This window comes from Arthrobacter sp. NPDC093139, assembly GCF_044754165.1.
Taxonomy (GTDB): domain Bacteria; phylum Actinomycetota; class Actinomycetes; order Actinomycetales; family Micrococcaceae; genus Arthrobacter.
Genome location: NZ_JBIVOO010000003.1, coordinates 1 through 56,734 on the forward strand (window position 1 = coordinate 1; position 56,734 = coordinate 56,734).

Consider the following 56,734-nt stretch of genomic DNA (forward strand, 5'->3'; position numbering starts at 1 on the left):
CCACAGGGGCGGACAGGCCCGGCAAATCAACCAATTCATAAAAAATCGGTATCAACAAACTTGGCACACTATTGAGTTCTCAAACAACAGACACATTCGAATACTTCTCGAAACAATTACAATTGAATTTGCAATTTACTTTGTTTCGCATTTCTTCGCTGCGATGTTTATAGCTTATTTCATTCATATTCACTTTGCAAATCCGGGTTGTTTCCCAGAAATTCACTTCGTAAACCGAATCCGCCCAGCACTATTGGAAGCTCTTCTTCATTTTGTGCTTGGCACATGAGGAATTGCTTCTCAGTGAAGGGGGTTTGTCACCACTCAGCGGCGGCGACTCAGAAGACATTACACGCTCCCCCGCGGCCGTGCAAATCGGCCTCGGAGGAGCGTGCAATGAATGCTTGCTGGTGCTAGATGCCCGATACCTGCACGGTGGCCAGGTGCTTTTTGCCCCTGCGCAACAGCAGGTATTTTCCGTGCAGCAGTTCGGACGCAGGAATGACAGCGTCCGGATCCGACACCTTGGCGTTGTTCACGTAGGCACCGCCCTCGCCGACAACCCTCCGTGCAGCGGACTTGCTCTCGGACAGTCCGGAGGCGACGAACAGGTCAATGATGCCAAGGCCTGCTTCGTCCACTGAGGCGGACGGCAGCTCGGCCGTTGCGGCGGCGAGGGTCTGCTCGTCCAGCAAGGAGAGATCACCGTTGCCGAACACCGCAGCCGATGCTGCAATCACCTTCTCGGTGGCCTCGACCCCATGGACCAGGGACGTGACTTCGTAGGCAAGCTTCCGCTGGCCTTCACGTGCGAATGGACGCTCGGCTATGGACACGGCCAGAGCCTCGATCTCTGCCCGGGTCAGGAAAGTGAACACCTTCAGCCGGTTGACAACATCGGCGTCGGCGGTGTTCAGCCAGAACTGGTAGAAGGTGTACGGGCTTACCATGGCAGCGTCCAGCCAGATGGCGTTGCCTTCGCTCTTGCCGAACTTTGTGCCATCGGCGTTGGTGATGAGCGGGGTGCCGAGTGCGTGTACGGTTTTTCCCTCCACCTTGCGGATGAGCTCCGTGCCGCTGGTGAGGTTGCCCCACTGGTCCGACCCGCCAGTCTGCAGCACGCAGCCGTAGTCGCGGTACAGGTGGAGGTAGTCCATGCCCTGCAGGATCTGGTAGCTGAACTCTGTGTAGCTGATGCCCTCCTCGGAATTCAGGCGTGAGGCAACAGCGTCCTTGCGCAGCATGGTGCCCACCCGGTAGTGCTTCCCGATCTCGCGCAGGAAGTCGATGGCGCTCAGGGGCGCCGTCCAGTCCAGGTTGTTGACCATGTGCGCGGCATTGGGGCCTTCAAAGCTGAGGAACCTGCGGACCTGAGCCTGCAGGTAGCCCACCCACTCGGAAACTGTGTCCTTCGTGTTCAGGGTGCGTTCCGCCGTCGGACGCGGATCACCGATGAGACCGGTGGAGCCGCCCACGAGGCCCAGTGGTTTGTGGCCGGCCAGCTGCAGGCGCCTCATGAGGAGGAGCTGGACCAGGTTTCCCAGATGCAGGCTGGGGGCCGTGGGGTCGAACCCGCAGTAATACGTGACCGGATCCCCGGCGAGCAGCTTCTCCAGTTCCACCTCATCAGTGGAGACGTGGACGAGGCCGCGCCATTTGAGCTCCTGCCAGATGTTGGCGAAGCTGGGATCGTTCTGCTGGGATTCGAGGTCGTTTAGTTGTGGCACGCCTTCTAAGTTAGCAGGATCAGCGGCCCGGAGCGCTGGTAGCCAGCTGCCCGGGCCGCTCCCTGCGGCCTTAGCGTTCGATGCCGGCGGGAATCCCCGCAGCCGCGATGAGCCGCAACCGCTGGGTGGGCCGCGTCATGGCCACATAGAGGTCCCCGACACGGCCGTGTTCGTGATTCAGCATCATGGACGGTTCAAGGACCACGACGCCGTCGAATTCGAGCCCCTTGGCCTCCCTCGGGCTGATCACCACAACGTCCTGTTCGTAGCTCCCGGCACCTGTGCCGAGGCGGTGGCCGTAAATGGCGCGCAACGCTGAGGTCGCCTCCTGCAGAAGGTCACCGTCGGCAATCACCGCAAGCAGGCCGCCGTCGATCGCGTCCAGTTCCTCAGGCAGCACTTCCACGAGCCGGCTGACCAGGTTGCCCGGCTCCACGCGGTCGATGATGGGTGACCACCGGCCCTCCCGGACCGCCTTCGGTGCGGACACGACGAGCCCGGCGGCGTTGGCCATCCGCGCAGCCGCCTCGGCGATCTGCGACGGCGTCCGGTAGTTCACGGTGAGCTCTTCGAGCTGCCAACGGTCGCCGAACAAGGGTGCCAGGGCACCCTGCCAGGACTTGGCTCCGGCTACGGAGCTGGTCTGGGCGATGTCGCCTACGATCGTGAAGGACTTCAGCGGGCAGCGCCGTACGAGCAGGCGCCACTGCATGGGTGAGAGTTCCTGCGCCTCGTCCACCACGATGTGGCCGAACGCCCAGGTGCGGTCGCTCGTGGCCCGCTCGGCCGCGGTCAGCCGCGCCTCACGCTCCTGGTTTTGTTCCACGAGGTCCTCGGCGGACATCAGGGCGTCGATACCGGCCGTCTCCATGTTGACGAGCGTCTGCCGGGCGTTGGCCAGGTCGCGGGCACGGTCGTGCTCCTGCTGGGCGAGTCCGCGGCCCGCAGCGGGGTCCAGCTCGCCGAGGAGTTCGGCTGCCTCGTCGAGGAGGGGCACGTCTGCCTCGGTCCAGGGGGCATCAGGGGCGCGGAGCAAAAGCTCACGTTCCTGCGGGGTGAGCTTTGGCGTGCACGCTTCCAGCAGCGCGGGCTTGCTCAGCAGTTCACCGACCAGCTTTTCGGGCGTCATCGGCATCCAGCAGAGGTTCAGCGCAATGCGGACATCCCGTGCGGAGCGGACGTCCTCGGCAAGATAGGACCGGTCTGCATTGTTGCCGATGTTGCCCGCTTCCACGAGCTCCGTGATCTGCTCCGTCAGTTCCCGCAGCAGGATCTTGACGAACGTGACGCGTGCTTCGTTGTGGGGCTTGCCGGTGGAGCGTGCCCGCTCGCGTGCACGGCGGACCTGCCGCGGGGTGAGGACCAGCTTTCGTCCGTCCACTTCGAGGATGCGGTTTTCGGCCGGGATGCGCTGCCGGTTGGCCACGGCGTTGGCAATGACGTCCGCCATGTCCAGCCGCCCCTTGATGGCGGCAACATCCGCCTCAGGCTCGGGGACGGCGTTGATGCCCGGCATGAGCCGGCCGACGCTGGCCATAACGACGCCGGTTTCGCCAAGCGACGGCAGCACCCGTTCGATGTACTTCATGAAGGACGACGACGGCCCTACGAGGAGGACGCCGGCTGTCTTGAGCCTGTCCCGGTGCGTGTAGAGCAGGTAGGCGGCGCGGTGCAGCGCCACGGCCGTCTTGCCTGTTCCCGGTCCACCCTGGACCACGAGGGCACCGGAAATGGAGGAGCGGATGATGCGGTCCTGTTCGGACTGGATGGTGCCGACAATGTCCGACATTCGGCCGGTCCGCTTGGAGTTCAGGGCGGCGAGCAGGGCCCCTTCACCCTGCAGTGAGTCATTGTCCGCCAGCATGTCCGCGTCCAGGACGTCGTCTTCGATGGCCTTGACCTCGCGCCCCTGGAGGATCAGGTGCCTGCGCCGGCGCACGCCCTGGCGGTCGAAGGCCGTGGCCTGATAGAAGTGCCCTGCTTCGGGCGCACGCCAGTCCACCATGAGCCGCTGCAGGTCATCGGTGGTCAGGCCAATGCGGCCGATGTACTGCGCCTCTCCGGAGTCGAGGTCCAGCCGGCCAAACACCAAGCGGTCGTCGACGGCATCGAGTTGAGCCAGGCGGTCCTCGTAGAGGGCCGCGAAGGCGTCGCGCTCGGAAACGTTCTGCATGGTGCCCACCGCGCCTGCGCGGCGCACCTGCGCAAGCTGGGCGCGTTTTTCCTCGCGCAATTCATCAAGCCGTGCATATAGACCGGCTACATAGTCCCGTTCGTGGGCCAAATCGGCGTCGAGCATTAACGTTCCCCTATCGCAAAAGACAGACCGTCCATTCTACAACCATTTCCGTATCCGTGGCGGCTGTTGAGCTGCATACAGCAGGTTATCTGACGGGCGCCCCGCAACGGGGTCAGAGACGCAGCAGTGAGCGCACGCGGTGCCCGGCAAGGGCGGCGCGGCCGCGCAGCTCGCCGAGTTCCATGACGACGCCCACTCCGGAGACGTGGACGCCGCAGCGCTCGAAGAGCCGGACAGCTGCACTCAGTGTTCCGCCGGTGGCCAGGACATCGTCCAGGATCAGCACTCGGCTGCCTGCCGGCAGGTCCGTCGTGTGAAGCTCCAAAGTGGAGGATCCGTATTCCAGGGCGTAGTCCTCGGAGTACACCTCGCGGGGCAGCTTGCCCGCCTTCCGCACGGTGATGACCCCGGTGCCCGTGGCGTAGGCGGCAGCGGCGGCGAGCAGGAATCCACGCGCCTCCACGCCGGCCACGGCGTCGAACTGGCCCTTGAACGGCTCCACCAGGGCACCCACGACCGACCGCAGCGCCGGGCCATTGGCGAAAACCGGAGTCAGGTCCTTGAACATAATCCCCGGCTTCGGATAGTCCGGCACCGTGGCGCAAAGCCCGGTGATCAGCTCGTCCACGGGAACGGATTTCGGGGCCGGTGTCTGCTCGCTGTAATTCACCCGTCCAGCCTACGCGGAGCCGGGCGCGCCTTCGCCGCCTTGTAGCGGGACACCGTGGGGTCCCCCGTCAGCCAAAAGCGCCACGGATAGTCGTGCGTGCCGCCGTGCCCGGCAACGCCCACCCGGGGACCAGTGCTGACGTGCGCGGCCGGTGCAGGCGGCAGGGCCAAACCGAACGGCGGGCTCAGGGCGTCCCTTCCGCTGTCCTCGGTGGTCAGCCCGAGCGCTGTGGCGAGCCGGGCCGGACCGCTGGCCAGGTCCTTGGCGGATTTCGATGTGGGCCGCCGTGCGAGGGCCAGTTCCCGGCCCTCAACTATTTCGCCGGCGCGCAGCAGGACGGCGGAGGCGTGGCCGGCGGGCCCGCAGACGATGTTGGCGCAGTGGTGCATGCCATACGTGAAATAGACGTAGAGGTGGCCGGCTGGACCGAACATGGGGGCGTTCCTGCGGGTGGGGCCGCGGTAGGTATGGGAGCCGGGGTCAGGGTGGAGGGAGTCCACGGGGCCCATATAAGCCTCCAGCTCGGTGATGCGGACAGCTACGGCGCCCTGGACACTCGTGTAGGTCAGGACGGCCCCCAGGAGCAGCGGGGCGATTTCCCTCGCATCGCCGGACAGGAACTGCCGCAGGGGTCCGCTGGTGGTCATGCTTCCGACTTTACCCACGGGTGCACCCGAGGATGCATGCCGGACTGGCCCGGTTTTGCGGCTCTTTCCGCAGCAGTGGAAGCGGGAGGCCGAGGCCGAGCGCGCAAAGCTGGGCTGGTCCGGCTCGGCACTCCAGGCGGAACGGCCATGTCCGATTTCCGCTAGCCGCGCTTCCTGCCGGCTGACAGGATGGAGTCATGGACTTCTGGCAGCGCTACCGCGCCATCGACGCGCGGGACACCCGTTTCGACGGGCAGTTCTACACGGCGGTGCGAACCACGGGCATCTATTGCCGGCCGTCGTGCCCGGCGAGGACGCCAAAGCCGGAGAACGTCACGTTCTACGAAACGTCGGCAGCCGCCCATGAAGCCGGCTACCGTGCCTGCAAGCGCTGCCTGCCCGAGGCAGTGCCCGGGACCCCCGCATGGAACATCCGTTCGGACGTTGCGGGGCGTGCCATGCGGCTCATCAACGACGGCGTGATCAACCGTGACGGCGTGGAAGGGCTGGCCGCCCGCCTGGGATACTCGTCGCGGCAGTTGAACAGGATCCTGAGCCATGAGCTCGGCGCCGGTCCGCTCTCGCTGGCACGGGCCGGCAGGGCACAGACTGCCCGCACGCTCCTGGTATCCACGTCCATGAAACTCGCGGACATCGCGTTCGCCGCCGGCTTCAGCAGCGTGCGCCAGTTCAACGAGACACTCGGCGAGGTGTTCGCCATGACGCCAACGGCACTTCGCGCCACAGCGCACCATCATCCGGCGCCGGCGGCCAGCACTGCGCTCACGCTGAATCTGCCCTACCGGAAGCCCTTCGACCCTGGGATCTTCAGCTTCCTTGCCGTCCGCGCCATCCCGCGGATCGAGGCCGGAACGCCAACGTCGTACGGCCGCTGCCTGCGACTGCCGCACGGAGACGCCCGGTTCACCCTGGAGTACGGCGCTGATGCTCCCGCGCGGCCGCTGGTGCTCGCCATCGCTGCCGTGGACCTGCGTGATCTTCCGGCCCTGCTGAGCAGGGTGCGCCGCCTGTTCGACCTTGACGCCGACCCGGTGGCGATCGACGAGGCCCTCGCCGGAGATCCCCGGCTCTCCCGGGCGGTGGCCGCCACACCGGGCATCCGGATGCCCGGCGCCCTCGATCCGCAGGAACTGCTCATCCGGGCCATGATCGGCCAGCAGATTACGGTAGCCGCGGCACGGACGGCGCTTACGCAGCTCTCCGCCGCGGGCAATCCCAGCGCTGTGCCGGGCGACGGGCTGGACAGGCTGTTTCCCACCCCCGAGCAAATCGCAGCAACCGCCAGGGAACTGCTGCGCGGACCGCAACGCAGAATAGACTCACTGGTGGCAGCCGCAGCTTCACTGGCATCCGGTGAGCTGGAACTGGGCTACGGGGATGACCTGCCCGGGCTGCGGTCGAAGCTGCTGCCGCTGCCCGGTGTCGGCCCTTGGACTGTGGGATATGTGGCGATGCGGGTCATTGGCGCCCCCGACATCTATCTGGCCAACGACGCCGCGGTCCGCAACGGGATCCGGGCGGTGTCAGCCGGCAGGGTGTCCGATGGGCTGGGCGCCGAACCTGCCGCTGCCCTGTCCTCCGACTTCTCCGAGGTCAGCCCGTGGCGGTCCTATGCCACCATGCACCTCTGGAGGGCCGCGGCGGCAGCCGCGAAGACCGGCACGCCAGGGACCAGCGCGCCGAAAGCGGGCACGCCAACGACCAGCACCCCGAAGACCACCATCACCCCAACTATCGCCGCAAGGGCACTGACATGAAGGCACAGAACATGAGCGTTGAGCACACGGGCACGGCCATCACGGCGCAGCTGCTCACCATGGCCACTCCGGACGGCCCGTTTACGATCATCGCCCGCGACGGTGCGGTGTTAGCGTCCGGCTGGACTGCGGACGCCAGCGAACTCACCGGCCAGATCCATCCGGAGCTGCTGCCGGTTGCCTTCAAAACCGTGGACGGCCTCGGTGCCATTTCCGCGGCCGTGGAGGCCTTCTATGCCGGCAACCCGGGGCCGGCGATGAGCGTGCCCGTACTGCAGAAGTCGGGTCCGTTCCGGGCCCACGCCTGGGATGTCCTGAGGACTGTCCGACCAGGAGCGCCGGTAACCTACACCGAGTATGCGGAGCTGTCCGGCAACGCCAAGGCGGTGCGCGCCGCGGCCAGCGCCTGCGCCTTCAACGCCGCGGCGCTGTTCGTGCCGTGCCACCGCGTGGTCCGCACGGACGGCACGCTCGGTGGTTTCCGGTGGGGGCTGCGGATCAAGGAAAGCCTGCTGGCCCGCGAAAAAGACACCGATAAAGACGCATTGCGGGCGGGCTGACGGCGCCTACTTGGCCTGGGGCACGTTGGTCTGGGGCACGCCGGACGGCCACGGAAGCAGCTCCGGCAGGTCAACATCGTCGGCTGCTGCGGAGGCACGCAGGCTGCCCAGGGACGGTTGACGTCCCGCGAGCCAGGCGGCGATATCCGTGACCATCCCGCTGATGACCGTGGAACGCCCGCCGGTCCCGATCGTCACCGGAGGCAGGCCCAGCGGCTGGAGCAGGAACCTTTGCCCGTCCGGCACGCGGGCGGACAGAAAGTCGAACAGGTGCCCACAGAATTGCCTGCTCCAGGTTTCCGGCCCGCGTCCCGTGCCGAGATCAGAGCCATGGATGACGAGTTCGCGCCAGAGGGCGAGGCCGCCGTCGAGCACTAGGCCCCCGCGGTACGCAATGGGCACCTGCCAGCCGGCCGCATCCAGGGCGTCAAATGCACGCAGCGCACGGTCCAGGGCAGCACTCAGGTCCGCACGGTGCTCGTCCAGGCTGTGGCCGGCGGACATCTCGATGGCTTTGGTGCGGCCTTCGTAGCCGCCGTCATACAGCTCCACGGACTCCCCGCGGGAGGCATATTCGAGCTGCCGGGCCATTGCGTTCGCGATGCCGGCGATGTGCGCCAGGACATGTCCCCGCGTCCAGCCGGGCAGTTCAGAAGGCGCCGGGACGTCACCGGCGGTGAGGCGTGCCGCCTGGGAGGCGACGGCGTCGGCCGCTTTGTGCAGTTCCGTAAGCACCGTGTCAGGTGTGATTGCGCTCATGCCGCCATAGTAGCGGAGCCGTTAAATGCAACAAGATGGCACTTCACGGCAGTGTTGTGTGTGAAAACCGCCGCGAAGTGCCATCTCGGGGAACAAAAACTACCCCGCGTACTCGCGTACACCGGCAAGCTCCGCTTCCAGCGCAGCCAGCTGGCGTTCGACGGCGGCCGGCGCGGTGCCGCCCTGGGAGTTGCGGCTGTTGAGCGAACCCTCCGTGCTGAGGACCGTGCGGACCTCGGGCGTCAGGTGCGCGGAAATGGCAGCGTACTCCTCATCCGTCAGGTCCCAGAGCTCGACGTCGCGGCTTTCGGCCTGTTTCACAGCGGCACCCGAGAGTTCGTGCGCCTCACGGAACGGAACGCCCTGGCGGACCAGCCACTCGGCGATGTCCGTGGCCAGCGCGAAGCCCTGCGGCGCCAGCGATTCCATCCGCTCGGTGTTGAACTTCAGGGTGGCGATCATGCCCGAGACCGCCGGCAGCAGGAGCTCCAGGGTGTCCGCGGCGTCGAACACCGGTTCCTTGTCCTCCTGCAGGTCGCGGTTGTACGCCAGCGGCAGGCCCTTCAGGGTGGCAAGCAGGCCGGTCAGGTTGCCGATCAGTCGTCCGGCCTTGCCGCGTGCAAGTTCCGCCACGTCCGGGTTCTTCTTCTGCGGCATGATGGACGATCCGGTGGAGTAGGAGTCGTGCAGCGTGACGAAGGAGAACTCCTTAGTGGCCCACAGGATCACTTCCTCCGACACGCGGGACAGGTCCACACCGATCATGGAGCAAACCCAGGCGAACTCGGCGAAGACATCGCGGGAAGCGGTGCCGTCGATCGAGTTGTGGACTGCCGAGAAGAACCCGAGGTCGGCCGCGACGGCCTCCGGGTCCAGGCCCAGCGAGGAACCGGCGAGGGCGCCGGAACCATAAGGCGAGACGCCGGCGCGCTTATCCCAGTCCTGCAGCCGCTGCACATCGCGCAGCAGCGCCCACGCGTGGGCCAGCAGGTGATGGCTCAGCAGTACGGGCTGGGCGTGCTGCAGGTGGGTGCGCCCCGGCATGGCCACGCCGGGGTGGGCCTTGGCCTGCTCCACAAGCGCGTCGATTGTGGCCAGCACTCCGCGGGCGATGATCCGGGCATGGTCGCGCAGGAACATGCGGCCGAGCGTGGCCACCTGGTCGTTGCGCGAACGCCCGGCGCGGAGCTTGCCGCCCAGCTGAGTGCCGGCGCGCTCGATCAGACCGCGCTCCAGCGATCCATGCACGTCCTCGTCGGATTCCGCCGGCAGGTAGGCGCCGGACGCAACGTCCTCGTCCAGCTGCTTGAGGGCCGACAGCATGCCCTCGAGCTCGGAGTCGTCCAGCAGCCCGGCCTTGTGCAGCACGCGGGCGTGGGCGGTGGAGCCGGCGATGTCGTAGCGGGCCAGCCGCCAGTCAAAGTGCGTGGACTTGCTCAGCGCCGCCAGGGCGTCCGCGGGGCCGCCGGCGAACCGGCCGCCCCACAGTGCTCCCTCATTTGTAGCGGACGCCATTTACTGCCCCGCGACGCGGATGTCGCGGCCGGAGGCAACCTTGGCGGACATGCCCCACAGCTCGATGAACCCGCGCGCCATCGACTGGTCGAAAGTGTCGCCGGTGTCGTACGTGGCGAGGTCGAAGTCGTACAGCGAGGTCTCGGAGCGGCGTCCGTTGACGATTGCCTGGCCGCCGTGCAGCACCATGCGGATGTCGCCGGAGACGTACTTCTGGGTGTCTTCAATGAAGGCGTCCAGGGAGCGCTTGAGCGGGGAGAACCACTGGCCGTCGTAGACCAGTTCGGCCCAGCGCTGGCCAACGGTGGCCTTGAAGCGTGCCTGCTCACGCTCGATGGTGATGTCCTCGAGGTGCTTGTGCGCGGTGATCAGCGCCATCGCACCCGGAGCTTCGTAGATTTCCCGGGACTTGATGCCCACGAGGCGGTCCTCGACGACGTCGATGCGGCCCACACCCTGCGCGCCGGCGCGGCGGTTGAGTTCCTTGATGGCCTGCAGCGGGGTGACCTTAGCGCCGTCGATGGCTACCGGAATGCCGGCTTCGAAGGAGATGGTGACTTCATCCGGTGCCGGCGGGAACTCCGGGGTGGCGGTGTAGTCGTAGATGTCCTTGGTAGGGGCGTTCCAGATGTCCTCAAGGTAACCGGTCTCGACGGCGCGTCCCCAGACGTTCTGGTCGATCGAGTACGGATTCTTCTTGGTGGTCTCGATCGGCAGTCCCTTTTCCTCGGCGAAGGCGATGGCCTTGTCGCGGGTCAGGGCGAGGTCGCGGACCGGAGCGATGCACTTCAGGTCCGGGCCGAGGGTCTGGATGCCCACTTCGAAGCGGACCTGGTCGTTGCCCTTGCCGGTGCAGCCGTGGGCCACGGTGGTGGCGCCGAACTCGCGGGCGGCCTTGACGAGGTGCTTGACGATCACGGGGCGGGAAATGGCGGACACCAGCGGGTAGTGGCCCTGGTAGAGCGCGTTGGCCTTCAGGGTGGGCATGGCGTATTCGTTGGCGAATTCGTCGCTTGCGTCGGCCACGTAGGCCTCCACGGCGCCGCAGCCCAGGGCGCGCTGGCGGATGGTCTCCAGCGATTCGCCGCCCTGTCCGACGTCGACCGCCACGGCGATGACCTCGGCGCCGGTCGCTTCACCGATCCAGCCGATGGCTACGGAAGTATCGAGGCCACCGGAGTAGGCCAGAACAATACGTTCAGTCACGTCAAATGCTCCTTAGTTGGTTGGTTGAACTTGTTTGTCTGGTGAAAAGCCTGTCACACCGCTGTGCCAGGCCAAATTCTTGAATGGTACTGTCCCGGCCTACTGGCCGGCTTCCTCCGCGAGCTGCAAAAACCGCGCGGCGAGTTCCGGCCCGCCCTGCGGATCGCGGGCGACCAGCAGCACGGTGTCGTCTCCGGCGATGGTGCCGAGGACGGACGGCATGACCGAATGGTCTATCGCCAGGGCCAGGAAGTTCGCCGCCCCGGGGGGTGTGCGGAGCACGGCGATGTTCGCGGACGCCTCGGCAGTGACCAGAAGTTCGCCGCACAGCCGGGCGAGCCGCGCGTCGAGGATTTCCTGGCTGACCCCGCTCTTCGCTGCCCGTTCGCCACCCTCGCCGGGGACAGCGTAGACCAGCACGCCTTCCTTCCCGCGGACCCTGACAGCTCCGAGCTCCACGAGGTCACGGGACAGCGTGGCCTGGGTGACCTGCACGCCGTCGTCCGCGAGCAGGGCTGCAAGCTCCGCCTGGGACCGCACCGACTCGCCCGTCAGGATCGCGGTGATCCGCGCCTGCCGGGCCGTCTTGGTGGCCGGGCTCGCGCCCGGCGCGGGTGGCTGGACAGACAACTAGGCCTGCCCTGCCACCGGCGACAGTCCGTCAACAACGGCCAGTCCGGACCGGTGCATGAGCCAGGCCATCAGTGCCTTCTGGGCGTGCAGGCGGTTTTCCGCCTCGTCCCAGACAATCGATTGCGGGCCGTCGATGACGGCAGCCGAGATCTCGTAGCCGCGGTAGGCAGGAAGGCAGTGGAGCACGACGGCGTCTTCCGCCGCCAGTGCCATGGCGGCCTCGTCGACGGAGTACTCGCGGAACAGCTGGAGCCGGGCCTCCTTTTCGGCCTCCTGTCCCATCGAAACCCACGTGTCGGTGGCGACGACGTCAGCGCCCTTGAGCGCTTCCGCGGCGTCCGTGGTGACAAGCACAGAGCCGCCCGTCTCTGCTGCCCGCTCTTCCGCTGCCGCGACAATGTCGGCCGCCGGCAGGTAGCCTTCAGGACCGGCGATGCGCACATGCATCCCCGCAGTGACGCCCGCCAGCAGGTAGGAGTTGGCCATGTTGTTGGCCGCGTCCCCGAGGTAGGCCATGGTGAGCCCCTTGAGTTCGCCCTTGTGTTCCTTGACTGCCAGCAAGTCAGCCAGCAGCTGGCAGGGGTGGTAGTCATCGCACAGCGCATTGATGACCGGGACCTTGGAGTTCTCCGCCATGGCGACGAGGCCCGAGTGGGCGCCCGTGCGCCACACGATGGTGGAGACCATGCGCTCAAGCACCTTGGCCGTGTCCTCCACGGATTCCTTGTGGCCGATCTGTGCCTCACCCGGGTTGATGATCAGGGCGTTGCCGCCCATGTCCGCCACGCCGGCGGCGAACGAGACCCGGGTACGGGTGGACGTCTTGTCGAAGATAACGGCGACCGTCTTCCGGCCGCTGCCTTCCCCCGCGAACGGCTGGACGCTGTAGGGCTCCGCCTTCAGGCGGACGGCCAGCTCGAGGACCTCGGCCTGCTCGGCCGGGCTCAGGTCGGTGTCCTTGAGGAAGTGGCGGGTCATGGCTTTGGGAGTAGCTTCTGAAGTCACTGTGCGTCCTTTGCGGTTTGCAGGATGACGGGAAGGGCGGCCAGGAAACGGTCCGCCTGCTCCTCCGTAAGGATCAGGGGCGGGGCGAGCCTGATGGTCCGCGGGCCCGGGCTGTTGATGATGAACCCGGCATCGAGGCCGGCGGTCACGGCCGCGGGCGCCACGTCCGTATCCAGGTCAAAGCCGATCAGCAGCCCCTCCCCGCGGACCTCCGTGACACCGTCGACTGCGGCCAGGGCAGTGCGGATGTGCTCCCCAACCGTCCGGACGTTGCCCAGCACCTGCTGGCTTTCGATGGCGTGCAGGGTGGCCAGGGCCGCTGCCGTGGCCACGGGGTTTCCGCCAAACGTGGTGCCGTGCTGGCCGGCGGACAGGAGCGACGACGTTTCCTCGCCGAATGTGAGGAGCGCTCCGATGGGGAAGCCGCCGCCGAGTCCCTTGGCCAGGGTGACGGCGTCGGGGACAATTCCGGCGTCCTCGCTCGCCAGCCATTTTCCGGTGCGGCCGATGCCTGTCTGGACCTCGTCCAGGACCAGCAGGGCCCCTGCCTGTGACGTGAACTCGCGTGCGGCTTCCAGGTACCCGGCCGGAAGGGGCCGGACCCCGGCCTCGCCCTGGATGGGTTCCAGGAAGACCGCGGCCACGGTGTCGTCCACGGCGTTGCGGAGCGCTTCGATATCGCCGAATGGGATGTGCTCCACACCGCCGGGCATCGGCTCGAAGGGTGCCCTGTAGGCTTCCTTCGCCGTCAGGGCAAGCGCGCCCATGGTCCGGCCGTGGAAGGCACCCTCGAGCGCGATGATCCGGGTTCGGGGCTTGCCGTTGGAGCCGGTGGAATTCCGGCGTGCCAGCTTGAACGCGGCCTCGTTGGCCTCGGTTCCGGAATTGGTGAAGAACACCTTCGAGCCGGCCGGCGCCTTGCTCAGCGCGAGGAGTTTCTCGGCCAGGGCGATCTGCGTGGGGCTTGTGAAAAAGTTGGAGACATGCCCCAGCGTGGCCAGCTGGCTGGCAATTACCGACGTCACGAACGGATGGGCGTGTCCCAGGGCGTTGACAGCGATGCCGCCGAGCAGGTCCAGGTACTCCTTGCCGTCAGCATCCCAGACGAGGCACCCTGCCCCGCGGACCAGGACGCGCTGCGGAGTGCCGAACACTCCCATCAGCGAGGACGAGTAGCGGGCCAGCCACTCGGCTCCGCTGGAGTGCCCGGCTATGGCGTCGGCGGGCGTTTCCGCGAGTTCAGCTTCTGTGGGGTTCATGCGTTCGTCTCCTCGTCCGGGACCACCTGCGTGCCGATCCCCGCCGTCGTAAATGTCTCCAGCAGCATCGAGTGCGCGAGCCGCCCGTCCACGATGTGTGCCCGTTCCACGCCCCCCTCGACAGCCTTCAGGCAGGCCTCCATCTTGGGGATCATGCCGGATTCCAGCGAGGGCAGCAGGTCGCGGAGTTCGGACGCTGTCAGGGACGAAATCAGGGACGAGCGGTCCGGCCAGTTCGCGAAGAGGCCTTCGACGTCGGTCAGGATGACCAGTTTGGAGGCACCGAGGGCTTCGGCCAGCGCGGCTGCCGCGGTGTCCGCATTGACGTTCAGGACCTGCCCGGTGGTCTGGCCGCGCTGTCCTCCGTCTGCCGTGCCGTCCCGGGTAATTTCCGGGGCAACCGTGGAGATCACCGGGATGCGGCCCGCGGCCAGGATGTCCACGATGCCTTCGGGGTTGACGCCCACCACTTCGCCCACCAGGCCAAGGTCCACCTCTTCGCCGTCCACCACGGTTCCCGTGCGGACTGCCCGCAGCAGGCCGCCGTCTTCACCGGACATGCCCACGGCGTAAGGCCCGTGGGAGTTGATGAGGCCCACGAGTTCGCGGCCCACCTGGCCGGTGAGGACCATGCGCACCACATCCATCGCCTCGGGGGTGGTCACACGCAGGCCGCCCTTGAACTCGGACTCGATGCCCAGCCGGCTCAGCATGGCGTTGATCTGCGGGCCGCCGCCGTGCACCACTACGGGGTGGATTCCCACGTGGTGCAGGAAGACGACGTCTTCGGCGAAGGCGCGGCGCAACTCGTCGTTGACCATGGCGTTGCCGCCATATTTGATCACCATGGTGGTTCCGGCAAAGCGCTGGATCCAGGGCAGTGCTTCGATCAGCGTGCCGGCCTTGCCTTGGGCGTCACGCATGGACGTGGTCTCGCGGGTCTTGGTGTTCATGCTGCCGTTTCTCCAGGAGGGCTGGTGGATCTAGCTTGAGTACGCGCTGTTCTCGTGCACGTAGTCGTGGGTGAGGTCGTTGGTCCAGATGGTGGCTTCGGCGCTGCCGGCCTGCAGGTCGATCTCCACGTGCACTTCGCGCGGTTCGAGGTCCACCAGCTTGCGGTCCTGGCCGATGCTGCCGTTCTGGCAGATCTGGATGCCGTTCATGGAGACGTTCAGGGCGTCGGGGTCAAAGACGGCGTCCGTGGTTCCGACCGCGGACAGGACACGGCCCCAGTTCGGGTCCTTGCCGAAGATGGCCGCCTTGAAGAGATTGGACCGGGCCACGGCCCGGCTGACGGTTTCGGCATCGCGTTCGCTGGCGGCATTGAACGTCCGGATGGCAATGTCGTGGCTGGCGCCCTCGGCGTCGCCGATCAGCTTGCGGGCGAGTTCGGCGCATACCTGGGTGAGCCCCTCGCCGAACGTCGCGGGAGACGGCACGGCACCGGAGGCCCCCGACGCCAGCAGCACCACGGTGTCGTTGGTGGACATGCAGCCGTCGGAGTCCGCCCGGTCAAAGGTGACGCGGGTGACATCGCGGAGGACGAGGTCGAGCATTTCGGCCGGGACGTCGGCATCCGTGGTGAGGACCACCAGCATGGTGGCCAGCCCGGGCGCGAGCATGCCGGCACCCTTGGCGATGCCGCCGATGGTGAACCCTTTGCCTTCCGCATCCGCTCCGCTGAAGACTGCCTGCTTGGGCACCGTGTCCGTGGTCATGATGGCCGCTGCGGCCTCCGCACCGCCGTCCTCACTGAGGGCGGCGGCAGCGGCGTCGATCCCAGGGACGATCTTGTCCATGGGCAACTGCTCGCCGATCAGGCCGGTGGAGCAGACAAAAACGTCGGTGGCGGAAATACCGAGGACCTCGGCCGTTTTCTCGGCCGTCGTGTGCGTGTTCTGGAAGCCCTGCGGCCCGGTGCAGGCGTTGGCTCCGCCAGAGTTCAGGATGACGGCGTCCACGCGGCCGTCAGACACCACCTGGCGCGACCAGTGGACGGGCGCGGCGGCCACGCGGTTCGACGTGAAAACGGCTGCCGCCGCCTTGGAGGGGCCGTCATTGACCACAAGGGCAAGGTCCGGGTTTCCGGAGGCCTTAAGGCCAGCCTTGACGCCGGCAGCGCGGAATCCCTGGGGCACGGTAACGGTCACGGGGCAACTCCCTGCAGGTTGAGGCCGGCGGTTTCGGCCAGGCCGAGGGCAATGTTCATGGACTGCACGGCGCCACCCGCGGTCCCCTTGGTCAGGTTGTCGATGGCACAGGTGACGATCACGCGTCCGGCGTGCGCATCGAAGGCGAGCTGCATGGCCGCGTGGTTGGACCCCTGCACGGATTTTGTGGAGGGCCAGTGGCCTTCCGGAAGCAGGTGGACGAACGGCTCGTCGTCGTACGCCTCGGTCCACGCGCTGCGGAGCTCATCGGCCCCGACACCGGGCTTGACCCTGGCGGTGGCAGTGGTCAGGATGCCCCGGCTCATAGGGGCCAGCGTGGGAGTGAAGGACACGGTCACGGCCTCTCCCCCGGCATTGGACAGTCCCTGCTCGATTTCCGGAGTGTGGCGGTGGCCGCCGCCGACTCCGTAAGGGCTCATGGATCCCATAACCTCGGCACCGATCAGGTTGACCTTGGCGGCCTTGCCGGCCCCCGACGTGCCGGAGGCGGCGACGATGACGACGTCGTCCCCCTGGAGCAGCCCGGCGGCGAAACCGGGCGTGAGTGCCAGCAGTGCCGACGTCGGGTAGCAGCCCGGGACGGCGATCCGCGTGGCGCCCTTCAGCTTCTCCCGCTGCCCAGGCAGCTCGGGCAGGCCGTAGGGCCAGGTGCCTGCGTGCGCGGAGCCGTAGAACTTTTCCCACGCACCAGCGTCCTCCAGGCGGTGATCTGCTCCGGCGTCAATCACTACCGTGCCTTCAGGCAGCTGCGCAGCGATCTCCGCGGATGCCCCGTGCGGCAGGGCGAGGAATACGACGTCGTGCCCGGACAGGTTCTCCACCGTGGTGTCCTCAAGAATGCGGCTGGACAGGCCATGGAGATGCGGCTGCAGTTCGCCTAGTCTGGAACCGGCGTTGCTGTGCGCTGTGATGGCACCGATGGTGACGTCAGGGTGACCGGACAGAAGGCGGAGCACCTCGCCGCCGGCATAACCGCTCGCGCCGGAGACGGCAACAGAAATAGTCATGCCAACGACTATACAGCAAGACTATGCATAGATCCCGATATTTATGCATCGATTGTCTACGCTCTGCCAGAACCGCCCTGCCAGGCCCCGCGACGGCGCGAAACTCCGCGCAGGACGTGCGTGGGGCACGGCACACGAGGTGCGGAAGCGTATGCTTGGCGGAGGGTGATCCAGTCCGCGCGGCCGAATGTCGGCTACAGCGTTGCCCGTAAACAGTTACGAGGCATACCCTTCATGACGCCCACCATCACGTCCGAGCGTCCGCAGCCGCAGATCACTAAGCCAAGCAGGGTGCGCCAGGCCAACGCCGTAACCCAGAGCTACTCCGAGCTGCTCAAGTCCGTGCGTGCGGCAGGTCTCCTGGAACGACGCCAGGGCTTCTACATCACCGTTTTCTCCAGCCTGGTCGTCCTGATGACGGCAACCTGGTTCGGCTTCGCGCTGATCGGGCAAAGCTGGTTCCAGCTGCTGATCGCCGCAGCGCTCGGCATCATCTGCACCCAGCTGAGCTTCCTGGCCCACGAAGCGGGCCACCGCCAGATTTTCGCCTCCCGACGGGCCAACGACTGGTCGGCGCGGCTGATAGCCACCTCCGTGGCGGGCATCAGCTATTCCTGGTGGGCCCAGAAACACGGCGCCCACCACAACCACCCGAATGTCATCTCCAAGGACCCGGACATCGCTCCCGGCGCCATTGTTTTCCACACCGAAGCCGCGGCGGAACGGCAGGGACGGCTGTCCTTCCTCACACGCAAACAGGGCTGGTTTTTCTTTCCGCTGCTGTTCCTCGTGGGCCTGGGCCTGCAGATCGATTCAATCCGCTTCATCTTCCAGCGCGCCAAAGTCACCCACCGCTGGGTGGAACTGCCGATCCTGCTGGCGCGGCTCAGCGTCCTTCCGGTCCTTGCCTTCTCGTTCCTGCCGCTTGGCATGGCCTTCGCCTTCATCGGTGTGCAGCTCGCCGTCTTCGGCTTCTACATGGGTGCCTCCTTCGCGCCCAACCACAAAGGCATGCCGGTCCTTCCGGCAGACAGCCGCGTGGACTTCCTGAGCCGGCAGGTCCTTACCTCCCGCAACATTTCAGGTGGCCGCTTCATGGATATCCTGCTCGGCGGCCTCAACCGCCAGGTGGAGCACCACCTGTTCCCCGACATGGCGCGTCCCCAGCTGCATAAGGCGACGGCGATCGTGCGCCAGTACTGCGACACTCACGGCATTCCCTTTACCGAGACAACGCTCACGGCCTCCTACGGCATCATCGTCCGCTACCTCAACGACGTCGGCCTCTCGGCCGGGCGCCACTTTGAGTGCCCCATGGCGACGGTTACCCGCCGCTACTGACGCACAGGCAGCACAGCCTACGCAGCGGCGAGATAACCGGCCCATGCCGTCGCGCATGTAGTCGGCGACGTCCGCCTGGGAAATGGCAACGTCCAGGACGACGAGGCCTTCGGCACCATCGCCCGCCCGTGTATGCCCAGAAGGCAAGACCCCCGGTACAACGGTGCTGCCTATCTTCTGGTGTGGCTTTTATCGCTGGTTTTTGTCACAGCCTTGACGGCCGTGAATGTGGCGGGTGTGCGCAATTTCGGTGAATTTGAATTCTGGTTCGCCATCCTCAAGGTCCTCGCCGTCGGCGCCTTCATCCTGATCGGTGCGGCCCTCATCTTCGGGTGGCTCCCCGCCGTCGCCTCCCCCGGCCTGTCGAACCTCTTTGGGAGCGGGGGATTCGCGCCCCCGGGAGTGGGCGGCATCGCCTCGGCGCTGCTCGTGGTGGTTTTCGCGTTTGGCGGTACGGAAATCGTCAGCGTCGCAGCCGCAGAAACCGGCCAACATCCAGCCAGCGATTACACCCTCAACTGTGAAGAACCCGTTAAGCGTCCTGGCCGGTTGCTGGTCGCACGCGTCGAGATCGAAGTCGGCGCCGCTGACGCCTGAGCCCGCAAAAGTAGTAGAGCCTCGCTCCTTCTGGTGCGGGCTCTCTTCTTTTTGAAAGTGAGCGTTTGACCGGGCGGCTCCCCGACACCTAAATGGGCTCTTCCTACCCGGGGCGAGGGTGGGACACCGCAACTCGGCAGAACCACATAACTGGCGAAGGTCCTACACGCGGACAGCGGGACCAACTCGTGGCTCCGCCGCGCAGCTATACCCATCCGCATCCGGTTCCGCTCCGAACAACACATGTCTCTGGACCGATCCGGCCTACACCAGAGGCGGCGACACCTGCCACGAGACCGGAACCGATGAACAACCTGAAACGAGCGCGCATGACCTCCACCCCAGACTTCGACCGGTTTCTTTACGAGGCCATTGCCTCCGATCGGGAAGCAGGAGCCGGACTCGGGCCCGACTCCCTGTACGGTCTCTACACGAGTTGGTGCATGATGAGTCGCTCCCCTATCGCCTCGCCGGAGGCCCTGTTCAGAGCGCTCAAAGAGCATGGCATCAGTCCCTGGAGCAATCGCCTTGCCATGACTGGTCCGGCCGCGACCGATTACATCCTGGCCAGCGCACCAAGCCTCGTTTGAAGCAGCCACCCCGACTCTGGCCACGGCTGCCACGCTCCCCTAAGTCCTGCGCCATCAGACCACTCCTGGTGCCCCCGTGGCAGGCAGTCGGCCCCTGGCCGGGGCTCTCTTCCAGCCAGCAACACGCCTTGGTCAGCTGTTCCTTCCCCGCGCCGCAACCGTCCATCGGCCTGCCGGTGCCCCCTGGTGGACGACGGCCACCTCGTCCACCAGGTTCATGGTCAGGCACACATGGTTGGGGATCACCCTGAGCACGTCTCCGCGGCCAGGCAGCGGGAGCCCCCGAGGCCATTCCACCGTGGCGTGGTGTTCTGACAGCGCGGTGATTCTGGCATCCGGATGGTCAAGCAGCCTGCCATAGCCACTGGCCCAGGCCGGACGGTCGCTGCCCAGGACCTTGCTGCCGGCATCGATGATGAAGCGTCCGGGTTCGCCCGGTTCCGTCCGGTGGTGGCTGACCACCGTGCTGGCCACCGTCAGCGCGATGTCCCCGGTGCCGCAGCGCCCGAGCTCGAGCTGCTGGGCATCACCGAACACGTAGACGCCGGGGCGCAGTTCTGTTGCTGCCGTCTCGCCTTCGAGCAGGGCAGTGGGCGTGGATCCGCCGCTGATGGTTCTTGCAGGGAAGCCCGCGGCCGCCAGACCGTCGGCCCCTCGGCGCAGCGCCTCATCCTCCTGCCGGACCGCTGCGAGCGGCATCCCTGGCGCGTAGCTGTGGCCGGGAAACGTGAAGACGCCGGCAACGTCCAGCCCGACATCGGCGGCCGCGCGGGCAACCGCGGGGGCGTCGTCCGGGTGGACTCCGCTGCGGTGGTGCCCGCTGTCGAGCTCCACCAGGACCGAAATCCTGCCGGCAGCGGCTCCGAGGTTTTGCCCCATGAACGATGCGCTTTCCGCCGAGTCCACTCCCACCGTGATGCTGCTGGACTCCGCGAGTGTGCGCAGCCGTTCCGCGCGGGGTGCTGTCACCCACAGCGGGTAGGCAATGAAGATGTCGCGAACCCCGGCCTTGGCGAAGACTTCCGCTTCACCGATGGTCGCGACGGTCAGCCCGACTGCCCCTGCCGCGAGTTGCCGCTCGGCTATCTCCAGAACCTTGTGGGTCTTGGCGTGCGGGCGGAGCCGAAGTCCGCGGGCCAGGGTTGCGGACGCCATCCGGGCGATGTTCCGGTCCAGGACGTCGACGTCGATCATCACTTCCGGGGTGATGATGCCGGGAGGGATCACAGCCGTGACCGGGACGTGTTGGTTCTCGTTTCCCCGGGCGTTGACGGTAGGCATCTATTCCCCTTCGTGACGGCGGCCCCTCCTCATGTTATGGGCTGAACCGACGGGCTCGGGTCACCGGGGATGCCATGCCGCGGGAACCGATGCGGCTGTCGTCCGGCTTCGCCTCACGCGCCGCCCTCCTTAGGATGGACTGAGCATCCGGCAGCCGGAAGTCCCGGCCCGGGAAAGGAGAGATTCCATGACGCACGCCATCGTCGCCCAGCAGCCGGGCGGACCGGAGGTCCTGGACTTCACGGAGATTGACCGCCCCGTTCCCGGCCCCGGCCAGCTGCTCATCAAGGTGGCGGCAACCGGCGTGAACTTCATTGACACGTATCAGCGCGGCGGCATGTACCAGGTTCCCTTCCCCTTCACTCCGGGGTCTGAAGCGGCAGGCACCGTCGAGGAAGTCGGCGAGGGCGTCGAGGATTTCGCGGTCGGCAGCCGGGTTGCCACGGCAGAGGGGTCGAAATGCTACTCCGGCTACACGGTGCTGGATGCGGCCAAGGCCCTTCCTGTGCCGGACGGCGTTGACGACCTCACAGCCGCAGCACTGCCGCTCCAGGGCATGACGGCCCATTACCTCATCAATTCCTCCTTCAGGGTGGAACCGGGCCACACGGTGCTGACGCACGCGGGCGCCGGCGGAGTGGGCCTGCTGCTGACCCAGTTGCTTAAGGAACGGGGCGCACGGGTCATCACCACAGTTTCCTCGGACGCCAAGGAGGAGCTCGCCCGGGAGGCCGGCGCCGACCATGTGATGCGTTACGAGGGCTTCCCGCGCCACATCCGCGAACTGACCGGAGGGAAAGGCGTGGACGTGGTGTACGACGGCGTGGGCCGAAACACCTTTGACGGCTCCCTCTCCTGCCTGCGGACCCGGGGAACGCTGGTCCTTTTCGGCGCCGCTTCGGGTGCCGTTCCGCCGGTGGACCCCCAGCGCCTGAACTCCGGCGGATCGTTGACTCTGACCCGTCCTTCACTGGGGCACTTCCTGCTCAATGCACAGGAGCGCCACTGGCGGTCGGGTGAGATTTTCGCCGCGGCGGCGAACGGGCACCTCAAGGTCCGCATCGGCGGCACCTATCCCCTGGCCGAAGCCCGGCGGGCCCACGAGGACCTCGAAGGGCGGCGCACCACAGGCAAGGTACTGCTCGTTCCCTGAGTACAGGGCAATCCCTGAATACTGGGCAAGGCCGCCATGTGAACATCCGGTGAAGCGCGCTACCTTTTGTTCATCTTGGCGGGAGAGAATCCCCCGGTGAATGAGCAACTCCCGGAGACGAACCGAACCGCAAGCCTTGGAGCGCACGGAACCGCGGCCGCCGCAGTCCACGCCGCCCAGTTGCGCGGTTCGTGGTCAGCCCCTCCGGAGCGGACACTGGTGGACATACTGCAGGAGACTGCGGCCCGGTATCCGGACGCATCGGCGCTGGATGACGGCCGGCAGTCCCTGAGTTACGCGCAGCTGATGGCGGCGGTCCGTGCCGAGGGCCGCCGCCTTCATGCGGCGGGCCTTGGCGCCGGTGACAGGATCGGCGTCAGGATCCCGTCCGGAACCAACGAGCTCTACATATCAATCCTCGCCGTCATGATGATCGGAGCGGCCTACGTTCCGGTCGACGCCGACGATCCGGACGAACGCGCCAAGCTCGTGTTCAGTGAGGCGGGCGTCGCCGGCATCCTGCGCGCCAAAGGCGACATTGTCACCGACAAGGAGCGCCCGCGCCCCTTTCCGGCGCCCCGGCCGGCGACCCCCGACGACGACGCCTGGGTGATCTTCACGTCAGGTTCCACGGGGACACCCAAGGGTGTGGCGGTCAACCATCGGTCAGCGGCCGCCTTCGTCGACGCCGAGGCGCGGATCTTCCTGCGAGAAGATCCCATCGGCCCCCAGGACCGCGTTCTTGCAGGCCTGTCCGTGGCCTTCGACGCCTCGTGCGAGGAAATGTGGCTGGCATGGCGCCACGGAGCATGCCTGGTGCCGGCGCCGCGTGCACTGGTCCGGACCGGGATGGATCTGGGGCCGTGGCTGATCAGCCACGGCATAACGGTGGTGTCCACGGTGCCCACTCTCGCGGCGCTCTGGCCCGCCGAGGCCCTTGAAAACGTCCGGCTGCTGATCTTCGGCGGGGAGGCGTGCCCGCCGGAACTGGCTGAACGGCTCGCGGTGGAGGGCCGCGAAGTCTGGAACACCTATGGGCCGACCGAAGCGACAGTGGTCGCCTGCGCCGCTCCCCTGGGAGGCACCGGCCCGGTCCGGATCGGGCTGCCCCTCGATGGCTGGGACCTCGCCGTGGTCGGTTCCGACGACGTTCCCGTCGCCGAGGGCGGAATCGGCGAATTGATCATCGGAGGCGTGGGCCTGGCCCGCTACCTCGACCCGCTCAAGGACGCGGAAAAGTACGCCCCCATGCCGGCGCTGGGGTGGGACCGGGCCTACCGCTCCGGCGACCTGGTCCGCTACGAACGCGAGGGACTAATCTTCATCGGACGCGCCGATGAACAGGTCAAGCTAGGCGGCCGCAGGATCGAACTCGGTGAAATCGACGCCGCACTCCAGTCGCTTCCAGGCGTGGCGGGTGCGGCTGCTGCGGTACGCACGACGGCGGCAGGCAACCAGGTCCTGGTCGGTTACCTCGCCCCCGCCGGCGGTTCCGACCCGGATCTGGCGGCTGCCCGGGAGCTGCTGCTCGCCACGCTCCCAGCTGCGCTGATTCCGCTGCTGACCGTTGTCAGCAGCCTGCCCACCAAAACCAGCGGCAAAGTGGACAGGCATGCGCTGCCCTGGCCGCTGCCCGGAGCCGGCGCCGCAGACGCGGAGGCCGCCCCGCTCAACCTGCCCGACGACGCGCAGTGGATCGTGGAGCAGTGGGCGGCGGTCCTGGGAAGCAGCGTGGCAAACCTCGACGCGGACTTCTTCGCCCACGGCGGCGGCTCACTGGCGGCAGCCCAGCTCGTGTCGGCCCTCCGCGTCCGCTATCCCACGATCACGGTGGCGGACATCTACGCCACTCCCCGTGTTGGCGCCCTCATCGACACCGCCCGCCAGTCACTGCCGGACGGCGTTGCTGCCGGTCCGGCACCGGTGCGGCCGGTGCGGCCCACCGCCCGCAAGTCGCAGGTGTTCCAGACCCTGATGGGAGCCCCTCTGCACATTCTCGTGGGAATGCGCTGGCTGACCTACCTCATGGCAGCGAACAACCTGCTGGCGGCATTTGCAGGTTTTACGGCGGCTCCGGTGCTCTCCTGGTGGTGGATCGCAGCGTCCTGGCTGGTTTTTGTCAGCCCGCCGGGACGGATGGCCATCTCGGTCACCGCGGCCCGCCTGCTGCTGCGCGACGTTGTCCCGGGCACGTACCCGAGGTCCGGACGCGTGCATCTGCGCCTCTGGTTGGCCGAGCAGATCCAGGACCTCTCCAGCGCCATCAGCCTTGCCAGCGCACCATGGGTTCCGTACTACGCCCGGGCGCTCGGTGCCAAGATCGGGAGCAACGTCCACTTGCACTCACTGCCGCCCGTGACGGGTTTCCTGTCGCTCGGCAACGGCAGCAACGTGGAGCCCGAGGTGGACCTTTCCGGCTGGTGGATTGACGGCGACCAGGTGCACATCGGCCAGATTCACGTTGGCGCCGGGGCATCGGTCGGTGCCAGGAGCACGCTCATGCCCGGGGCGAGCATCGGCGCCGGCGGGCAGGTGGAGCCAGGCTCCGCTGTGCTTGGCAAAGTCAAAGCCGGGCAGCTGGTGGCGGGATCTCCCGCTGAACGCCGGGGCAAGGCCAAGCGGGACTGGCCGGATTCCACGCCGCCGGGCTCCCTCATGGGCAGGCTGTGGTTTGCAGCCTTTGCCGGCGCCTCCGCGGTCCTGGCCATGATCCCCTACATCTCGGCGCTTGCGGCAGCGCTGGTTGTGTTTCTCTTCATCAGGGGAAACGAGTCCCTGGCCAGCTCCTGGCCCCAGCTCCTGGCCTCGCTGCCGCTGGCGGCCCTGACGTGGTTCGTGGCCAACCTGCTGCTGGTCCTGGCGGTCACGAGGCTGTTGGGGATAGGCCTGGCGGAGGGCCACTACCGGGTACGCAGCCGCATCGGTTGGCAGGTGTGGGCCACCGAGCGGGTCCTGGACATGGCCCGGGACCTGCTCTTCCCCATCTACGCGAGCCTGTTCACGCCGGTCTGGCTGAGGCTGCTGGGCGCCAAAGTGGGCAAAAACGTTGAGGCGTCCACGGTCCTGCTGCTCCCCAAGATGACGACCGTGGGCGAGGGGGCCTTCCTCGCGGACGACACCATGGTGGCATCCTACGAACTGGCTGGCGGCTGGATACACATCGCCCCCGCCAAGATCGGCAAGCGCTCGTTTCTGGGCAATTCGGGCATGACCGCCGCCGGGCGAAACGTACCCAAGAATTCGCTCGTGGCGGTACTTTCGGCGACGCCGAGCAAGGCCAAGTCGGGAACGTCGTGGCTCGGCAGCCCTCCCGTCAGGCTTAGGCGCACGGCCATTGCGTCGGACAACACGCGGACTTACCGGCCGCCTGCCAGGTTGAAGGCAGCAAGGATGCTGTGGGAGCTGTGCCGCTTCGTCCCGGTCATGCTGACGGTGGCCTTGGCGATAGGCGTGATGGCCGTCTTCGATTGGCTGGCAGCCCAGCTGGGCTATGCGGCCACGGCAGCGCTCGGAGGACTGGTGCTCATGGTCGTCGGGGGCATTGCGGCAGGAAGCGCCGTGGCGGCCAAATGGCTCCTGGTCGGACGAATCAAGCCGGGGGAACATCCGCTGTGGAGCTCCTTCATCTGGCGCAACGAGGTGGTGGACTCTTTCATCGAGATGGTCAGCGCCCCGTGGTTCGCACGGGCAGCCACCGGCACCCCGGCCCTCGTCTGGTGGTTGCGTGCCCTTGGCGCAAAGATTGGCCGCGGAACGTGGTGTGAGAGTTACTGGCTTCCCGAGGCCGACCTCGTGAGTCTAGGCCACAGCTCGACGGTTAATCGCGGCTGCGTCGTGCAGACGCACCTCTTCCACGACCGCATCATGAGCATCGACGCTGTTACGCTCGAAGACGGCGCCACCATGGGACCGCACGGTGTCATCCTGCCACAGGCACGGATCGGTGACGGCGGAACTGTGGGCCCGGCATCACTGGTGATGCGCGGGGAGACCGTCCCGGCCGCAACGTACTGGATGGGCAACCCCGTGACCCCCTGGACGGGACCGGGGGTTCCCGCGCGGCGCCTCAAGTAGTTGCCCGCAGGAATACCGCAAGACCGTCCGACTAGCTTGATTGAGGCATCCGCCTGATGAGTTCTCCAGAATCCCCCGGCCCGGCCGCCGTACTGCCCGCGGCAGGGTCCGGCACCACCGATCCTTACGTCTCTGGGCACGGCACCGATGCCTACCGCGTCCTGCGCTACGAGCTGGAGCTTGATTACAGGCTTGCCAGCAACCGTCTGACGGGCCGCGCGGTGGTGCGGGCCGTGGCTGACCGCCGCATCTCGGCGGTGGTGCTGGACATGACGGGTCTCCGCGCCCTGAAAATCGCCTTGAACGGATCCCGGGTCAGGAAGTTTTCGCAGCGTGCCGAGCAGCTGGTGGTTCACTGCGAACATGCCCTGAATCCCGGCGAAGAATTCACACTGGACATCCGCTACGCCGGCAACCCGGAGCCACGCAACGGCCTGTGGGGCGAAGTGGGGTGGGAGGAACTGACGGACGGTGTGCTGGTCGCCGGCCAGCCCAACGGGGCCCCGTCATGGTTTCCATGCAATGACCACCCCCGGAACAAGGCAAGCTACCGTATTTCCGTCACCACGGATACGGGATACCGGGCTGTGTGCAACGGATTGCTGGTGGGCCACTTCACAAGGTCCAGTCGGCAGACCTGGGTCTATGAACAGACGGAGCCCATGGCGACGTACCTGGCGACGGTGCAGATCGGCAGGTATGAGCTGCTGGCCCTGCCGGCGGCGGCAGGAGTGGCGCAGTTCGTCGCCGTGCCCGCCCCGCTGCTCGGTGCCGCCCGCACCGGATTGGCACGACAGCCGGACATGATGCGCACCTTCGTTGGCTGCTTTGGGCCATACCCCTTCCCGGAGTACACCGTGGTGATCGCCGACGACGATCTCGAAATTCCCCTCGAAGCCCAGTCCCTGTCCATCCTCGGCCGCAACCACCTCGACCCCGGGTGGGAGTCGCAGCGGCTCATCGCGCACGAACTGGCCCACCAGTGGTTCGGGAATTCGCTGACGCTCAGCTCGTGGAGCGATATCTGGCTCCATGAGGGCTTTGCCTGCTACGCCGAATGGATCTGGTCCGAGGAGGCCGGCATCATGCCCGTCCAGGAGCGGGCCGCAGCGGCATGGCGAAAGCTTGAGGCCGGCATCCAGGACATCCTCGTGGGAGATCCCGGCCCCGAACTCATGTTCGACGACCGGGTGTACAAACGCGGTGCGCTGGCCCTGCATGCGCTCCGCCGCCGATGCGGTGACCTTGCGTTCTTCGCTGTGCTGCACGAATGGACCAGGGGCATGCGCCACGGTTCGGTCACCACTGCTGAATTCATCCTGACAACCGACCGGGTCACAGGGCTGGACTCGGAGTCTGTGCTGCATCCCTGGCTGTACGAGGAAGCGCTTCCGCCGCTGCCCGGCGCATGAGGCCTGGGGCCAAGGGCACCGCCGCCAAGGGCACCGCCGCCACGAGCCCGGCAGGCAGGCCAACCAACCCGGGGCTGACGTCGGAAACCTCCGGACGCAGCGCCTCCACCGGCCGGCTCCATGGCCGCGCGGCGCGTGCAAGCTCAGCAGGATCAAGCAACGATTCATCAGCCGGGCGTTCCGGGGAGGCGCGAAAGACCACGCCGTACGGCGTGGTCTTTCGCGTTGTTCCCTGGCCGATGCTCAGGCGAATCCTCCCCTGCCTCGCGCTGGACGGCTGCTAGCGCTGGACGGCGCCGAAGCGCTCTGCGGCCAGAGCTACCGCGCCCTCGCGGGCCGCCGAGGCCTCGTCGGCGGTCAGCGTCCGGTCGTTGGCGCGGAACCGAAGCCCGAAGGCCAGTGACTTCTTGCCGTCCTCGATGCCCTTCCCGGCGTAGACGTCGAACAGTGCGACATCTTCCAGGAGTTCGCCGGCACCTTCGCGCAGGGCGGCCAGCACGTCGTCTGCGGGAATCTCCTGCGGCACCACGAGGGCCACGTCCTGGGTTGCGACCGGGAAGGTGGAGATGTGGCGCGCCACAATAACATCGGCGGCGGCCCTGAAAAGGGCGTCGGCGTTGATTTCGAGCGCGACGGAACGGGCGGGCATGTCAGAGGCTGCCAGGAGCTTTGGGTGCAGCTCGCCGGCGTATCCCACCACCTCGCCGCTGCGCAGGGACAGCTGGGCTGCCCGGCCGGGATGGAAGGCCTGGTGATGGCCCTGCCCCACCACGATGTCAACGCCCAGGACATCGCCCGCAAGCCGCGCGATGTCCAGCGCGTCGGCCCAGTCCCAGGCCCGCGGGGTGTGGCCGGCGGCAGCCGGTGAATCGTGGCCGGTCAGGACCGCGGCGACGTGCAGCGGCTGGTCCGGAACGCCGTCGTACAGTGCGTCCAGCACCGCATCGGACGGCTTGACGCCGAGCGGCGGAATGGAGGCCGTGCCCACCGTCCCGCCGGGCAGGAAGACAAGCCCTGCCTCGAACAGCGCCAGGTCGCGGAAGCCGCGCGAGTGGTTGCGCTTTGCCACCTCGATCAGTCCGGGCAGCACGGACGTCCGCAGGTAGCCGTGCTCCTCGCTGATCGGGTTGGCCAGCTTGACGGCGCTACGGGGAGCACCTGCCTCCGGTACTCCGAAGGTGTCGTTTGCAGCCTTCGAGACAAACGGGTAGGCCAGGACTTCGGTGAGCCCGGCGTCGGCGAGGGCCTGGATGAGGCGCCGCCGCTGCTGCTGGACGCGCGTCAGCCCCCGGCCCGGAGGAGCGACGGGAAGCGTCGCCGGGATCTTGTCGTAGCCAACCAGGCGGGCGATCTCTTCGGACAGGTCTTCCTTGGTCTCAAGGTCGCTGCGCCAGCTGGGCGCCGAAACGGTCCAGCCGCCGTCGGCCTTTTCCACGACAGCGCCGAGATCCTCGAGGGAGGTGACGATTTGCTCTTCGGTGAAGTCGATGCCGATCCGCTCGGCGGCGAAAGCGGCGGGCAGGGCGATGGACACGGCGTCCGGAGCTGTCCCGACGTCGGTCCCAACCTCGTCGGCGGTGCCGCCGGCGAGTTCGACCAGGAGGTCGGCAGCGCGCTGGGCGGCAACGTTCGCCACCTGCCAGTCGACGCCGCGTTCGAAACGCTTGGAGGCCTCCGACGGCAGCTTGTGGCGGCGGCGTGAGCGGGCGATCGAGACTTCTTCGAAGTGGGCCGCCTCAATCAGGACGGTGGACGTAGTGTCCGAGACCTCGGTGGAGGCGCCGCCCATAACGCCGGCGATGCCGATAGGTCCGGATTCGTCAGTGATCAGCAGATCCTCGACATCGAGCTGGCGCTCCTTGCCGTCCAGCGTGGTGAGCTTCTCCCCCGCCACGGCCCGCCGGACCACGATGTCCCCGGACAGCCTGTCCTGGTCATAGAAGTGCAGGGGCTGGCCCAGCTCGAGCATCACATAGTTGGAGATGTCTACGGGCAGGGAGATCGAGCGGATCCCCGCCAACCGAAGTCTGGAAGTCATCCACGGCGGCGTGGGACGAGTTGCATCCACGCCCCGGACGGTGCGGGCCACGAAGCGGTCGCAGCCAGGCTTGCCGTAGATGGGGGCGTCGTCGTTGATCTTGACACCGTAGCCGCCGGCCAGCGACACCGGGGCCGTGACCTTCGAGGCGGGGTCCGTGAAGACCGTGCCCGTGGCATGGGCGTACTCACGGGCGACGCCGCGGATCGAGAAGGCGTACCCGCGGTCCGGGGTGACGTTGATCTCGGCGGCTTCGTCGTAGAGGCCCAGGAGGTCCATTGCGTCGGTGCCGATTTCCGGGTCCAGCCCGATCCTCGAAAGCACCAGGATTCCGTCATGGTCTTCGCCGATGCCGAGTTCGCGCACGGAGGCGATCATCCCCGCGGACAGGTGCCCGTAGGTTTTACGCGCGGAGATGTGGAAATCGCCGGGCAGCACGGCACCGGGAAGGGTGACAACAACCTTGTCCCCCTCCACGAAGTTGTGGGCGCCGCAGATGATGCCCTGGACGCCGGAAGGGTCAATGCCCTTGCCTGTGAGGGTCTGTTCCTGCCCCTCAGGGACAACGCGGACCTGGCACCAGTTGATGGTCTTGCCGTTGGTCTGCGGTTCCTTGACCAGGCTCAGGACCTGGCCCACCACGATGGGCCCACGCAGGGCGTCGGTGGGACGGTGGACCGCTTCTTCTTCAAAGCCGACTTTGACGAGCTCGGCCATGACGTCTTCAGCCGTTGCTGCGGCCGGTACCTGCGCGAATTCACGCAGCCAGGAAAGTGGGATACGCACTGTTTAGATCTCCATCCCGAAGTGCTCGCTGAAACGTACATCGCCTTCGATCATGTCGCGCATGTCGCTGACTTCGTTGCGGAACATGAGCGTGCGCTCGATGCCCATGCCAAAGGCAAACCCTGAATAGACATCCGGGTCGATGCCTGCGGCGCGCAGGACATTGGGGTTGACCATGCCGCAGCCGCCCCACTCGATCCACCGCGGCCCGCCCTTGGCACCGGGGTGGAAGATGTCCAGTTCCGCGGACGGCTCGGTGAAGGGGAAATAGTTGGGGCGCAGCCGGATCTGCGCTTCGTCTCCGAACATCTGGCGGGCGAAGTGCTCCAGCGTGCCGCGCAAGTCGGCCATGCTGAGGTTCCTGTCGATCGCGAGGCCCTCGAACTGGTGGAAAACGGGGGTGTGCGTGGCGTCGAGCTCATCGGTGCGGAACACCTTGCCGGGGCACAGCACGTAGATCGGCACCTCGCGTTCCAGCATGGAGCGCACCTGCACCGGGGAGGTGTGGGTGCGCATGAGGAGGTGCGCCTCCGGCGGTTCCACGAAGAAGGTGTCCTGCATCTCGCGGGCCGGGTGGTCCGGCTTGAAGTTCAGTGCGTCGAAGTTGAACCATTCAGACTCGACTTCCGGACCCTCTGCGACTTCCCAGCCCATGCCGACAAAGATGTCTGCCACGCGGTCCTGCAGTGTGGAGAGCGGATGGCGCGCTCCAGCCCGGCGGCGGCGCGGGGCGGCTGTCACATCGACAGTTTCCTCGACCAGGATGCGGGCGTCGTTCTCGGCCTCAAGCTCGGCGGTGCGGTCCGCGAGTGCCTTGTTAACGCGTCCCCGGGACGAACCCATGAGCTTCCCGGCAACGGCCTTCTGGTCTTTTGGCAGGCCTCCGATCTCGCGGTTCGCGAGGCTCAGCGGCGATTTCTCCCCGGTGTGGGTCAAACGGACAGCCTTGAGTTCATCGAGCGTGGAGGCACCGGCGATGGCGGAGATTGCCTGCTCGACGGCGGCGGTGATGGCGGCTTCATCCAGAGGGTTCGGGACGGCAGCGCCCGGCAAAGTTTCAGTCATCTACTGTTCTTAGCTACGAGTCGGGTGATGCCAGTGGCCGGTGCTGCTGTGCCGGTTTCCCCGGCAGCGCGTCCGTCACTGGCACGTCATTGCATGACGCCATCCGGTGACGCCCTGCAAAGACAAGGGCAGGCTCGCCGGAGGTTGGCCGGCAGGCACTGTTCCCAGTCTAATTGACCGGGCCCGACTGCCCGAACGGGACGGCCAGTGTGCTGTTCGCGTGCCGCGGCTAGCATTGCCTCATGACCCCGGGACAGCGGTTGCGCCGGCTAGCGAACCTGCTCAATGGCTCCACCCTGCTGGGACTGCTGCTCGCCAGGCTGGCCGGAACCACTGTCGTGAGTGGCCCGCGGGGCCTTGCGATCGCCACCAACTACACCTGGAAACTCCCCTTCGCCGGGGCGTTCACGGTAGGCAATGTGGTCATCTTCCGCGCCGGGCCGGAGGCGGCCCTGGGAAACCCCGTCCTCCTGGGTCACGAGGAACGGCACAGCACGCAGTACGCCTGCCTCGGGCTGCCCTTCCTGGCTCTCTACTTCGCTGCCGCCGGGTGGTCGCTGCTCCGGCACGGCGACCCGGCATCGGGAAATCCCTTTGAACGCCATGCGGGGCTCGAAGCCGGCGGCTACGCCGGCCGAGCGGCATCACCGCGCAAGCGCACACTCGCCGGCGGGCGGCGGATCAGGCGGCGGATCAGGCGAAACACCGACGGCGGGCCTTGACTTTGATTCGAACATACCTTCGAATTGAGGCATGAGATGGGACGCGCAGGCACTCAATCCCGCACGCCGGGCGCCCGGCACTGACAGCGCGAGGGACAGCGGCGCGGACACCGGCACAGCCGCCGTGCCGCTGCTGCCGCTGGCGGGGCTTGTGCGTTCTGTCTCCACGCCTGAATTTGCCGGGGTCACCTTCCATGAGGTCACCGCCAAATCGGTGCTCAACAAGGTGGCCGCCGGTTCCCGCATGCCCTTCGAATGGACAGTCAATCCCTACCGCGGCTGCAGCCACGCGTGTGTCTACTGCTTTGCCCGCAAGAGCCACACCTATCTGGACTTCGATGCGGGGCTGGATTTCGACAGCCAGGTGGTCGTCAAGATCAATGCCGCTGAGGTGCTGCGCAGGGAACTGGCCAAGCCGTCCTGGGGGCGGCAGCACGTCGCGCTCGGCACCAACACCGATCCCTATCAGCGCGCCGAGGGACGGTACCGGCTGATGCCCGGGATCATCGGCGCGTTGGCCGACTCCGGAACGCCCCTGTCCATCCTGACCAAGGGAACACTGCTGGCCCGCGACATCCCGCTGCTGAAACACGCCGCCGCCCAGGTACCGGTGGGAATCGGCATTTCACTCGCCATGACAGATGAACGGCTGTCCGAAGCGATCGAACCGGGGACGCCCGGACCGAAGGCCAGGCTTAAGCTCATATCGAGGCTGCGCGATGCCGGGCTGCCGTGCGGAGTGATGGCCATGCCGATCCTGCCCTGGCTGTCGGACAGCGACGAAGCCCTGGATTCCCTGTTCAGTTCGCTGGCCGCTGCCGGGGCAACCGGCGTGACGGCCGGGGCCCTGTATCTGAAGCCCGGTACGCGTGAGTGGTTCATGCAGTGGATTGCGGCAAGGCACCCGGAACTCGCCGGACGGTACAGGCGGCTGTACGGCACGGGATCCTACGCTTCGAAGGAGTACCGCGCCTGGCTCGCAGGACGGGTCCGCTACTTCAAGGCCCGCTACGGGTTTTCCGGCTCACACGGGTTCAGCCACCGGGATGCCGACGACCCCCGAGGCGAAGAAGCCGCCTACCCTGAAGGCAGCTTGCCCGCGGCACGTGCCGGGACGCCCGGGACGGCCCAGGCGTCCCAGCCAACACTCTTCTGATCAGACCGCGTAGTTTTTCAGCGAGGCAGTGGCGCCGAGTTCCGTCAACAGGGCTTGGACAATCGGAAGGTCGGCAGGAATCCACGGAAGGCTGAGAGCTTCCTCACGTTCCCGAAGGCCGATCCAGGCGAGTTCGTCATGGTCCTCGAGGGGCCGGGGCTCGCCGTCGGTGAGTTCGGCAAACCATACCCGCATCGACGCGCGTTCGTTGAGCGGCCAGCCTGACTGGTGCGGGGATGTCAGCTCGGATCCGAGGCGGATGCCGATGCCCAGCTCCTCACGCAGTTCCCGGTGCAAAGCGGTTTCGGGCGTCTCGCCGGCTTCCACCTTGCCGCCCGGAAACTCCCACATGCCTGCGAACTGTGGAGGCGCCGTCCTCCTGGCCACCAGCAAACGGGTTGGCCGGGCCAATGAATCGAGTACGGCACCGCCCACAACGCTTATCAGTTCGCTCACCTCCCCAGTGTATGGGGGAGAATGGTTAGGGGCGCACCTCTGCCGCCAGCCCCTCCCCCAACGACGTGCGGAATACCTTCTACAGACCCGTCGTTGTAAAAATCAGATTTGTCCGGGCTAATTACGTGTGCGGGCAGCTTCACGCACGATGCCGAGACTCCACCCCCAAGCTCCGAAAAGCAGGCACATGACCACGACCACTCACGCTACCGGCAAAGCCACGACCCACAAGTCCCATCTCGGACTCGCCATTTTGGCGCTGGGGATGGGAGGCTTCGGAATCGGTGTCACCGAATTCGCCATGATGGGCCTGCTTAAGGAAGTGGAGGTTGGGCTCAATATTGGAACGCCGGAGGCCGGGCACCTGATCTCAGCCTATGCACTGGGCGTGGTCGTCGGCGCACCGATACTGGCCGCCGTCGGAGCGAAACTTCCGCGGAAGTACCTTGCCCTGGGCCTCATGCTGTTCTTCAGCATCGCCAACCTGACGTCGTTCATCGCCCCTGACTACGGGAGCATGCTCGTGTCCCGGTTCGCCGCCGGACTGCCGCATGGCGCTTTCTTTGGCGTGGCGGCCGTGATCGCCGCGTCGCTGGTGGCGCCAACAAAGCGTGGCTGGGCCATTTCCATGGTCATGGCCGGGCTCACCGTGGCCAATGTCATCGGCGTGCCGTTCGCCACGTGGCTTGGCCAGGCCTTCGGCTGGCGGCTGCTCTTCGTCCTGGTCGGCGCCCTTGGGCTGGTGACGCTGGGCCTGATCTGGAAGTTTGTGCCCTTCCAAAAGGCACATGCCGACGCAAGCATCCGCCGGGAACTCGGAGCGCTGAAGCGGGCACAAGTGTGGCTTGCCATCCTGATCGGGATCGTCGGATTCGGCGGATTCTTCGCAACGTACACCTACATTGCCCACACCATGACCTCGGTTGCCGGCATCCCGTCCGCATTCCTGCCGTTCGTGGTGGCCCTGTACGGCCTCGGAATGGTCGCGGGCAACATCGTGGGCGGCAGGATCGCGGACAAGTCCGTCATGGGAACCATTTACCGCGTGCTGCCGGGGATCGCCGTGGCTCTGGTCGTGTACGCGATCGCCGTGCACTGGCCCTGGTCCGCGTTCGTGATGGTCTTCGTTGTGGGGGCGGCCGGAGCCATGCTGGTGCCCGCGCTGCAAACCAGGCTGCTCGATGCCTCACCGGACGCGCCCTCCCTGGCATCCTCCCTCAACCACGCCGCCCTCAACGTGGCCAACGCGCTGGGAGCTTTCCTTGGCGGACTCGTCATCGCCTGGGGCTGGGGTTATGTTGCACCGGCCCTTGTGGGCGCCGTGCTGGCGGTCCTCGGCCTTGGTGTGGCTGGGCTCAGCGGAATGCTGGAGCGTAAAAGGCCGCTGGCCCCGTAACCTTTCGGGTCACAGGGCCAGCGGGCGTTTCTGTTATTTGAGCGCCGGTCCTTTGAGTGCAGGTCCTTTGCGTGCCGGCATTATCTGCCGGTCATGCCCGGCAGACCGTCGCGATCTTGGCAGCTACAAGCAGTTCCTCCGGGCCCGAGGTGCAGCGTCTTGAGGTGGATGATTCAAAACAGCGATGGTCAGATTGGCATCGAGAGCTGCGACGATCGCCTTGGTACCGCCAGTTGCAGCCAAGGGGATTTCACCTCTTCAACTGGGGGATTACAACAAATTGGACACGGCCCGCGGCGGAACCACTGGTAATTACCGTACTCGCCCGGCCTTGGACGGAGCAGCACTCGTGGCGTCGCGGCGCCACAAATAACCTTGAAACTAAGCGTGCTGACAAATAAACATGCGCTGTGTTAGCTTGAAGCCATGTCGGGACTGACTTGTATCGATCCCGACGAATATGAAGGAGGAGACAATGGGTTTTCTTGCTTGGATTATTCTCGGCCTGATCGTAGGCGCAATTGTTAAAGCCGTTATGCCCGGCAGGGTCGGCGGTGGCTGGGTCACCAGCCTGGTTCTGGGCGTTGTAGGCGCCATCGTTGGTGGCTGGATTGGCAGCCTTCTGTTCGGCAGGGGTGACCTGGCGTTCTTCGACCTCGGCACCTGGATCCTCGCCATTATCGGCGGCCTGGTAGTCGCCGGTGTCTACGGGGCAATTACCGGACGTAACCGGACCACCTAAAGACCACCAAGGCCCGCCCGACTGACGGACCTGCCCAAAAGAAAAATACGGGAGCCCACCATGTGGGCCCCCGTTTTTTTACCCCCCGTTTTTAGGCCTGTTGGGATCTCGCGCTGGCGTACAGGCAGACCGTGGCCGCCGTCCCCAGGTTCAGGCTTTCGGCGGCACCGTAGACGGGAACGGCCACCCTGTGGTCCGCCAGGGCGAGCTCCGCATCGGACAGCCCCTGCGCCTCATTTCCGAACAGCCAGGCAGTAGGGCCTTCCAGCGCATAATCTGAACTGGCCGAGGAGCTGCCGAGCCGCCGCGCCGCGCTCTCGTCCTGGAGACGGTCCAGGTTCAGCTTCCCGTAGCCGTCAGCGGCCAGCACGCCAATGCCGCGGGACCGGCACTGCGCCACGAGCTCTTCGACGTTGGCGCCGAGCACCACGGGCAGATGAAACAGCGAGCCTGCAGTGGAACGCACGGCCTTCGGGTTGTAGATATCCACGCTGGAGCCGGTCAGCACCACAGCATCCGCGCCGGCTGCGTCGGCTGCCCGCAGGACGGTCCCGGCGTTGCCCGGGTCCCGGACCTGGCACAGCACGGCGAGCAGCCGCGGCCTGGCATCGAGAACCTCGTGCAGCGGAACATCCACGAAATCACACACAGCTATGATGCCTTGCGGAGTCACGGTGTCCGCCATGGCGGCAAGGACGTCATCCGTTGCCAGCCTGGCGCTGATGCCGGCGGCCAGACCGTCGAACTCCGGGTAGCGGTCCAGGCACGCCTCACTGGCAAACACCTCACGGACAACACCAGGCTCCCCCGCGTCGATTCTCTTGTGGTGCAGCGTCAGGGCTTCACGGACAGCCTGGGGCCCCTCCGCCAAGAACTGGCGGCGCCTTAAACGGGCCGGGCGCCCGGCAAGCTTTGCCACGTCCCGGACCCGATCAGCTCGGGGGTTGGACAGTGGAAAGTCTTGCGGGCGCCCGGTTTCGTTCATATAAGAACCTTAGTTGCTGTAGCAGCAGGTTCTCGAACTACCCAGAACGGGGAGATGCTACTCGGCAGCCTCGTCAGCGGCAGGCTTCTTGGCAGCAGCCTTCTTGGCGGCCGGCTTCTTGGCCTTCGGAGCCGCTGCAGCGTCAGCAGCAACAGCCGGAGCGGAGGTGTCGGCCGGCAGGGAGTCCTTGGCGACCTTGACCAGCGCAGCAAAGGCGTTGGCGTCAGACACAGCCAGCTCGGCCAGCATGCGGCGGTCAACCTCGACCTCAGCGGCCTTGAGGCCCTGGATCAGGCGGTTGTAGGTGAGGCCGTTGGCGCGGGATGCAGCGTTGATGCGCTGGATCCACAGGCGGCGGAAGTCGCCCTTCTTCTTCTTGCGGTCGCCGTAGCTGTACACAAACGAGTGCAGCAGCTGCTCTTTGGCCTTGCGGTACAGGCGTGAGCGCTGTCCGCGGTAACCTTTGGCGCGTTCGAGGATAACCCGGCGCTTCTTGTGGGCGTTTACCGCCCGCTTCACACGTGCCACGTGCGTACTCCTTCAGAATTCTTATCCCAAGCATCTACTGCCGGTATCCCGGCCGGCCTGAGAAGGCTTATTGGTAGTTTGGCTGGTGCCAGATGGCACTCAGTCAGAGTGCTTGGAAATTAGATGCCGAGCATCTTCCGGATGACCTTGGCGTCGCCCTTGAAGACGATCTTGTCGCCGGCAAGGCGACGGGTCAGCCTAGAGGACTTGTGCTCGAGGTAGTGGCGGCGGTTGGCCTGCTGGCGGCGCAGCTTGCCGCTGCCGGTCAGCTTGAAGCGCTTCTTAGCACCACTGTGGGTCTTCATCTTCGGCATGGGAACCGATCTCCTAACGTATCCGCAGACTGTGTCTGCAGTCTTTCGTGCAGCCGCCCCTGCGGGCGGCATGCTGGTTGCTGACTGCCTGAAGGCGGTGCCTTCCGCAGCTTTGAACTAGGTGGTCTTCTTGCCTGCCGGCTTGGGCGTGGCCCGGGGCGCCGCGGGGCGTGCCGTGGGCTTCGGCGCAGCGGGCCTGGCCACCGGCTTCGGTGGAGCAGGCACTGCCGCAGGCTTTGGTGCTGCCGCAGCAGGAGTCTCAGCTTCGGCGGGCTTCGGCGCGGCGGGAGCCGCGGCCGCAGGAGCCGGGGCCTTCGCCGCAGGAGCCTTGGGCGCTTCCGGGGCCGCTGCAGCCTTGGGCGCTTCGCGCTTCGGCTCGGCGGCCTTGGGAGCCTCCTGCTTGGGCGCTTCCGGAGCAGCTGCAGCCTTGGGCGCTTCGCGCTTCGGCTCGGCGGCTTCCGGAGCCGCTGCTGCGGCCGGTTCCTCCGGCGCGGCTGCTTCGGTGTTGACCTGGTAGCCCTCGGGCAGCAGGTCCGCGAGTGACTGGGTCAGGGGTGCCTGGTCGGCGCCCGAAGTGTCGACGCGGCCGGCGGCCTTGGCTTCGTTCTGGGCCTTGGCCTCAGCACGCTGCGTGGCCCGGCGGGCCTCTGCCTTGGCCTCGGCCTTGTTCTTAACCGGACCAATCACCATGACCATGTTGCGGCCGTCGATGCGCGGGCTCGACTCCACAACACCGACTTCAGCGACGTCTTCAGCGAAGCGCTGGAGCAGGCGCAGGCCCATTTCGGGGCGCTGCTGTTCGCGGCCACGGAACTGGATCATGGCCTTGACCTTGTCGCCGGCTCCGAGGAACCGCAGGGCATGCCCGCGCTTCGTCTCGTAGTCGTGCGTGTCGATCTTCAGGCGGAACCGGATTTCCTTCAGAACCGTGTTGGTCTGGTTCTTCCGGGCCTCACGGGCCTTGACTGCGGCCTCGTACTTGTATTTGCCGAAGTCCATCAGCTTGCACACCGGAGGCTTGGCCTGAGGTGCAACTTCAACGAGATCAAGATCGGACTCGGCAGCCAGGCGCAGGGCGTCCTCGATACGGACGATTCCTACCTGTTCGCCGGCAGGGCCGACCAGCCGCACCTCAGGGACGCGGATACGCTCATTGATTCTTGGCTCGCTAATGTTAAAGCTCCTGTGTTTGTGATGAGTATTCCACCGGCAAAAAGAGAAGGCCCCCAATTGCCGGAGCAATCGAAGGCCTCGAGGATCGGATGCGCTGGCCCGGAGGGCTGCACGCGCTGCCGCAGGACTGTGCCTGCCGGAAACGCCCGACCTTTACCCGGCAACCTTGCTTCCCTCTGGAACTGCGAGGAAAATCGGCTGGCGCGGGTGGGAGAGAACTCCGCTTGCAAACTGAAGTCGATTCTACAGAAAGATACCCGTCTCCGCGCAAGGCGGCGATGGGTCTCTCACACGGCAAAATAACGACATCCAGTCGGTCTGTGTCAAGCTTACCAGTATGAGCACTCCAGACAGTAATTCACACGTTTACCAGGCCCCCGGCGAGCAGGCTGACGTCTCGCAGCAGGTCCGGGACATCTCTGAAGTTCCCGCCATCGAAGTCATCACCACAGCCGCTGTCCACCTCATGAGCGCTGCAGCCGTGAAACTGGGCCTGGCCGCCGAGGAGAACGCCGAGGAGCTCAAGGACCTGGACGAGGCTCGCAAACTCATCACCGCCCTCGCCGGACTCGTGACGGCCGCTGCTCCCGAGATCGGCTCCCAGCATGCCGGGCCGTTGCGCGATGGTCTGCGTTCCCTGCAGCTCGCCTTCCGGGAAGAGTCGATTATTCCCGATCCCCCGGGCAAGGGTCCGGGTGAAAAATACACCGGCGCGGTGAACTGACGCCGGAGAGCAACGACGACGACGGCGGGCTGTCCTTGAGGGGACGGCGCGCCGTCGTTTCTGCTTAAGTTCCCGCCTGCTTACGTTCCTGCCTGAGTTTCTGCTCAGGCTTCAGCTTTGTGGGGATGCCTTGGAAAAATTGGCTATTGTCACGGCACGGCAGACTGAGTAAGCTCGGCGGCCAGCCGGCTTTCCGGTTTGAACCTGGCCGCGTCTGAGCGGCGCTGCAGTCAGGGGCACGCCCCGTACTCCCAGGCCTCCGGCTTGCACACAGCCACAGCCTGGTCGGCCAAAGATGCCGCCCTTCAAAAAAGGCAGAACCCCATGTTAGGCACCAAAACCCGTGTCGCCGTCGTCCTGGCCGCCAGCCTCGCACTGACGGCAACCGCTACGCCAGCTTATGCCGCCCCCGCAACGCTCGTGAGCGTGGGACCCGGAACACTCGTCGCCGACGGCGCCGCGGTTGATGTCCCGGTCACGTTCGTCTGTGACAGCGACCCCACCCGCATCATTGCGGTACCCGTGGTGGAAATGAACCAGAGAGTGACCGACGGCAGGATTGCCAACGGCTTCGGAAACGCACAGCTGGGCTGCACCAGAGAAAGCCAAACCGTCACCATCCGGGTCATTCCCCGCGTGATGGCATTCGACCCTGGAGCTGCCGTGGCGTTCGTGGTCCTGCAAACATGCAGTGCTGAATTTCAGTGCGCCGCTGTGACCGCCAGCGAAGTCATACAGCTCACACAGTCAGGACAAGCCCAGATTCCTCCTGTCCTTCCCGAATAACGGGGTTCAAAAGGAGTTCCGCCTCCAGCGCCCACTGCTGACTCCAGGCAGGCGGCCGGCCCGCTACGGCTAGGCGCCGGCTGCCTGGCGCCGGCGCTGCTGCAGTGCTATGCCGACGGCGCAAAGCAGGACGCCGGTTGCGCCCACCGACACGAAACCGGCCCATGGTCCTACGCCGTCGATGAACAGGCCCGCGAGCGGCGCCCCAAGGGCAACGCCGGCGGTAAGCGCCGACCCGTACCACCCCATCGCTTCGCCCCGCCGTGCCTCGTCCACGAGCTCGGCCACCTTCTCCGACGCGGCCGAAAGGACCGGTGCACACAACAGGCCCGGGGCCAGCGAGAGCAGGCTCAGGGTCAAAGTGTCGGTGGCGAACCCCATCGGGATGGTCAGCGCGGCCATGCCCATCAGGAGCAGGATCGGCGAAAGGGGACGGTGCAAGGCGCCGTAGACGATGCCGCCAACGACTGAAGCGGCGCACCAAAAGAGGAAGACCATCCCGATCTCCCCCTGGTGGCCACCGGTTTCCAGGGCAGCGACGATTCCCACATCGGTCCCGCTCAGCACCATTCCTGCCCCGGCGGCGACCGCGAACACAGCCGCCACGGCTGCGGTGAACCACCTGAAGTTGGAAGCGACTTTGCCCCGCAGCCCACCATTCGGCAGCCCACCGCCCGGCAGCGGGGCGTTCCGCAGCCCTGTTCCCGGCTGCCCGGCCCGGCGCGGCGTGCCGTCTAACGGGCGTCCCAGCCCGGCGGCAGCCTCCTGGCTATCACCGGCTGCGGCAGCGGTCACCGCCACCTCCGCTGCCTCCTCCTGGTCTGCTTCGGAAGCTTCATTGCCAACAGCAGTGCTCGCCATGCTGTGGGCGGTGCTGCGAGTGGGCGGATTGAACCACATGAGGAACAGCACCGCGATGGAGGTGGCAACGCCGACGACCGTCAGGCCAAGGACCGAGTGGCCGCTGGTGGCCACCACCGCTCCGGCCGCCGGCCCTATCATGAAGACCATCTCCGTACTGATGGCATCAAGGGAGAAGGCCGTCCGCCGCTGATCTCCGGTGGCAAGCACGCCCAGCGACTGGCGCACAACGCTGAAGATGGGAAGCGTCAGCAGGCCGCCCACGAACACCAGCGGCAGCAGCCACTCGTAGGATACGTGGGGGACGATGGACCAGATGACGGTCTCGGACACGCGACCGACGGGATCAGTGCCCTCCGCAGCCCCACAGTGTCCACACGGCGTCCACGCCACGGGGCGCCCACGGCAATGCCGATAGTCATGACGGCGGCTGCTGTGCCGGCCGCCGCATACCCCTGGCCCAGGGTCAGCACGATGTGCAGTGTGAGCAGCACACCTGCAGCCGAATGAGGTATGCGGGCAATCATTCCCACCGCCAGGAGCCGGCGTATGGGTCTGACGGCCAGCAACTCCCGGTACAGGGTGAAATTCACGGTGGATCCTTCGGTCTGCCGCCGGGCAGCATAAGGACGGACCGACCCCTTGGACCGGCGGTTACTGCTCGGCGCGCCTTAGTTTGATTTCGATCGAGTCAACGCGCTCACCGAACAATTCATTCCGGCTCCACTCCTGCTGCAGGCCGGCAACCACTGACTGGACGCCGGCAGCATCCAGCCCCTCCTCCAGGTAGAGGACTACGCGCAGCTCCGGTCCGGGACCTCCGCCGGGGATCCGGCGGCCCGACGCGGTCGAGGCTGCCACGCCCGCACCCGGCAGGACTTCCAAGCGCCGGACCGCGGGCGAACCCGCTGCCGCAGTGCCGAGAGTGTCAGCCAGTTCGGTGTCGCGGTAGGAGGGAACCCAGGGCTGCTGCTGTGCCAGTGACCAGACCGCCGGCCGCCGCACGACGAACGTCACTTCGGAACCGGGGTCAACAACGAGCAATTCCGCACCTTCTGCCACGGCGGAAAGCGCCGCCCGTGCTGCGTAGACCGCAACGGGCCGGGCCTCGGGGTACCAGGCCGTCAAAGCCTCGGACGAGGTGAAGACCGGCATCGCCAGCCTGCCGTCCGGCGCTTTCAAAGTCACGAGCGCCATGTCCGCCTGCTTGTCGGCGTGCAGCCCGCCGGCGCCTTCGGCTTCCTCCGCCAGCTGTGCAACAACAGGAACGAAAACGCGTGCAGTCGCCAGCGCCGCGACAACGGCGGCTTCATCACCATCGGCGCCGAGGAGCGCCTCGACAGCGGCGAGATAACCGCTGTCCGCCGTGCCGTCGTCGTCCTTGAAATTGTGGATCTTTCCGTCATCGCCGGCGAGGCTCCGCCCGGCCCAGGGCTGGCCGGCAGAATCCGCGGCGCCGCCCGCGCCCGCAAGGGCCGCCTCGATGTGGGCAGGAAGCCTGCGGGCAGGCAGCTGGTGCGCTGCTCGGTCCTGTTCCCCGGGCGTCAGCCCCTGTCCTGCCACGGCCGCAGCCTAGCGGCGACCGGCGACGTCGAGGGCCTCCGGCAGTGTGAAGGCGCCTGCGTAGAGAGCCTTGCCGACAATCGCGCCCTCGACGCCGAGCGGCACGAGGGAGCGCAGGACCTTAAGGTCATCGAGGCTGGAAATACCGCCCGAAGCCACCACCGGCTTGCCGGTTTTTTCGACCATCTGCCGCAGCAGTTCAACGTTGGGCCCCTGAAGGGTGCCGTCCTTCGTCACGTCGGTGACGACGTAGCGGGCGCAGCCGGCTTCCTCGAGTCGGCCCAGCACGTCCCAGAGGTCCCCGCCTTCCTTGGTCCAGCCACGGCCGGCAAGCGTCGTTCCCCGGACATCCAGTCCAACAGCGATCTTGTCACCGAACCGGTCGATGACCCGGGCCGTCCATTCAGGATTCTCCAGGGCGGCGGTTCCGAGGTTGACCCGGGCCACGCCCAGGTCAAGGGCCTTCTCGAGGGACTCGTCGTCGCGCAAGCCACCGGAGAGCTCAACCTTGATGTCGAGCCGGCCCACGACTTCCCGGAGGAGTTCGGCATTGGAGCCACGGCCGAACGCTGCATCCAGATCGACGAGATGAACCCACTCGGCGCCCTGCTGCTGCCAGTTCAGGGCCGCCTCCAGCGGCGTGCCGTAGCTCGTTTCACTGCCGGCCTCGCCCTGGACCAGGCGTACCGCCTGGCCGTTAACGACGTCGACTGCGGGAAGCAGTTCCAGTGCCGGCAGATCGGTTTGGCTGGTCATCTCGGGTCCTCAGTTCTCATGTGCGGTTTCCGGAGCGGCGCTGTCTTGTGCGTCCGGGTGTCGGGGATTGGCGTTCAGTGTGGGCAGGGGCGGCCGAAAGGCGTTTTTCGGCCAGCAGATCAGGCCGCAGGCAGGGTCAGCAGGTAGGCGGCCAGCAGCGACATGGCGGCCAGCACCGAGAACGCGATCTGCGTCCAGAGCGGTTTCTTCTGCTGCCTGAAGGACAACGCGCCGCCCGCCAGCAGGCCCGCAAGCCCCATCAGGACGATGGACCACATCTAGGCGTCCCCAGCGGGCGTTGCAGCCGCAGGCGTCGTCTCGGCCGCAGGCACTGCTGCCGCTCCGGTCCGGCCGTGCGGGTGGCGGAGGCCGTTCACCCAGTTCCGGAGGAGCCGCGCGCCGGCATCGCCCGACTTTTCCGGGTGAAACTGCGTGGCGCAGAGCGGTCCGTTCTCCACAGCGGCAATGAAGGGCCCGCCGTGTTCCGACCAGGTCACGAGAGGTGCCGCCATGCGCGGCTGCACGACCTCGAAGTCCCAGGTCTGAACGCCGTAGGAGTGCACGAAATAGAAACGATCGTTTTCCACACCCTGGAAGAGCTTGGAACCCTCCGGGACCTTGACTGTGTTCCATCCCATGTGGGGAACAACGTCAGCGGGGAGGAGTTCGACCTTGCCTGGCCACTCCCCCATGCCCTCGGCTTCGGTCCCGTGTTCCACGCCGGCTTCGAAGAGCACCTGGAGGCCCACGCAGATGCCGAGGACGGGCCGGCCGCCGGCAACACGGCGGCCTATCATGCGGATGGCGTCGACGGCTTTCAGTTCGCGCATGACGGTTTCGAAGGCGCCGACTCCGGGGACCACCAGGCCGTCGGCATTGAGGACGTCCTCCGGCTTCGAGCTCAGGATCACCTCGGCGCCGGCCCGTTCGAGGGCACGCACAGCAGACCGGACGTTGCCCGAACCGTAGTCCAGGACGGTGACGGTGGGCTTTCCCTCGGGCGACGCCGGCTTGACGGTGGCCGAGGGGTCGATGATGGCGCCGTCCTTCAGGATCTTGCCGGTCACAATGCCCCCTTGGTGGACGGAATGCCCTCAACGCGCGGGTCGGGTTCGACGGCGGCGCGCAGTGCCCTTGCAAAGGCCTTGAACTGGGCTTCGACAATGTGGTGCGGGTCGCGGCCGGCGATGACGTTCATGTGGAGGCAGATGCCGGCGTGCAGCGTGATGGCCTCGAAGACGTGACGCGTGAGGGACCCGGTGAAGTGACCGCCGATGAGGTGGTATTCCTGGCCCGCCGGTTCCCCGCCGTGGACGAGATAGGGCCTGCCGGACACGTCGACAACGGCGTGGGCCAGCGCCTCGTCCAGCGGCACGGTGGCTTCGCCGAAGCGGCGGATGCCGGCCTTGTTGCCAAGGGCGGTTCGCAGTACCTCGCCGAACGTGATGGCCACGTCCTCTACAGTGTGGTGCACGTCGATGTGGATGTCGCCGGTGGCCTTAACCGTCATGTCGATGAGTGAGTGCTTACACAGTGCAGTCAGCATGTGGTCGTAGAACGGGACGGAGGTGCTGATGTCTGAAACGCCGGTGCCGTCGAGGTTGATCTCCACCAGAACGGAAGATTCGCTGGTGGCACGCTCGAGGCGTGCTGTGCGGGCCTCGGCAGCCTTGATTCCGGTGTCGCTCATAGTGATAGGTGTCCTTTTTGATGCAGGAAGGGTGCAGACGTTGCGGGGGTCTACCCTCAAGTTTAGGCCGGAAGAGCAGCCTGCCTCGCCAGGATGCGTTCCAGTGCTTCCAGGAAGGCCGTGGTTTCCGTCTCAGTGCCGGCCGTGACGCGCAGATGGCCGGGGATGCCGACGTCCCTGATCAGGACACCGGAATCCAGCAGGGCCTGCCAGACCTCGTGCGGGTTCTCGAGGCCGCCAAAGAAGACGTAGTTCGAGTCCGACGCGGCCGGTCGGAGCCCCATCCTGGTGAGTTCGGTGACGATCCTGTCGCGCTGCTGCTTGATGTCCTCAACGTCAGCCATGAGCGCCTCGCGGTGCCGCAGCGCGGCCAATGCGGTGGCCTGGGTGACGGCGGACAGGTGGTACGGGAGACGGACAAGGCGCAGGGCGTCTGCCACCTCGGGGGCGGCGGCCATGTATCCAAGACGGGCGCCCGCCAGGGCGAAGGCCTTGCTCATGGTCCGGGACACAATGAGCCGCTCCCGCCCTGGCAACAGGGTAAGCGCGCTGGGAGTGCCGTCGTGGGCGAACTCGTGGTACGCCTCGTCGACGATGACGATGGTCTGGCTGGATTCGCCGGCCTCATAGACGGCTTCCACGACGTCCAGTCCCAGGCCGGTACCGGTGGGGTTGTTTGGTGAGCACAGGAACACGACGTTTGGCCGCAGCTCCCGGACCTGGCGGGCCGCGGACTCGGCGCTCAGGCCATAGTCCTCCGCGCGCTGTCCGACGATGTATTCCGTATCTGTTCCGCTGGCCAGCAACGGGTACATGGAGTACGTGGGCGGGAATCCGAGGGCCGTTCGGCCCGGCCCGCCGAACGCCTGGAGTATCTGCTGGAGGACTTCGTTGGAGCCGTTGGCCGCCCAGATGTTGTCGGCGGAGAGGCCGTGGCCCAGGTATTCCGCCAGGGCCTCCCGGAGTTCGGTGAATTCCCGGTCGGGATAGCGGTTGAGTCCCGCCGCAGCCTCAGCGACGGCCTCAGATATCGCGGCCCTGACATCGGCCGGCACACCGTGGGTGTTCTCATTGACGTTGAGCAGGATCGGCACCTCGAGCTGCGGCGCCCCGTAAGGCGTCAGCCCCCGCAGATTGGTGCGCAGGGGAAGTCGGTTCAGTCGCTCAAGCTGGTCAGTCACTTGGACAGTTTAAGTGCCCCGGGCGGCGAGCGGGAAACTGTGACGGGTCAGGCCGACCGGCCGAGACGGATCGGTACCTATTTGGACGGGACGAACAGCTGCTGTCCCGGCATGACCTTGCCGTTGTCCAGGTTGTTCAGCTGGACAATATCCGCGATGACGTCGCGCGGATCCCTGGCCGGGTCCACGCTGCCGGCAATGGCCCACAGCGATTCCCCTGGCTGCACCGTTACGGAGACGGTCTCCGTCACCGACAGACCGCTGGCGGTATCGGCAGCTTTGGCCGGCGAGTTGAGCAGGCCCGCGAGTGACAGGAGCAGCGCTGCCAGAAGCACCAGCGGCAGTCCGATCAGGACGATCCGCCCCCGGCGGGTGAGCCGCAGGCGCGGCGGCTTGCTTTCCGGCCCGCTTGGCCGCCCGCCGCCATGCAGTCCTTCGGGACCTTGCTGGCTCTCGGAGCTGCGGCGCTTCTCGGGACGGTAATGGTGACCTGCTGTTGTAGCTGACATGAACTGAGCCCTCCTGGACCATTCTGTGCTGCCCGTGTGCCCGGCCCGCCGGACATACGCCCGGATCTTCGAATAACCGGGCTGCTTCGCAGCGGAACTAGAACACATGTTCGAACTTTGCTTCTCCATTTTTAGCACCTATCAACGAACAAAGTCGAGACTCGCTAGAACAAATGTTTGAAAAAGCCTTATGGCTGGCCTACGTTTGAAACAAAGAACAACCACTTCTGCAGTTGATCAGCAGGGTCTGACATTTCAGGCCGGATGTTCCCGGCAACTGCAGCCACGCAAGCCGGGAGGAACGAAAGGCGTTGGCGAACATGGCAGCACAAGCCTCCGAGGGCAAAGCTACCCAGCGCAGCCAGCGGTCCCGGACAGCACCCAAGGGACTCACTGTCCGCCAGAAGAAGATCCTGGAAACCATCCAGCGCTCGGTCAATGACAACGGATACCCTCCCTCCATGCGGGAGATCGGGGACACGGTTGGCCTCGCCAGCCTGTCCAGCGTCACCCACCAGCTCTCACAGCTGGAGAAGCTCGGATACCTGCGGCGCGATCCCAAACGTCCCCGGGCCATGGAGGTCCTCATGCCCCTGACGCTCGATGCCGGGGTCCCAAAATCCGCAGGCGCCGAGAAGGAAGCCAGGCTGCACAGCGTGGGCGGTGCCCCTGTTACGGAGTTGCCCAGCGCCACAGACACGGCGCTCGTTCCGCTGGTGGGCCGGATCGCAGCCGGCGGTCCCATCCTCGCCGACCAGTTGGTGGAGGACCTCATGCCGCTGCCCCGCCAGCTCGTCGGCCACGGGGAACTGTTCATGCTGAGAGTCGCCGGGGACTCCATGGTGGACGCTGCGATCTGCGACGGAGACTGGGTGGTGGTGCGGCGTCAAAGTGACGCGGCCAACGGCGATATCGTGGCCGCGCTGCTGGACGACGAAGCAACCGTCAAGACCTTCCGGCAGCGGGACGGCCACACCTGGCTGCTTCCCCAGAACACCCAGTACGAGCCCATCCTGGGCGACCACGCCGTGGTCATGGGCAAGGTCGTGTCCGTCCTGCGTTCGCTGTAGGCCACAGCCCGCTTTCGCTTCCGGCCGGTTTGGGTTCCGGCCCGCTTGCAAGTCAGCGAGTCCAGGGCTACCGCGCTCCGGCGAGCCTTTCCAGCGCCGCCACGGCGATCTTGCGGTCCGTCGTGGGCCAGAACGGCGGGAGCGCCGCGCGGAGAAACCCGCCGTAGCGCTCGGTCGAAAGGCGCGAATCCAGCACTGCCACCACGCCCTTGTCATCCGTGGACCGGATGAGGCGCCCGGCGCCCTGCGCCAGACGGATCGCGGCATGGGTGGCCGACACAGACATGAAACCGTTGCCGCCTGCCTGGGCCACGGCTCGGGAGCGTGCCGTCATCAGGGGGTCGTCTGGCCGCGGGAACGGAATCCTGTCGATGACCACCAGCCGGCAGGAACCACCGGGAACATCAACACCCTGCCACAGGGACATGGTGCCGAACAGGCAGGTGTCGGGTTCGTCGGCGAACTGCTTCACCAGCGCGGTCATGGTTGAGTCGCCTTGGCAGAGCACGCTGACGTCCAGGCGGGGGCGCAGCGCCTCGGCGGCATCCTCGGCGGCCCGGCGGGACGAGAACAGGCACAGCGCTCCCCCGCCGGAGGCGCGGATCAGCGTTTCCAGTTCGTCGAGCGCTTCTGGCGAGGTCCCCCTGCCCGGCTTGGGCAGGTGCCCCGCCACGTACAGGATGCCCTGCTTCGGGTAGTCGAAGGGGGACCCCACGTCCACGCCCGTCCAGCTTGGGGCGCCTTCACCCAGGAGACCGAGTCCGCCTGCGGCGGGTTCGAACGCGGAGCCGATTGCCAGCGTGGCGGAGGTCAGGACCACGGTGTGGCCTTCGAACAGGCCCTCCCGGAGGCGCCCGGCAACACTCAGGGGTGCAATGTTGATCAGCGCGGGCTGCGTGTCGTCGGGTGCCGAATAGCCCTGCTGCGGGTCAAAGGTGCTGTTCCGCGAAAACCACACGACCTCGCGGTTCTCGCGCGCGGCGAGCAGCCGTTCACACAGCTCCATGATGACGAGGAGGCGGGACCGCGCGAGCTGCCGCCCGCCGTCGACCGCGTTGTTGCTGTCCCCTTTTGAATCTGACAGCGCCGCCCGGCACGCCTCGCGAAGCTGGTCCACACAGTCGAGCTGCTCCGCGTTGAGTCCGTTCGGAAGCAGCCCGCTGGGAACGCCGGTGAGGGCAAGTTCAAGGTTGGCTGCGGCGTTGTTGAGGGCATCCACGGTAATGCCTGTGTGCTTGCGGGCGCCCGAGGCTGCGGCATGCACCATGGCGACAGACAACTGCCCGGAAACAGCGCCGGTGACGCGGTCCTGGAGCTCGTGGGCCTCGTCCACCACCACAACGTCGTACTCCGGCAGCACGGCAAGGCCCTCGAAGGCGCTGACGGCGAGCATGGCATGGTTGGTCACCACGACATCGGCCTCAGCCGCTTCGTGCCGGGCCAGTTCACTGAAGCACTCCTCGGCGAGGGGACACTTCTGCGCGCCGAGGCACTCCATGGATGTAACAGAGACCTGCCTCCAGGCACGGTCGGTCACCCCCGGGAGGAGTTCGTCGCGGTCCCCCGTGGCGGTCTTTTCCGCCCATTCGCGGAGCCGGACCACCTCTTTGCCGAGCTGCGACGACGGTCCGCCCATCGCGGCGGCGAAGTGCGGGACGCTGGTGTCCTCGCCCAGCGAAAAGAGCTGCCCTTCGGAGGGCTCCTCGGACGGGAACCCGCCTTCGAGCTTATGCCGGCACACGTAGTTGGCGCGGCCTTTGACGAGGGCCACCTTCACCGGCCTGTCCAGCGCCGGGGTGATGTTCTTCAGCAACCGCGGAAGGTCCCGGCCCACGATCTGTGTCTGCAGCGCCAGGGTGGCGGTGGAGACGAGGGTGGGCTTGTCGCTCTCGAGCGAATGGGCGATCAGCGGGATCAGGTAGGCCAGCGACTTTCCGGTGCCCGTACCCGCCTGGACCAGCAGGTGGTCGCCGGTTTCAATCGCCCGCGCCACCTGACGCGCCATCTCGTGCTGGCCGGTGCGGCTTTGTCCGCCCATGGCGGCCACGGCACGGTCGAGGAGCCCGATGACGAACTCCTCGCCGCCCGTGGCACCGGCGGGCTTTTCGGCCTGCTCAGTCATTGCTGATGAAGGATTCCAGTTCAGCCGCGAGGCCTTCCCGGACCATGACGACGGCGCGGGTGCCGCCCTCTTCGTGATCCATGCTCAGGATCTCTGCGTCGGAGTCGTGGAGTTTGCTGATAAGGTCGCCGCGGTGGTACGGCACCAGCAGTTCCAGCTTGACGTTCGGCCGCGGGATTCCGTCACTGATCGCCTTCAGCAGTTCCTGGATTCCCTGGCCGGTCCGGGCGGACACCACAACGTGGCGCGGTTCGCGCTGCTTGAGCCGCTCCACGACGAACGGATCGGCGGCGTCGGCCTTGTTGAGCACGATGATCTCGGGCACCTTGCGGGCGTCCACTTCGGAGAACACCGAGCGCACGGCGGCGATCTGGCCCTCCGGATCAGGGTGGGAGACGTCCACCACGTGCAGGATGAGGTCCGCGTCCGCCACCTCCTCGAGTGTGGACCGGAATGCCTCCACGAGCTGCGTGGGAAGGGACCGGACAAAGCCGACAGTATCAGCCAGGGTGTAGCCCAACCCGTCTGCCGTCTCCGCCTTGCGGACCGTGGGATCCAGCGTGGCGAACAGGGCGTTCTCCACCAGGACTCCGGCGTCGGTGAGCCGGTTCAGCAGGGAGGACTTGCCCGCGTTCGTGTACCCCGCGATGGCCACAGAAGGAACTGCATTCCGACGGCGGTTGGCCCGCTTGGTCTCGCGTGCCGGCTTCATTGCGGCGATCTCGCGGCGCAGCTTCGCCATCCGCGTGCGGATCCGGCGCCGGTCCAGTTCGATCTTCGTTTCACCAGGACCACGTGAGCCCATGCCGGCACCTGCGCCGCCCACCTGGCCGCCGGCCTGGCGGGACATCGATTCGCCCCAGCCGCGGAGGCGCGGGAGCAGGTATTCGAGCTGCGCCAGCTCCACCTGCGCCTTGCCCTCGCGGCTCTTCGCGTGCTGCGCGAAGATGTCAAGAATGAGGGCGGTGCGGTCGATGACCTTGACCTTGACGATGTCTTCCAGTCCGCGGCGCTGCGACGGCGCGAGCTCGGCATCCACCACCACGGTGTCCGCACCGGTGGACATCACCACGTCCTTGAGCTCCAGGGCCTTGCCCGAACCGAGGAACGTGCCGGGATCCGGCTTCGCCCGGCGCTGGACCAGCCCGTCGAGAACTTCCGATCCCGCGGTTTCCGCAAGCGCAGCGAGTTCCCGCAGGGAGTTCTCGGCGTCGGCCAGGGTGCCTTCGGTCCACAGCCCGGCCAGGACCACGCGCTCCAGGCGCAACTGCCGGTACTCGACTTCGGTGACGTCTTCGAGTTCCGTGGACAGCCCGGCCGTGCGGCGCAGGGCCCGGCGTTCCTCGAGATCCTGCTGGTCGCCGTCGAACGTGCTGTGTTCCTCGTCAAGCCGCGAGATGGCCTGCGCCTGGCCAAAGACGGCCTTGCTACCGGCTCCAGCGCCGTTGGCAGCAGCGGCGTTCCGTGCCGGGACGTCTTTGGAGAGAATCCGGTCGATGACAGCTTGGATTTCCTCGGGACTCATGTCCTGGGCTGCTGGCTCGGATCCGGAATTGTGCTGACTGGTCATGGTCTCCTTAAAAGGTTCTGCATCTTCAGAATAGTGCTGATTGTTGCCCTTGGCTGCGGTATTCGCGCTGGGCTGACGGCGAGGGGTCATGAGGGCTCCTGAAATGCCGACGGCGCACAGACCGGAGCGGCAGGAAGTGGACTGATTGAGTGTGGTTGTGCGCGCTCCGGGCGGAAGGTGGTACACCTGCATCGCAACGGGAAGCGCGCGGCCGGCGCCACGGCTGGAAGCCTGCGGCGGAGAATACCGGCTACTCAAAGATCAGGAACATGCCTTCCAGCGTAGCAGATGCGGACCATCCGGTTTCCCATCCCGTTTCCCATCCGGGTGGTAGGCCCACTAATCTGGCCAGTTATGGAGTCTGCCCACTATTTCAGCGCCTCGCCCGCCGGGCCGTTCACCCGCAAGCCGCTCACCGTGGAACTGGCCGGCGAAACGCGCAGGCTGCAGACCTCCTCCGGCATCTTCAGCCCGGACGGCATCGACAAGGGCACTGCTGTTCTGCTCGCGGAGGTCCCCGCCCCCGCTCCTCAGGGAAACCTGCTGGACATCGGCTGCGGCTGGGGTCCCATCGCCCTGACCATGGCGCTGCGGGCGCCGCACGCCCACGTGTATGCGGTGGACGTCAACGAACGCTGTATCGCTCTCACCAACGAGAACGCCGCGCTGCTGGGGCTTGCCAATGTCACGGCCAGCACGCCCGAGGCCGTGGATCCTGAGTTGCGCTTCGACACCATCTGGTCCAATCCGCCGATCCGGATTGGGAAGGATGAATTGCACTCACTGCTGCTGCTGTGGCTGCCCCGTCTCGCGCCGGGAGGTTCAGCCTGGCTGGTGGTGCAGAAGAACCTGGGATCCGACTCGCTTCAGCGCTGGCTCGCGGAGGCGCTTGACGACTCGTTTGCGGTGACCCGCGAGAGCACGTCCAAGTCCTTCCGCATCCTGCGGGTCAGGAAAGCGTCCCGCTAGCAACGATCGTTGCGGGCCCGCTCAGTTCCACATGCTCGTGGCCGTCTGCCACGGTAAAGAATTTAACGCCGACGACGCCGCCCGGCACTTTGACGTGCCAGGCGTCCGGTGCACCCTGGCCCGCCCAGTGACGGATTGCCACGGCGGCGGCACACGCGCCGGTGCCGCACGACTGCGTTTCACCGACGCCGCGCTCGTGCACGCGCATGGTCACTGTGCCGACTCCGTCGTGGACCAGCGGCTCGGACGGGACAACGAATTCGACGTTGGTGCCGTGGGCCGGCTTGGGGTCGACGTGGGGTGCAGTGAAGAGCCTCGTGGCTTCCAGCTCGGACAGTTCGGCCAGCGCCACGACGGTGTGCGGGTTTCCCATGCTGACTGACAGTGCCGGCCGCGGCACTTCCAGGCCGTCGGCAGTGACCAGGGAGTCCATGGCGCGGGCTGCTGCTTCGGCGGGGAAGATGAACTCCCACGGGCCCATGTCCACGGCGTAGCCGTCGGCCGTGCGGACGATGGTTTTCACGCCGCCGCGCGTGCCGATGGTCAGTGAGCCGCCCTCCGGGAGTTCCGCAAGCCCCTCCGCGAGGAGGAAGTGGACGAAGACCCGGACGCCGTTGCCGCACATCTCAGACAGCGAGCCATCGCCGTTGCGGTAGTCCATGAACCACTCTGCGTTGGGATGTTCGGTCAGGAGCCGGCGGCCCTCGTCGAGGAGACGCGAGGGGACGGCCCGGATGAGCCCGTCCCCGCCGATGCCGCGGTGGCGGTCGCACAGCTCGGCGACCTGTTCCGGGTGAATGGACTGCGTGCCCTCGGGGTCGGCGATCAGGACAAAGTCGTTGCCGGTTCCGTGGCCCTTGGAGAAGCGGAGGCCGCTCAGGGTTGAGATGGCGCGCTCAGCGGTTTCTGCAAGGGCTTCGTTCATGTTTCAAGCGTACCTGCACGCCGCAGCGTCCCGGAAAACAGCCCGTGAGCCTCCGGGCGGGTGAGCGTCCTGCGTCAGGAGCAAAGAGCCGCGGCCTTCTCGGCAAGGGCGGGATCCTGCCAGTCCAGCCAGGCGATGCGCGGGTCGGCCCGGAACCAGGTGAGCTGGCGGCGGGCGAACTGCCGGGTGGCCACGATAGTTTCCTCTGCTGCCTGCGCAACATTTGCTTCGCCGTCGAGCACTTTGAGGAACTGGGCATACCCCAGTGCCCGGGGCGCCGTCCGGCCGCGCCGGAGCCCGGCGGCATCCAGCCGTTCAACCTCGGCCAGCAGTCCGCGGTCCACCATGCGGTGGACCCGGACGGCCAGGCGTTCGCGCAGTTCGTCGCGGTCCACTGCCAGGCCGATCTGCACGGCGGGCTGAAAGTACTCCCGGCTGGGCATGAACGAGCTGAACGGGCGGCCTGTCAGTTCGAAGACCTCCAGGGCCCGGATAATCCGCCGGGCATCTCCGAGCCGGCCTGCCGACACCGGGTCGACGTCCCGGAGGCGTTGCAGGAGCGGGGCAGTTCCGGCGTCGGCGTGTTCCCGCTCGAGGCGGGCGCGGATGCCGGGGTCGGTGCCAGGAAATTCCAGGACGTCCAGGGCTGCGCGCACATACAGGCCCGACCCGCCCGCAAGGATGGCCCGCTTGCCGCGGCGGTGGATGTCTGCCACCGCTGCTCTTGCCTGCTGCTGGAACTCGGATACCGACGCTTCCTCGGTAACGTCCAGGATGTCCAGCAGATGGTGCGGAACTCCCCTGCGCTCGGGTTCGGTGATCTTGGCAGTTCCGATATCCATGCCGCGGTAGAACTGCATGGCGTCGGCGTTGATCACCTCGCCGTCGAGCTCCAGCGCCAGCTCGACGGCAAGGTCAGACTTCCCGGAACCCGTCGGCCCGACCACCGCAATGACGGGCGGCTGCCTGCCGGCCACGGGCTAGCGGCTGCGCACGGGAAGTGACGGCATGCCGAGCGAAACGCCGGTTTTGCCGCCGGCGGCCGCCGGTGCGGGCGCGCCGCACGAGTCCGCCTGCGACCTGTCCCAGGCGTCCCCTGCCCGCGAACGGCGCAGGGAGTAGTCGGCGGCCGTTGCGGGGTCGGCGACGAGATGGAAGGCCGCGGCCTCGGTAATAGTGACCGTGACGAGGTCGCCGGGCCGGGGTGCCGCGGCTCCGTCGGGCACGGAGAAGTGGACGAGCCGCTGGTCCTGGGACCGGCCGGACAGCCGGTGGGTTGCCTCTGCCTTGCGCCCTGACTGGGCGGTCACCATGACCTCGACCTGGCGTCCGAGCTGCTTGGCGTTCTCCTCCGCGGCGATCCGGTCCTGCAGGGCTGTGAGCCGTTCGAACCTTTCCTGCACGACGGCTTTGGGCAGCTGGGCGGGAAGATCAGCGGCCGGGGTGCCGGGCCGCTTGGAGTACTGGAAGGTGAAGGCCGTGGCGAAGCGCGACTTTTCGACGACGTCCAGGGTTGCCTGGAAATCTTCCTCGGTCTCGCCAGGGAAGCCGACAATAATGTCCGTCGAAATCGCGGCGTGCGGGATCTTCTCCCGGACCTTGTCCAGGATTCCGAGGAACTTGGCCGAGCGGTAGGAGCGCCTCATGTCCTTGAGGACCTTGTCCGAGCCGGACTGCAGGGGCATGTGCAGCTGGGGCATGACGTTGGGCGTCTCGGCCATGGCGTCAATCACGTCGTCGGTGAACGCCGCCGGGTGGGGGCTGGTGAAGCGGACCCGTTCCAGGCCGGGAATGTCCCCGCAGGCGCGGAGCAGCTTGGAGAACGCCTGGCGGTCGCCGAACTCCACGCCATAGGAGTTGACGTTCTGTCCCAGCAGGGTCACCTCGATGGCTCCGTCGTCTACCAGCGCCTGGACCTCGGCCAGGATGTCCCCCGGCCTGCGGTCCTTCTCCTTGCCGCGGAGGGCAGGGACGATGCAGAACGTGCACGTGTTATTGCAGCCCACCGAAATAGACACCCATCCCGAGTACACGGAGTCCCGTTTGGTGGGCAGCGTGGACGGGAAAACGTCGAGGGACTCAAGGATCTCGAGTTGGGCTTCGCTGTTGTGGCGGGCCCGGTCCAGGAGCGCCGGAAGCGCACCGACGTTGTGCGTCCCGAAGACCGCGTCCACCCACGGAGCCTTCTTCAGGATGGTTTCACGGTCTTTCTGCGCCAGGCACCCGCCGACAGCGATCTGCATTCCCGGGTTGGCTTCCTTGACGGGCGCCAGCATGCCGAGGTTGCCGTACAGCTTGTTGTCCGCGTTCTCCCTCACGGCACACGTGTTGAAGACCACGACGTCGGCCTGGGCACCCTCCGCTGGAACGTAACCTGCCGCCTCGAGCATCCCGGCCATCCGCTCGGAATCGTGGACGTTCATCTGGCAGCCGAACGTCCGCACCTGGTAGGTGCGGGGTGCGCTGGAGACGTCGGCGGCTGAGGGGACGGCGCCGGAGGAGGGGGAAGGGTAGGTCAGACTCACCCGTTAAGCGTACCGGCTGTGGCCAACTGTCGGGTGTGCTTCAGTGCCGCGGCTATGCCTGGTCGATGGAGGCGGCGTCAAGCACGTCCCCGACGATCCGGAATGCCTGCGAGGGCTGGTACCCCTTGCGGGCGAGCATCGAGGCCAGACGCCGGGTGGTCTTGTCCCGCTCTGCACGGTCAGACAGGTCTGCCCCCGGCCGGAGCTTGCGTTCCACCAGGTGCCTGGCCGCTGCTTCCTCCTCTTCGTCGCTGAGCTGCTGCAGCGCCGCAGCGGCCGTCTCCGGATCAATCCCCTTTTCGGCGAGCTCGCGGCGGAGGGCTCCCTTGGCCAGCTTGCGGGTCTGGGAACGGCTCCGCACCCACATGTCCGCGAATTCTGCGTCGTCGACGAGCCTGACCTCTTCGAACCGGTCCAGGACCGCGGCGGCGACATCCT

Annotated in this window: 51 protein-coding genes and 2 pseudogenes (1 of these 53 cut by a window edge); 18 read left to right on the forward strand and 35 right to left on the reverse strand. The window is 66.5% G+C overall.

The genetic code is table 11. The annotated features are described in order from the left end of the window. Positions 1–289 (forward strand): hypothetical protein (locus ACIP90_RS05910; protein ID WP_400577720.1); only part of this gene is annotated, 289 nt, incomplete at its 5' end. Positions 290–413: 124 nt separating this feature from the next. On the opposite strand, the gene tyrS is transcribed toward ACIP90_RS05910, so the two are convergent. The 4 genes from tyrS to ACIP90_RS05930 form a co-directional block, all read right to left on the reverse strand. Next, the gene (gene tyrS, locus ACIP90_RS05915) at positions 414–1,727 is read right to left on the reverse strand and encodes a tyrosine--tRNA ligase (RefSeq protein WP_400577721.1); all 1,314 of its coding nucleotides are present in this window, start codon (positions 1,725–1,727) and stop codon (positions 414–416) included. 70 nt (positions 1,728–1,797) lie between these two features. Beyond that, positions 1,798–4,026, reverse strand: a complete 2,229-nt coding sequence (locus ACIP90_RS05920; protein ID WP_400577723.1) for a HelD family protein — start codon at positions 4,024–4,026, stop codon at positions 1,798–1,800. 112 nt (positions 4,027–4,138) lie between these two features. Continuing rightward, positions 4,139–4,696, reverse strand: a complete 558-nt coding sequence (locus ACIP90_RS05925) for an adenine phosphoribosyltransferase (RefSeq protein WP_400577724.1) — start codon at positions 4,694–4,696, stop codon at positions 4,139–4,141. Then, a complete protein-coding gene (locus ACIP90_RS05930) occupies positions 4,693–5,343 on the reverse strand; it encodes a DNA-3-methyladenine glycosylase (RefSeq protein WP_400577725.1) in 651 nt (216 codons plus the stop codon). Before ACIP90_RS05930 ends, ACIP90_RS05925 begins: the two co-directional genes overlap by 4 nt. Positions 5,344–5,540: 197 nt before the next feature. Between ACIP90_RS05930 and ACIP90_RS05935 the strand changes: the two genes are divergently transcribed. Both ACIP90_RS05935 and ACIP90_RS05940 read left to right on the forward strand, forming a co-directional pair. After that, a complete protein-coding gene (locus tag ACIP90_RS05935) occupies positions 5,541–7,121 on the forward strand; it encodes an AlkA N-terminal domain-containing protein (RefSeq protein WP_400577727.1) in 1,581 nt (526 codons plus the stop codon). Positions 7,122–7,159: 38 nt separating this feature from the next. Further along, positions 7,160–7,681: a methylated-DNA--[protein]-cysteine S-methyltransferase gene (locus ACIP90_RS05940; protein ID WP_400578292.1), complete on the forward strand. Its 522-nt coding sequence runs from the start codon at positions 7,160–7,162 to the stop codon at positions 7,679–7,681. Positions 7,682–7,687: 6 nt separating this feature from the next. On the opposite strand, the gene ACIP90_RS05945 is transcribed toward ACIP90_RS05940, so the two are convergent. The 9 genes from ACIP90_RS05945 to argC form a co-directional block, all read right to left on the reverse strand. Next, positions 7,688–8,440: a maleylpyruvate isomerase family mycothiol-dependent enzyme gene (locus ACIP90_RS05945; RefSeq protein ID WP_400577728.1), complete on the reverse strand. Its 753-nt coding sequence runs from the start codon at positions 8,438–8,440 to the stop codon at positions 7,688–7,690. Between the two features lie 99 nt (positions 8,441–8,539). Continuing rightward, positions 8,540–9,955, reverse strand: a complete 1,416-nt coding sequence (argH, locus tag ACIP90_RS05950) for an argininosuccinate lyase (RefSeq protein WP_400577729.1) — start codon at positions 9,953–9,955, stop codon at positions 8,540–8,542. Then, positions 9,956–11,161: an argininosuccinate synthase gene (locus tag ACIP90_RS05955; protein WP_400577730.1), complete on the reverse strand. Its 1,206-nt coding sequence runs from the start codon at positions 11,159–11,161 to the stop codon at positions 9,956–9,958. It lies immediately after the preceding gene. Between the two features lie 99 nt (positions 11,162–11,260). Beyond that, the gene (locus tag ACIP90_RS05960; RefSeq protein ID WP_400577731.1) at positions 11,261–11,791 is read right to left on the reverse strand and encodes an arginine repressor; all 531 of its coding nucleotides are present in this window, start codon (positions 11,789–11,791) and stop codon (positions 11,261–11,263) included. Continuing rightward, positions 11,792–12,772, reverse strand: coding sequence for an ornithine carbamoyltransferase (argF, locus tag ACIP90_RS05965; protein ID WP_400578294.1), 981 nt, complete (start codon positions 12,770–12,772; stop codon positions 11,792–11,794). Between the two features lie 23 nt (positions 12,773–12,795). Then, the gene (locus ACIP90_RS05970) at positions 12,796–14,058 is read right to left on the reverse strand and encodes an acetylornithine transaminase (protein WP_400577732.1); all 1,263 of its coding nucleotides are present in this window, start codon (positions 14,056–14,058) and stop codon (positions 12,796–12,798) included. Beyond that, positions 14,055–15,011, reverse strand: coding sequence for an acetylglutamate kinase (gene argB, locus ACIP90_RS05975; protein ID WP_400577734.1), 957 nt, complete (start codon positions 15,009–15,011; stop codon positions 14,055–14,057). The genes ACIP90_RS05970 and argB overlap by 4 nt, the downstream gene beginning before the upstream one ends. A 30-nt stretch (positions 15,012–15,041) precedes the next feature. After that, complete coding sequence (gene argJ / locus ACIP90_RS05980; protein WP_400577735.1) at positions 15,042–16,208, reverse strand: bifunctional glutamate N-acetyltransferase/amino-acid acetyltransferase ArgJ; 1,167 nt, start codon at positions 16,206–16,208, stop codon at positions 15,042–15,044. Further along, on the reverse strand, positions 16,205–17,236 hold the full coding sequence (argC, locus tag ACIP90_RS05985; protein ID WP_400577736.1) for an N-acetyl-gamma-glutamyl-phosphate reductase: 1,032 nt from the start codon (positions 17,234–17,236) through the stop codon (positions 16,205–16,207). The genes argJ and argC overlap by 4 nt, the downstream gene beginning before the upstream one ends. 234 nt (positions 17,237–17,470) lie before the next feature. On the opposite strand from argC, the gene ACIP90_RS05990 reads away from it, so the two are divergent. The 3 genes and pseudogenes from ACIP90_RS05990 to ACIP90_RS06000 all read left to right on the forward strand — a co-directional run bounded on the left by ACIP90_RS05990 (position 17,471) and on the right by ACIP90_RS06000 (position 19,764). Then, complete coding sequence (locus ACIP90_RS05990; protein ID WP_400577737.1) at positions 17,471–18,577, forward strand: fatty acid desaturase family protein; 1,107 nt, start codon at positions 17,471–17,473, stop codon at positions 18,575–18,577. A gap of 162 nt (positions 18,578–18,739) precedes the next feature. Then, positions 18,740–19,069 (forward strand): annotated as a pseudogene (locus tag ACIP90_RS05995) (amino acid transporter); the annotation flags it as partial. Between the two features lie 410 nt (positions 19,070–19,479). Continuing rightward, a complete protein-coding gene (locus tag ACIP90_RS06000; RefSeq protein ID WP_400577738.1) occupies positions 19,480–19,764 on the forward strand; it encodes a hypothetical protein in 285 nt (94 codons plus the stop codon). 132 nt (positions 19,765–19,896) lie between these two features. Here the strand turns inward: ACIP90_RS06000 and ACIP90_RS06005 are convergent, their stop codons facing one another. Next, positions 19,897–21,045 carry a D-TA family PLP-dependent enzyme gene (locus ACIP90_RS06005; protein WP_400577739.1) on the reverse strand — a complete coding sequence of 383 codons (1,149 nt, stop codon included), beginning with the start codon at positions 21,043–21,045 and terminating at the stop codon, positions 19,897–19,899. A gap of 187 nt (positions 21,046–21,232) precedes the next feature. Here ACIP90_RS06005 and ACIP90_RS06010 point away from each other — a divergent pair, with 187 nt between their 5' ends. The 4 genes from ACIP90_RS06010 (at position 21,233) to ACIP90_RS06025 (ending at position 27,968) form a co-directional block, all read left to right on the forward strand. Then, positions 21,233–22,198 (forward strand): quinone oxidoreductase family protein, encoded by a 966-nt coding sequence (locus ACIP90_RS06010; protein WP_400577740.1) that lies wholly within the window; start codon positions 21,233–21,235, stop codon positions 22,196–22,198. 96 nt (positions 22,199–22,294) lie between these two features. Continuing rightward, on the forward strand, positions 22,295–26,272 hold the full coding sequence (locus tag ACIP90_RS06015) for a Pls/PosA family non-ribosomal peptide synthetase (RefSeq protein ID WP_400577741.1): 3,978 nt from the start codon (positions 22,295–22,297) through the stop codon (positions 26,270–26,272). 56 nt (positions 26,273–26,328) lie between these two features. Then, positions 26,329–27,684: a M1 family metallopeptidase gene (locus ACIP90_RS06020; protein ID WP_400577742.1), complete on the forward strand. Its 1,356-nt coding sequence runs from the start codon at positions 26,329–26,331 to the stop codon at positions 27,682–27,684. After that, a complete protein-coding gene (locus ACIP90_RS06025; protein ID WP_400577743.1) occupies positions 27,681–27,968 on the forward strand; it encodes a hypothetical protein in 288 nt (95 codons plus the stop codon). Before ACIP90_RS06020 ends, ACIP90_RS06025 begins: the two co-directional genes overlap by 4 nt. Here the strand turns inward: ACIP90_RS06025 and pheT are convergent. Both pheT and pheS read right to left on the reverse strand, forming a co-directional pair. Then, positions 27,965–30,508, reverse strand: a complete 2,544-nt coding sequence (pheT, locus tag ACIP90_RS06030) for a phenylalanine--tRNA ligase subunit beta (RefSeq protein ID WP_400577745.1) — start codon at positions 30,506–30,508, stop codon at positions 27,965–27,967. The genes ACIP90_RS06025 and pheT overlap by 4 nt on opposite strands. Before the next feature lie 3 nt (positions 30,509–30,511). After that, positions 30,512–31,573 (reverse strand): phenylalanine--tRNA ligase subunit alpha, encoded by a 1,062-nt coding sequence (gene pheS, locus ACIP90_RS06035; RefSeq protein ID WP_400577746.1) that lies wholly within the window; start codon positions 31,571–31,573, stop codon positions 30,512–30,514. Positions 31,574–31,815: 242 nt separating this feature from the next. On the opposite strand from pheS, the gene ACIP90_RS06040 reads away from it, so the two are divergent. Both ACIP90_RS06040 and ACIP90_RS06045 read left to right on the forward strand, forming a co-directional pair. Next, a complete protein-coding gene (locus ACIP90_RS06040; RefSeq protein WP_400577747.1) occupies positions 31,816–32,295 on the forward strand; it encodes a hypothetical protein in 480 nt (159 codons plus the stop codon). Positions 32,296–32,326: 31 nt separating this feature from the next. Next, entirely contained in the window at positions 32,327–33,451 is a 1,125-nt protein-coding gene (locus ACIP90_RS06045; RefSeq protein ID WP_400577748.1) for an Rv2578c family radical SAM protein, read from the forward strand. Here the strand turns inward: ACIP90_RS06045 and ACIP90_RS06050 are convergent, their stop codons facing one another. Next, positions 33,452–33,907, reverse strand: coding sequence for a (deoxy)nucleoside triphosphate pyrophosphohydrolase (locus tag ACIP90_RS06050; protein ID WP_400577749.1), 456 nt, complete (start codon positions 33,905–33,907; stop codon positions 33,452–33,454). 187 nt (positions 33,908–34,094) lie between these two features. Between ACIP90_RS06050 and ACIP90_RS06055 the strand changes: the two genes are divergently transcribed. After that, a complete protein-coding gene (locus tag ACIP90_RS06055) occupies positions 34,095–35,303 on the forward strand; it encodes an MFS transporter (RefSeq protein ID WP_400577750.1) in 1,209 nt (402 codons plus the stop codon). Between the two features lie 475 nt (positions 35,304–35,778). Next, entirely contained in the window at positions 35,779–36,045 is a 267-nt protein-coding gene (locus ACIP90_RS06060) for a GlsB/YeaQ/YmgE family stress response membrane protein (RefSeq protein WP_400577751.1), read from the forward strand. A gap of 91 nt (positions 36,046–36,136) precedes the next feature. Here ACIP90_RS06060 and ACIP90_RS06065 read toward each other — a convergent pair whose 3' ends face one another. The 4 genes from ACIP90_RS06065 to infC form a co-directional block, all read right to left on the reverse strand. Further along, a complete protein-coding gene (locus ACIP90_RS06065) occupies positions 36,137–37,030 on the reverse strand; it encodes a TrmH family RNA methyltransferase (RefSeq protein WP_400577753.1) in 894 nt (297 codons plus the stop codon). A 57-nt stretch (positions 37,031–37,087) separates the two neighbouring features. Next, the gene (rplT, locus tag ACIP90_RS06070; RefSeq protein ID WP_400577754.1) at positions 37,088–37,558 is read right to left on the reverse strand and encodes a 50S ribosomal protein L20; all 471 of its coding nucleotides are present in this window, start codon (positions 37,556–37,558) and stop codon (positions 37,088–37,090) included. A gap of 119 nt (positions 37,559–37,677) precedes the next feature. Beyond that, positions 37,678–37,872, reverse strand: a complete 195-nt coding sequence (gene rpmI / locus ACIP90_RS06075; RefSeq protein ID WP_009358635.1) for a 50S ribosomal protein L35 — start codon at positions 37,870–37,872, stop codon at positions 37,678–37,680. Positions 37,873–37,989: 117 nt separating this feature from the next. Continuing rightward, positions 37,990–39,114 (reverse strand): translation initiation factor IF-3, encoded by a 1,125-nt coding sequence (gene infC, locus ACIP90_RS06080; protein WP_400577756.1) that lies wholly within the window; start codon positions 39,112–39,114, stop codon positions 37,990–37,992. Positions 39,115–39,382: 268 nt separating this feature from the next. Here infC and ACIP90_RS06085 point away from each other — a divergent pair, with 268 nt between their 5' ends. Then, complete coding sequence (locus tag ACIP90_RS06085; RefSeq protein ID WP_400577757.1) at positions 39,383–39,769, forward strand: DUF1844 domain-containing protein; 387 nt, start codon at positions 39,383–39,385, stop codon at positions 39,767–39,769. 324 nt (positions 39,770–40,093) lie between these two features. After that, positions 40,094–40,555: a hypothetical protein gene (locus tag ACIP90_RS06090; protein WP_400577758.1), complete on the forward strand. Its 462-nt coding sequence runs from the start codon at positions 40,094–40,096 to the stop codon at positions 40,553–40,555. A gap of 69 nt (positions 40,556–40,624) precedes the next feature. Here the strand turns inward: ACIP90_RS06090 and ACIP90_RS06095 are convergent. The 8 genes and pseudogenes from ACIP90_RS06095 to ACIP90_RS06130 form a co-directional block, all read right to left on the reverse strand. Next, positions 40,625–42,009: pseudogene (locus ACIP90_RS06095) on the reverse strand (MFS transporter). Positions 42,010–42,070: 61 nt separating this feature from the next. After that, positions 42,071–42,979, reverse strand: a complete 909-nt coding sequence (locus tag ACIP90_RS06100; RefSeq protein WP_400577760.1) for an SseB family protein — start codon at positions 42,977–42,979, stop codon at positions 42,071–42,073. 9 nt (positions 42,980–42,988) lie between these two features. Beyond that, entirely contained in the window at positions 42,989–43,735 is a 747-nt protein-coding gene (gene priA / locus ACIP90_RS06105; RefSeq protein ID WP_400577762.1) for a bifunctional 1-(5-phosphoribosyl)-5-((5-phosphoribosylamino)methylideneamino)imidazole-4-carboxamide isomerase/phosphoribosylanthranilate isomerase PriA, read from the reverse strand. 119 nt (positions 43,736–43,854) lie between these two features. Further along, positions 43,855–44,013: a hypothetical protein gene (locus ACIP90_RS06110; protein WP_400577764.1), complete on the reverse strand. Its 159-nt coding sequence runs from the start codon at positions 44,011–44,013 to the stop codon at positions 43,855–43,857. Further along, the gene (hisH, locus tag ACIP90_RS06115; RefSeq protein WP_400577766.1) at positions 44,014–44,802 is read right to left on the reverse strand and encodes an imidazole glycerol phosphate synthase subunit HisH; all 789 of its coding nucleotides are present in this window, start codon (positions 44,800–44,802) and stop codon (positions 44,014–44,016) included. Beyond that, the gene (hisB, locus tag ACIP90_RS06120; protein WP_056627824.1) at positions 44,799–45,425 is read right to left on the reverse strand and encodes an imidazoleglycerol-phosphate dehydratase HisB; all 627 of its coding nucleotides are present in this window, start codon (positions 45,423–45,425) and stop codon (positions 44,799–44,801) included. Before hisB ends, hisH begins: the two co-directional genes overlap by 4 nt. A 62-nt stretch (positions 45,426–45,487) precedes the next feature. Then, the gene (locus ACIP90_RS06125; protein WP_400577768.1) at positions 45,488–46,606 is read right to left on the reverse strand and encodes a histidinol-phosphate transaminase; all 1,119 of its coding nucleotides are present in this window, start codon (positions 46,604–46,606) and stop codon (positions 45,488–45,490) included. Between the two features lie 77 nt (positions 46,607–46,683). Further along, entirely contained in the window at positions 46,684–47,115 is a 432-nt protein-coding gene (locus ACIP90_RS06130; RefSeq protein WP_400577769.1) for a LysM peptidoglycan-binding domain-containing protein, read from the reverse strand. 320 nt (positions 47,116–47,435) lie between these two features. Here ACIP90_RS06130 and lexA point away from each other — a divergent pair, with 320 nt between their 5' ends. Continuing rightward, positions 47,436–48,185 (forward strand): transcriptional repressor LexA, encoded by a 750-nt coding sequence (gene lexA, locus ACIP90_RS06135; RefSeq protein WP_400577771.1) that lies wholly within the window; start codon positions 47,436–47,438, stop codon positions 48,183–48,185. A 67-nt stretch (positions 48,186–48,252) separates the two neighbouring features. Here the strand turns inward: lexA and ACIP90_RS06140 are convergent, their stop codons facing one another. Together ACIP90_RS06140 and hflX are read right to left on the reverse strand one after the other, a co-directional pair. Continuing rightward, positions 48,253–50,307 carry an ATP-dependent DNA helicase gene (locus ACIP90_RS06140; RefSeq protein ID WP_400577772.1) on the reverse strand — a complete coding sequence of 685 codons (2,055 nt, stop codon included), beginning with the start codon at positions 50,305–50,307 and terminating at the stop codon, positions 48,253–48,255. Continuing rightward, the gene (gene hflX / locus ACIP90_RS06145; RefSeq protein WP_400577774.1) at positions 50,300–51,877 is read right to left on the reverse strand and encodes a GTPase HflX; all 1,578 of its coding nucleotides are present in this window, start codon (positions 51,875–51,877) and stop codon (positions 50,300–50,302) included. The genes ACIP90_RS06140 and hflX overlap by 8 nt, the downstream gene beginning before the upstream one ends. A 354-nt stretch (positions 51,878–52,231) precedes the next feature. Between hflX and ACIP90_RS06150 the strand changes: the two genes are divergently transcribed. Beyond that, complete coding sequence (locus tag ACIP90_RS06150; protein WP_400577775.1) at positions 52,232–52,846, forward strand: class I SAM-dependent methyltransferase; 615 nt, start codon at positions 52,232–52,234, stop codon at positions 52,844–52,846. Here the strand turns inward: ACIP90_RS06150 and dapF are convergent. The 4 genes from dapF to ACIP90_RS06170 all read right to left on the reverse strand — a co-directional run. After that, positions 52,827–53,771, reverse strand: coding sequence for a diaminopimelate epimerase (gene dapF, locus ACIP90_RS06155; RefSeq protein ID WP_400577776.1), 945 nt, complete (start codon positions 53,769–53,771; stop codon positions 52,827–52,829). The two genes, ACIP90_RS06150 and dapF, sit on opposite strands and share 20 nt — an antisense overlap. A gap of 74 nt (positions 53,772–53,845) precedes the next feature. Beyond that, complete coding sequence (gene miaA / locus ACIP90_RS06160) at positions 53,846–54,748, reverse strand: tRNA (adenosine(37)-N6)-dimethylallyltransferase MiaA (protein ID WP_400577778.1); 903 nt, start codon at positions 54,746–54,748, stop codon at positions 53,846–53,848. Positions 54,749–54,751: 3 nt separating this feature from the next. Beyond that, positions 54,752–56,296, reverse strand: a complete 1,545-nt coding sequence (gene miaB, locus ACIP90_RS06165; RefSeq protein ID WP_400577779.1) for a tRNA (N6-isopentenyl adenosine(37)-C2)-methylthiotransferase MiaB — start codon at positions 56,294–56,296, stop codon at positions 54,752–54,754. Between the two features lie 52 nt (positions 56,297–56,348). Beyond that, positions 56,349–56,734 carry the 3' portion of a regulatory protein RecX gene (locus ACIP90_RS06170; protein ID WP_400578296.1) on the reverse strand. 121 nt of this gene lie beyond the right edge of the window, so only the last 386 of its 507 coding nucleotides appear in the window; the start codon falls outside the window, past its right edge — the gene reads right to left on this strand; the stop codon is at positions 56,349–56,351.

What these genes read in the sequence shown, in the direction of transcription:
- ACIP90_RS06045 (WP_400577748.1), top strand. Translation starts at nt 32,327, where the DNA reads ATGAGATGGGACGCGCAGGCACTCAATCCCGCACGCCGGGCGCCCGGC.
- ACIP90_RS06085 (WP_400577757.1), top strand. Translation starts at nt 39,383, where the DNA reads ATGAGCACTCCAGACAGTAATTCACACGTTTACCAGGCCCCCGGCGAG.
- ACIP90_RS06065 (WP_400577753.1), bottom strand. Translation starts at nt 37,030, where the DNA reads ATGAACGAAACCGGGCGCCCGCAAGACTTTCCACTGTCCAACCCCCGA.
- ACIP90_RS06040 (WP_400577747.1), top strand. Translation starts at nt 31,816, where the DNA reads ATGACCCCGGGACAGCGGTTGCGCCGGCTAGCGAACCTGCTCAATGGC.
- ACIP90_RS06020 (WP_400577742.1), top strand. Translation starts at nt 26,329, where the DNA reads ATGAGTTCTCCAGAATCCCCCGGCCCGGCCGCCGTACTGCCCGCGGCA.
- ACIP90_RS05935 (WP_400577727.1), top strand. Translation starts at nt 5,541, where the DNA reads ATGGACTTCTGGCAGCGCTACCGCGCCATCGACGCGCGGGACACCCGT.
- argB (WP_400577734.1), bottom strand. Translation starts at nt 15,011, where the DNA reads ATGAACACCAAGACCCGCGAGACCACGTCCATGCGTGACGCCCAAGGC.
- argH (WP_400577729.1), bottom strand. Translation starts at nt 9,955, where the DNA reads ATGGCGTCCGCTACAAATGAGGGAGCACTGTGGGGCGGCCGGTTCGCC.
- ACIP90_RS06000 (WP_400577738.1), top strand. Translation starts at nt 19,480, where the DNA reads ATGAACAACCTGAAACGAGCGCGCATGACCTCCACCCCAGACTTCGAC.
- priA (WP_400577762.1), bottom strand. Translation starts at nt 43,735, where the DNA reads ATGACCAGCCAAACCGATCTGCCGGCACTGGAACTGCTTCCCGCAGTC.
- ACIP90_RS05930 (WP_400577725.1), bottom strand. Translation starts at nt 5,343, where the DNA reads ATGACCACCAGCGGACCCCTGCGGCAGTTCCTGTCCGGCGATGCGAGG.
- dapF (WP_400577776.1), bottom strand. Translation starts at nt 53,771, where the DNA reads ATGAACGAAGCCCTTGCAGAAACCGCTGAGCGCGCCATCTCAACCCTG.
- ACIP90_RS05970 (WP_400577732.1), bottom strand. Translation starts at nt 14,058, where the DNA reads ATGAACCCCACAGAAGCTGAACTCGCGGAAACGCCCGCCGACGCCATA.
- ACIP90_RS06130 (WP_400577769.1), bottom strand. Translation starts at nt 47,115, where the DNA reads ATGTCAGCTACAACAGCAGGTCACCATTACCGTCCCGAGAAGCGCCGC.
- ACIP90_RS05945 (WP_400577728.1), bottom strand. Translation starts at nt 8,440, where the DNA reads ATGAGCGCAATCACACCTGACACGGTGCTTACGGAACTGCACAAAGCG.
- ACIP90_RS05990 (WP_400577737.1), top strand. Translation starts at nt 17,471, where the DNA reads ATGACGCCCACCATCACGTCCGAGCGTCCGCAGCCGCAGATCACTAAG.
- rpmI (WP_009358635.1), bottom strand. Translation starts at nt 37,872, where the DNA reads ATGCCGAAGATGAAGACCCACAGTGGTGCTAAGAAGCGCTTCAAGCTG.
- hflX (WP_400577774.1), bottom strand. Translation starts at nt 51,877, where the DNA reads ATGACCAGTCAGCACAATTCCGGATCCGAGCCAGCAGCCCAGGACATG.
- hisB (WP_056627824.1), bottom strand. Translation starts at nt 45,425, where the DNA reads ATGAGCGACACCGGAATCAAGGCTGCCGAGGCCCGCACAGCACGCCTC.
- ACIP90_RS05920 (WP_400577723.1), bottom strand. Translation starts at nt 4,026, where the DNA reads ATGCTCGACGCCGATTTGGCCCACGAACGGGACTATGTAGCCGGTCTA.
- ACIP90_RS06140 (WP_400577772.1), bottom strand. Translation starts at nt 50,307, where the DNA reads ATGACTGAGCAGGCCGAAAAGCCCGCCGGTGCCACGGGCGGCGAGGAG.
- ACIP90_RS06150 (WP_400577775.1), top strand. Translation starts at nt 52,232, where the DNA reads ATGGAGTCTGCCCACTATTTCAGCGCCTCGCCCGCCGGGCCGTTCACC.
- ACIP90_RS06025 (WP_400577743.1), top strand. Translation starts at nt 27,681, where the DNA reads ATGAGGCCTGGGGCCAAGGGCACCGCCGCCAAGGGCACCGCCGCCACG.
- argF (WP_400578294.1), bottom strand. Translation starts at nt 12,772, where the DNA reads ATGACCCGCCACTTCCTCAAGGACACCGACCTGAGCCCGGCCGAGCAG.
- ACIP90_RS06005 (WP_400577739.1), bottom strand. Translation starts at nt 21,045, where the DNA reads ATGCCTACCGTCAACGCCCGGGGAAACGAGAACCAACACGTCCCGGTC.
- ACIP90_RS06010 (WP_400577740.1), top strand. Translation starts at nt 21,233, where the DNA reads ATGACGCACGCCATCGTCGCCCAGCAGCCGGGCGGACCGGAGGTCCTG.
- argC (WP_400577736.1), bottom strand. Translation starts at nt 17,236, where the DNA reads ATGACTATTTCTGTTGCCGTCTCCGGCGCGAGCGGTTATGCCGGCGGC.
- ACIP90_RS06060 (WP_400577751.1), top strand. Translation starts at nt 35,779, where the DNA reads ATGGGTTTTCTTGCTTGGATTATTCTCGGCCTGATCGTAGGCGCAATT.
- lexA (WP_400577771.1), top strand. Translation starts at nt 47,436, where the DNA reads ATGGCAGCACAAGCCTCCGAGGGCAAAGCTACCCAGCGCAGCCAGCGG.
- ACIP90_RS06090 (WP_400577758.1), top strand. Translation starts at nt 40,094, where the DNA reads ATGTTAGGCACCAAAACCCGTGTCGCCGTCGTCCTGGCCGCCAGCCTC.
- ACIP90_RS06055 (WP_400577750.1), top strand. Translation starts at nt 34,095, where the DNA reads ATGACCACGACCACTCACGCTACCGGCAAAGCCACGACCCACAAGTCC.
- pheS (WP_400577746.1), bottom strand. Translation starts at nt 31,573, where the DNA reads ATGACTGAAACTTTGCCGGGCGCTGCCGTCCCGAACCCTCTGGATGAA.
- ACIP90_RS06110 (WP_400577764.1), bottom strand. Translation starts at nt 44,013, where the DNA reads ATGTGGTCCATCGTCCTGATGGGGCTTGCGGGCCTGCTGGCGGGCGGC.